This window comes from Actinoplanes sp. CA-015351, from assembly GCF_050955685.1.
Classification (GTDB): Bacteria; Actinomycetota; Actinomycetes; order Mycobacteriales; family Micromonosporaceae; genus Actinoplanes.
Map to the genome: position 1 here is coordinate 7119313 of NZ_CP192102.1, position 55682 is coordinate 7174994.

Annotated in this window: 56 protein-coding genes and 1 riboswitch (2 of these 57 only partly in view); of the genes, 19 read left to right on the top strand and 37 right to left on the bottom strand. The window is 69.9% G+C overall.

Annotated elements, in window-relative coordinates; all coding sequences use genetic code 11:
• Positions 1 to 450, bottom strand: partial view of a uroporphyrinogen decarboxylase gene (hemE, locus tag ACQP2E_RS32255; protein ID WP_433826751.1) — the start only. Its footprint begins 585 nt before the window's first position; 450 of the gene's 1035 nt are visible here — the first part of the coding sequence; its start codon is at positions 448 to 450; its stop codon lies off the left edge, out of view.
• A gap of 81 nt (positions 451 to 531) precedes the next feature.
• On the opposite strand from hemE, the gene ACQP2E_RS32260 reads away from it, so the two are divergent.
• Positions 532 to 1104 (top strand): DUF3000 domain-containing protein, encoded by a 573-nt coding sequence (locus tag ACQP2E_RS32260; protein WP_433826752.1) that lies wholly within the window; start codon positions 532 to 534, stop codon positions 1102 to 1104.
• Positions 1105 to 1107: 3 nt separating this feature from the next.
• Here the strand turns inward: ACQP2E_RS32260 and ACQP2E_RS32265 are convergent, their stop codons facing one another.
• Complete coding sequence (locus tag ACQP2E_RS32265; RefSeq protein ID WP_433826753.1) at positions 1108 to 2079, bottom strand: S1C family serine protease; 972 nt, start codon at positions 2077 to 2079, stop codon at positions 1108 to 1110.
• Between the two features lie 145 nt (positions 2080 to 2224).
• On the opposite strand from ACQP2E_RS32265, the gene ACQP2E_RS32270 reads away from it, so the two are divergent.
• The 3 genes from ACQP2E_RS32270 (at position 2225) to ACQP2E_RS32280 (ending at position 7065) form a co-directional block, all read left to right on the top strand.
• Entirely contained in the window at positions 2225 to 3547 is a 1323-nt protein-coding gene (locus ACQP2E_RS32270) for an HRDC domain-containing protein (RefSeq protein ID WP_433826754.1), read from the top strand.
• Positions 3548 to 3811: 264 nt separating this feature from the next.
• Positions 3812 to 5008: a thiolase family protein gene (locus ACQP2E_RS32275; protein WP_433826755.1), complete on the top strand. Its 1197-nt coding sequence runs from the start codon at positions 3812 to 3814 to the stop codon at positions 5006 to 5008.
• Complete coding sequence (locus ACQP2E_RS32280) at positions 5005 to 7065, top strand: 3-hydroxyacyl-CoA dehydrogenase NAD-binding domain-containing protein (protein ID WP_433826756.1); 2061 nt, start codon at positions 5005 to 5007, stop codon at positions 7063 to 7065. Before ACQP2E_RS32275 ends, ACQP2E_RS32280 begins: the two co-directional genes overlap by 4 nt.
• Here ACQP2E_RS32280 and ACQP2E_RS32285 read toward each other — a convergent pair.
• The 6 genes from ACQP2E_RS32285 to dxs are packed head-to-tail and all read right to left on the bottom strand — an operon-like array spanning position 7062 to position 14974.
• Positions 7062 to 8237: a sensor histidine kinase gene (locus ACQP2E_RS32285; protein WP_433834118.1), complete on the bottom strand. Its 1176-nt coding sequence runs from the start codon at positions 8235 to 8237 to the stop codon at positions 7062 to 7064. The two genes, ACQP2E_RS32280 and ACQP2E_RS32285, sit on opposite strands and share 4 nt — an antisense overlap.
• 41 nt (positions 8238 to 8278) lie before the next feature.
• Positions 8279 to 8953 carry a response regulator transcription factor gene (locus tag ACQP2E_RS32290; RefSeq protein ID WP_433826758.1) on the bottom strand — a complete coding sequence of 225 codons (675 nt, stop codon included), beginning with the start codon at positions 8951 to 8953 and terminating at the stop codon, positions 8279 to 8281.
• A 9-nt stretch (positions 8954 to 8962) separates the two neighbouring features.
• Positions 8963 to 10252, bottom strand: coding sequence for a hypothetical protein (locus tag ACQP2E_RS32295; RefSeq protein WP_433826759.1), 1290 nt, complete (start codon positions 10250 to 10252; stop codon positions 8963 to 8965).
• Positions 10253 to 10302: 50 nt separating this feature from the next.
• Positions 10303 to 11655, bottom strand: coding sequence for a PQQ-binding-like beta-propeller repeat protein (locus tag ACQP2E_RS32300; protein ID WP_433826760.1), 1353 nt, complete (start codon positions 11653 to 11655; stop codon positions 10303 to 10305).
• Between the two features lie 26 nt (positions 11656 to 11681).
• Positions 11682 to 12989: a PQQ-binding-like beta-propeller repeat protein gene (locus ACQP2E_RS32305; protein WP_433826761.1), complete on the bottom strand. Its 1308-nt coding sequence runs from the start codon at positions 12987 to 12989 to the stop codon at positions 11682 to 11684.
• A gap of 56 nt (positions 12990 to 13045) precedes the next feature.
• A complete protein-coding gene (gene dxs, locus ACQP2E_RS32310) occupies positions 13046 to 14974 on the bottom strand; it encodes a 1-deoxy-D-xylulose-5-phosphate synthase (RefSeq protein WP_433826762.1) in 1929 nt (642 codons plus the stop codon).
• 134 nt (positions 14975 to 15108) lie between these two features.
• Positions 15109 to 15192, top strand: a riboswitch (ZMP/ZTP riboswitch).
• 14 nt (positions 15193 to 15206) lie between these two features.
• Here dxs and ACQP2E_RS32315 point away from each other — a divergent pair.
• Complete coding sequence (locus tag ACQP2E_RS32315; protein ID WP_433826763.1) at positions 15207 to 16061, top strand: bifunctional 5,10-methylenetetrahydrofolate dehydrogenase/5,10-methenyltetrahydrofolate cyclohydrolase; 855 nt, start codon at positions 15207 to 15209, stop codon at positions 16059 to 16061.
• A 1001-nt stretch (positions 16062 to 17062) separates the two neighbouring features.
• Here ACQP2E_RS32315 and ACQP2E_RS32320 read toward each other — a convergent pair.
• Both ACQP2E_RS32320 and ACQP2E_RS32325 read right to left on the bottom strand, forming a co-directional pair.
• A complete protein-coding gene (locus tag ACQP2E_RS32320; protein WP_433826765.1) occupies positions 17063 to 18391 on the bottom strand; it encodes a class I SAM-dependent RNA methyltransferase in 1329 nt (442 codons plus the stop codon).
• Positions 18388 to 20418, bottom strand: a complete 2031-nt coding sequence (locus ACQP2E_RS32325) for an APC family permease (protein ID WP_433826767.1) — start codon at positions 20416 to 20418, stop codon at positions 18388 to 18390. The genes ACQP2E_RS32320 and ACQP2E_RS32325 overlap by 4 nt, the downstream gene beginning before the upstream one ends.
• 113 nt (positions 20419 to 20531) lie before the next feature.
• On the opposite strand from ACQP2E_RS32325, the gene ACQP2E_RS32330 reads away from it, so the two are divergent.
• Positions 20532 to 21197 (top strand): potassium channel family protein, encoded by a 666-nt coding sequence (locus tag ACQP2E_RS32330; protein WP_433826769.1) that lies wholly within the window; start codon positions 20532 to 20534, stop codon positions 21195 to 21197.
• Positions 21194 to 21868 (top strand): potassium channel family protein, encoded by a 675-nt coding sequence (locus ACQP2E_RS32335; RefSeq protein WP_433834120.1) that lies wholly within the window; start codon positions 21194 to 21196, stop codon positions 21866 to 21868. Before ACQP2E_RS32330 ends, ACQP2E_RS32335 begins: the two co-directional genes overlap by 4 nt.
• Here ACQP2E_RS32335 and ACQP2E_RS32340 read toward each other — a convergent pair.
• Genes ACQP2E_RS32340 through dut form a run of 4 tightly spaced genes read right to left on the bottom strand, consistent with a single transcriptional unit; the run spans position 21865 to position 24194 of the window.
• Positions 21865 to 22659 carry a DUF3159 domain-containing protein gene (locus ACQP2E_RS32340; RefSeq protein ID WP_433826770.1) on the bottom strand — a complete coding sequence of 265 codons (795 nt, stop codon included), beginning with the start codon at positions 22657 to 22659 and terminating at the stop codon, positions 21865 to 21867. The two genes, ACQP2E_RS32335 and ACQP2E_RS32340, sit on opposite strands and share 4 nt — an antisense overlap.
• A complete protein-coding gene (locus tag ACQP2E_RS32345; RefSeq protein ID WP_111651503.1) occupies positions 22656 to 23021 on the bottom strand; it encodes an OB-fold nucleic acid binding domain-containing protein in 366 nt (121 codons plus the stop codon). The genes ACQP2E_RS32340 and ACQP2E_RS32345 overlap by 4 nt, the downstream gene beginning before the upstream one ends.
• A 15-nt stretch (positions 23022 to 23036) precedes the next feature.
• Positions 23037 to 23687, bottom strand: coding sequence for a DUF3710 domain-containing protein (locus tag ACQP2E_RS32350; RefSeq protein WP_433826771.1), 651 nt, complete (start codon positions 23685 to 23687; stop codon positions 23037 to 23039).
• Positions 23688 to 23729: 42 nt separating this feature from the next.
• Positions 23730 to 24194: a dUTP diphosphatase gene (gene dut, locus ACQP2E_RS32355; RefSeq protein ID WP_433826772.1), complete on the bottom strand. Its 465-nt coding sequence runs from the start codon at positions 24192 to 24194 to the stop codon at positions 23730 to 23732.
• 90 nt (positions 24195 to 24284) lie between these two features.
• On the opposite strand from dut, the gene ACQP2E_RS32360 reads away from it, so the two are divergent.
• Positions 24285 to 24779, top strand: coding sequence for a DUF3093 domain-containing protein (locus ACQP2E_RS32360; RefSeq protein WP_433826774.1), 495 nt, complete (start codon positions 24285 to 24287; stop codon positions 24777 to 24779).
• Here ACQP2E_RS32360 and ACQP2E_RS32365 read toward each other — a convergent pair.
• Both ACQP2E_RS32365 and ACQP2E_RS32370 read right to left on the bottom strand, forming a co-directional pair.
• Positions 24748 to 25470: a hypothetical protein gene (locus ACQP2E_RS32365; RefSeq protein WP_433834122.1), complete on the bottom strand. Its 723-nt coding sequence runs from the start codon at positions 25468 to 25470 to the stop codon at positions 24748 to 24750. The two genes, ACQP2E_RS32360 and ACQP2E_RS32365, sit on opposite strands and share 32 nt — an antisense overlap.
• Positions 25471 to 25824: 354 nt before the next feature.
• Positions 25825 to 26121, bottom strand: coding sequence for a DUF4193 domain-containing protein (locus ACQP2E_RS32370; RefSeq protein WP_111651499.1), 297 nt, complete (start codon positions 26119 to 26121; stop codon positions 25825 to 25827).
• A 334-nt stretch (positions 26122 to 26455) separates the two neighbouring features.
• Between ACQP2E_RS32370 and ACQP2E_RS32375 the strand changes: the two genes are divergently transcribed.
• Entirely contained in the window at positions 26456 to 27007 is a 552-nt protein-coding gene (locus tag ACQP2E_RS32375; RefSeq protein WP_433826775.1) for a LytR C-terminal domain-containing protein, read from the top strand.
• A 5-nt stretch (positions 27008 to 27012) separates the two neighbouring features.
• On the opposite strand, the gene ACQP2E_RS32380 is transcribed toward ACQP2E_RS32375, so the two are convergent.
• Positions 27013 to 27834, bottom strand: coding sequence for an inositol monophosphatase family protein (locus ACQP2E_RS32380; RefSeq protein ID WP_433826776.1), 822 nt, complete (start codon positions 27832 to 27834; stop codon positions 27013 to 27015).
• Between the two features lie 275 nt (positions 27835 to 28109).
• On the opposite strand from ACQP2E_RS32380, the gene ACQP2E_RS32385 reads away from it, so the two are divergent.
• Together ACQP2E_RS32385 and ACQP2E_RS32390 are read left to right on the top strand one after the other, a co-directional pair.
• Positions 28110 to 29654 (top strand): RNA polymerase sigma factor, encoded by a 1545-nt coding sequence (locus ACQP2E_RS32385; RefSeq protein WP_433826777.1) that lies wholly within the window; start codon positions 28110 to 28112, stop codon positions 29652 to 29654.
• A 260-nt stretch (positions 29655 to 29914) separates the two neighbouring features.
• Positions 29915 to 30157, top strand: coding sequence for a DUF7455 domain-containing protein (locus tag ACQP2E_RS32390; RefSeq protein WP_014446963.1), 243 nt, complete (start codon positions 29915 to 29917; stop codon positions 30155 to 30157).
• Positions 30158 to 30294: 137 nt separating this feature from the next.
• Here ACQP2E_RS32390 and ACQP2E_RS32395 read toward each other — a convergent pair whose 3' ends face one another.
• The 3 genes from ACQP2E_RS32395 to ACQP2E_RS32405 form a co-directional block, all read right to left on the bottom strand.
• Entirely contained in the window at positions 30295 to 31956 is a 1662-nt protein-coding gene (locus tag ACQP2E_RS32395; RefSeq protein ID WP_433834124.1) for a DEAD/DEAH box helicase, read from the bottom strand.
• A 212-nt stretch (positions 31957 to 32168) separates the two neighbouring features.
• A complete protein-coding gene (locus tag ACQP2E_RS32400) occupies positions 32169 to 32783 on the bottom strand; it encodes a trimeric intracellular cation channel family protein (RefSeq protein WP_433826778.1) in 615 nt (204 codons plus the stop codon).
• Positions 32784 to 32790: 7 nt separating this feature from the next.
• Positions 32791 to 33015, bottom strand: coding sequence for a DUF3039 domain-containing protein (locus tag ACQP2E_RS32405; RefSeq protein WP_181557970.1), 225 nt, complete (start codon positions 33013 to 33015; stop codon positions 32791 to 32793).
• A gap of 115 nt (positions 33016 to 33130) precedes the next feature.
• Here ACQP2E_RS32405 and ACQP2E_RS32410 point away from each other — a divergent pair, with 115 nt between their 5' ends.
• The gene (locus tag ACQP2E_RS32410) at positions 33131 to 34078 is read left to right on the top strand and encodes a pseudouridine-5'-phosphate glycosidase (RefSeq protein WP_433826779.1); all 948 of its coding nucleotides are present in this window, start codon (positions 33131 to 33133) and stop codon (positions 34076 to 34078) included.
• Entirely contained in the window at positions 34075 to 34953 is an 879-nt protein-coding gene (locus ACQP2E_RS32415) for a carbohydrate kinase family protein (protein WP_433826780.1), read from the top strand. Before ACQP2E_RS32410 ends, ACQP2E_RS32415 begins: the two co-directional genes overlap by 4 nt.
• On the opposite strand, the gene ACQP2E_RS32420 is transcribed toward ACQP2E_RS32415, so the two are convergent.
• Complete coding sequence (locus ACQP2E_RS32420) at positions 34950 to 35324, bottom strand: DUF3099 domain-containing protein (RefSeq protein WP_433826781.1); 375 nt, start codon at positions 35322 to 35324, stop codon at positions 34950 to 34952. The two genes, ACQP2E_RS32415 and ACQP2E_RS32420, sit on opposite strands and share 4 nt — an antisense overlap.
• 61 nt (positions 35325 to 35385) lie before the next feature.
• The gene (locus tag ACQP2E_RS32425; RefSeq protein ID WP_433826783.1) at positions 35386 to 35973 is read right to left on the bottom strand and encodes an HhH-GPD-type base excision DNA repair protein; all 588 of its coding nucleotides are present in this window, start codon (positions 35971 to 35973) and stop codon (positions 35386 to 35388) included.
• 157 nt (positions 35974 to 36130) lie between these two features.
• Here ACQP2E_RS32425 and ACQP2E_RS32430 point away from each other — a divergent pair, with 157 nt between their 5' ends.
• The gene (locus ACQP2E_RS32430; protein ID WP_433826784.1) at positions 36131 to 36340 is read left to right on the top strand and encodes an antitoxin VbhA family protein; all 210 of its coding nucleotides are present in this window, start codon (positions 36131 to 36133) and stop codon (positions 36338 to 36340) included.
• Positions 36337 to 36735, top strand: coding sequence for a hypothetical protein (locus ACQP2E_RS32435; RefSeq protein WP_433826785.1), 399 nt, complete (start codon positions 36337 to 36339; stop codon positions 36733 to 36735). Before ACQP2E_RS32430 ends, ACQP2E_RS32435 begins: the two co-directional genes overlap by 4 nt.
• Here the strand turns inward: ACQP2E_RS32435 and ACQP2E_RS32440 are convergent.
• Genes ACQP2E_RS32440 through ACQP2E_RS32495 form a run of 12 tightly spaced genes read right to left on the bottom strand, consistent with a single transcriptional unit; the run spans position 36732 to position 48153 of the window.
• Complete coding sequence (locus ACQP2E_RS32440) at positions 36732 to 37256, bottom strand: GAF domain-containing protein (protein ID WP_433826786.1); 525 nt, start codon at positions 37254 to 37256, stop codon at positions 36732 to 36734. The two genes, ACQP2E_RS32435 and ACQP2E_RS32440, sit on opposite strands and share 4 nt — an antisense overlap.
• Positions 37253 to 37525: a hypothetical protein gene (locus ACQP2E_RS32445; RefSeq protein WP_433826787.1), complete on the bottom strand. Its 273-nt coding sequence runs from the start codon at positions 37523 to 37525 to the stop codon at positions 37253 to 37255. Before ACQP2E_RS32445 ends, ACQP2E_RS32440 begins: the two co-directional genes overlap by 4 nt.
• Positions 37526 to 37562: 37 nt before the next feature.
• Complete coding sequence (locus ACQP2E_RS32450) at positions 37563 to 38609, bottom strand: methyl-accepting chemotaxis protein (protein WP_433826788.1); 1047 nt, start codon at positions 38607 to 38609, stop codon at positions 37563 to 37565.
• A gap of 35 nt (positions 38610 to 38644) precedes the next feature.
• Positions 38645 to 39016, bottom strand: coding sequence for a response regulator (locus ACQP2E_RS32455; RefSeq protein ID WP_433826789.1), 372 nt, complete (start codon positions 39014 to 39016; stop codon positions 38645 to 38647).
• The gene (locus ACQP2E_RS32460; protein ID WP_433826790.1) at positions 39013 to 39285 is read right to left on the bottom strand and encodes a hypothetical protein; all 273 of its coding nucleotides are present in this window, start codon (positions 39283 to 39285) and stop codon (positions 39013 to 39015) included. The genes ACQP2E_RS32455 and ACQP2E_RS32460 overlap by 4 nt, the downstream gene beginning before the upstream one ends.
• Complete coding sequence (locus tag ACQP2E_RS32465; RefSeq protein ID WP_433826791.1) at positions 39266 to 41620, bottom strand: chemotaxis protein CheW; 2355 nt, start codon at positions 41618 to 41620, stop codon at positions 39266 to 39268. Before ACQP2E_RS32465 ends, ACQP2E_RS32460 begins: the two co-directional genes overlap by 20 nt.
• Positions 41617 to 42018, bottom strand: a complete 402-nt coding sequence (locus ACQP2E_RS32470) for a response regulator (RefSeq protein ID WP_433826792.1) — start codon at positions 42016 to 42018, stop codon at positions 41617 to 41619. The genes ACQP2E_RS32465 and ACQP2E_RS32470 overlap by 4 nt, the downstream gene beginning before the upstream one ends.
• Complete coding sequence (locus ACQP2E_RS32475; protein ID WP_433826793.1) at positions 42018 to 42890, bottom strand: CheR family methyltransferase; 873 nt, start codon at positions 42888 to 42890, stop codon at positions 42018 to 42020. Before ACQP2E_RS32475 ends, ACQP2E_RS32470 begins: the two co-directional genes overlap by 1 nt.
• Complete coding sequence (locus ACQP2E_RS32480; protein ID WP_433826794.1) at positions 42890 to 43513, bottom strand: HEAT repeat domain-containing protein; 624 nt, start codon at positions 43511 to 43513, stop codon at positions 42890 to 42892. Before ACQP2E_RS32480 ends, ACQP2E_RS32475 begins: the two co-directional genes overlap by 1 nt.
• A gap of 21 nt (positions 43514 to 43534) precedes the next feature.
• A complete protein-coding gene (gene cheB, locus ACQP2E_RS32485) occupies positions 43535 to 44626 on the bottom strand; it encodes a chemotaxis-specific protein-glutamate methyltransferase CheB (RefSeq protein ID WP_433826795.1) in 1092 nt (363 codons plus the stop codon).
• Between the two features lie 12 nt (positions 44627 to 44638).
• Positions 44639 to 46192, bottom strand: a complete 1554-nt coding sequence (locus ACQP2E_RS32490) for a chemotaxis protein CheW (protein WP_433826796.1) — start codon at positions 46190 to 46192, stop codon at positions 44639 to 44641.
• Positions 46193 to 46215: 23 nt separating this feature from the next.
• Positions 46216 to 48153, bottom strand: coding sequence for a methyl-accepting chemotaxis protein (locus ACQP2E_RS32495; protein WP_433826797.1), 1938 nt, complete (start codon positions 48151 to 48153; stop codon positions 46216 to 46218).
• Between the two features lie 232 nt (positions 48154 to 48385).
• Here ACQP2E_RS32495 and ACQP2E_RS32500 point away from each other — a divergent pair, with 232 nt between their 5' ends.
• On the top strand, positions 48386 to 48649 hold the full coding sequence (locus tag ACQP2E_RS32500; protein ID WP_433826798.1) for a hypothetical protein: 264 nt from the start codon (positions 48386 to 48388) through the stop codon (positions 48647 to 48649).
• Between the two features lie 82 nt (positions 48650 to 48731).
• A complete protein-coding gene (dtd, locus tag ACQP2E_RS32505; protein WP_433826799.1) occupies positions 48732 to 49154 on the top strand; it encodes a D-aminoacyl-tRNA deacylase in 423 nt (140 codons plus the stop codon).
• 21 nt (positions 49155 to 49175) lie between these two features.
• Here dtd and ACQP2E_RS32510 read toward each other — a convergent pair whose 3' ends face one another.
• Positions 49176 to 49964: a sporulation protein gene (locus ACQP2E_RS32510; protein WP_433834126.1), complete on the bottom strand. Its 789-nt coding sequence runs from the start codon at positions 49962 to 49964 to the stop codon at positions 49176 to 49178.
• 252 nt (positions 49965 to 50216) lie between these two features.
• Between ACQP2E_RS32510 and sigB the strand changes: the two genes are divergently transcribed.
• Complete coding sequence (sigB, locus tag ACQP2E_RS32515; protein ID WP_433834128.1) at positions 50217 to 51188, top strand: RNA polymerase sigma factor SigB; 972 nt, start codon at positions 50217 to 50219, stop codon at positions 51186 to 51188.
• Between the two features lie 17 nt (positions 51189 to 51205).
• Here the strand turns inward: sigB and ACQP2E_RS32520 are convergent, their stop codons facing one another.
• Positions 51206 to 53779, bottom strand: coding sequence for a GNAT family N-acetyltransferase (locus ACQP2E_RS32520; RefSeq protein ID WP_433826800.1), 2574 nt, complete (start codon positions 53777 to 53779; stop codon positions 51206 to 51208).
• A gap of 4 nt (positions 53780 to 53783) precedes the next feature.
• Complete coding sequence (locus tag ACQP2E_RS32525; protein WP_433826801.1) at positions 53784 to 54965, bottom strand: acetoin utilization protein AcuC; 1182 nt, start codon at positions 54963 to 54965, stop codon at positions 53784 to 53786.
• Positions 54966 to 55144: 179 nt separating this feature from the next.
• On the opposite strand from ACQP2E_RS32525, the gene ACQP2E_RS32530 reads away from it, so the two are divergent.
• Positions 55145 to 55682: the 5' portion of a metal-dependent transcriptional regulator gene (locus ACQP2E_RS32530; RefSeq protein WP_433834130.1), read on the top strand. 125 nt of this gene lie beyond the right edge of the window; 538 of the gene's 663 nt are visible here — the first part of the coding sequence; it begins with the start codon at positions 55145 to 55147; its stop codon lies off the right edge, out of view.

The window sequence follows — 55682 nt, forward strand, 5'->3', positions numbered from 1 at the left end:
ACTGGCCAGCGTGAACGGAGCTCCGGCGAATCCGATCAGGGGCGTCGCGCCGAGCTCGGCGACGAGCAGGCGCACCGACTCGGCGACGAAGCCGACGTCCTCGGGCGTGATCGGGCGCAGCCGCTCCAGGTCACCGGCCGTGCGGATCGGCTCGGCCACCACCGGGCCGGTGCCGGCCACGATGTCCAGGTCGATCCCGGCCGCCGCGACCGGGACCACGATGTCGCTGAACAGGATCGCCGCGTCGACGTCGTGCCGGCGGACCGGCTGCAGGGTGATCTCGGTGACCAGCTCGGGCCGGCGGCACGACTCGAGCATGCCGACCCCCGCCCGGATCTTGCGGTATTCGGGGAGTGAACGCCCGGCCTGCCGCATGAACCAGACCGGCGTGTGCGAGCCGGGAAGGCCGCGACACGCCCGGACAAAGGGGGAGTCTTCGAGAACCGTCACCGAGCCATGGTGTCACGGCAGTGATGGTGTCCGGCGGCGTGCCGAGCACGGAGGGCGCTGAGATCGGCTTAGTCTTCCCCTATGGCGTCCCCCGCACCTGCCCCCGAGGCGTTCACCCGCGCCGTCGCCGGGTTGCGCGTGGAGTCGCCGTGGACGGAGATCCTCCTGGAGGAGATCGCTCCCCCTCAGCGGCTCGCGAAGTTCGCGTTCGCCCTCAGCGCCACCGTCCTGCGCGGCGAGGACGAGGTGGCGAGCGGCCGGTTGATCCTGCTCCACGAGCCGGACGGCCACGATGCCTGGCGCGGCGACCTGCGCCTGGTCACGCTGATCACCGCCGAGCTGGAGTCGGACCTGGCGACCGATCCACTGCTGCCGGCGGTCGCGTGGACCTGGCTCACCGACGGTCTGGAGCACTACGAGGCGGCGTACACGGCGATCGGCGGCACGGTCACCCAGACAGCCTCAACCCGCTTCGGCGAGCTGGCCGGCCCCGCACCTACCGCAGACCTGGAGGTACGCGCCTCCTGGACACCCACGTCCACCGACTTCGGCGCCCATCTTCGCGGCTGGTGCACCATGCTGGCCTCGACAGCCGGGCTGCCCCCGCCCGGGGTCTCCTCGCTGACCGACCGCCACCGAGCCCCCGCCGGCTGACCTCTAACCCTTGGCGCAGGCGCCAAGGGTTTCGCAGGCTGTGGCGATCGGGATGGCGAGGCCGATGCCCTCGGCGTCGCGGGCTTTCGCGGTGGCGATGCCGACCACCTGCTTGCTGGTGTTGACGACCGGGCCGCCGCTGTTGCCCGGGTTGATCGGGGCGTCGAACTGGATCGTCGGGCCGTCCGAGTCGTCCGGGCGGTACGCGGAGATGACGCCCGTGGTCACCGAGTCGTCCAGGCCGAGCGGCGCGCCGACGACCACCACCTGCTGGCCCGGCTTCACCTCGTCGCCCGCGACACCGAGCGCCTTGATGTCGCGGGTGGTCCGCAGCAGCGCCAGATCCTTGCCGGCGCTCACCTTCACGATCGTCGCCTCGATGCGGGTGGTGCCGCGCTCCAGCGAGACCGACTTGTCGCCGGCCTCGAACGTCTCCTCGACCACGTGGTAGTTCGTGAAGAGGTTGGTCCGGCCGTCGTCGGTGGCGCTGACCGCGAACGCCGTGCCGGTGAAGTCGCCGGCCCGGACCCGGAAAACGCTGGGCAGCACGGCCGCCGCGATGCCTTCCGGGTCGAAGACGGTGGCCAGCTGCTTTTCCAGTTCCTGGGTCTTGCCCTGCTCGGCGGTGACCGCGGAGGCCAGATCCGAGCTGCTGCGGATCATGCCCTCGACCCGGAACGCCTGCCACGCGGAGACCGCCAGCAGCGCCACCACCAGCCCCATGATGACCAGCCGGGTGCGGCTGCCGCGGGCGATCGGAGCGCTCGCCGCGGGTGCCGCCATGACCGGGGCCGGCTCGTGGTACTGCTGCTGTTGGTGCTGCTGGGGATACCACTGCGACTGCTGCTGCTGGTCCCACTGACGTTCCTGAGCCCACTGCTGGTCCTGGAACCACTGCTGCTGCTCGGGTGCCGCCCACTCCCCACGGCGCTGGTCGTAACCGTTGGCGGGGGTGAAAGGTTCGTACGGGCTCATCCGGCGCGGCCCTCCAGTGGTCTCGGCGCTGCACATGTTCATACGCACGAAATCGCCCAGCGGTTGAGTCCGGCGGAAGATCGGAAATAGACGCGCCGGACCCCGGCTGCGCACGGCAAGGGTGTCACCCCCGTACGGTTACGGAGTGACCGACGAAGCACCCCTGCGCCGTCGGGACTCGCCGGACACAGCAGGGGACGGACCGCACGCCGTGCCGCCCGACCCGAATTCTGGCGGTCCCGCAGCTACAAGTCCTGCTGCTACACCTCTGACCGCTCCGCGCGACGGCACCCCGCCTCCGCTGGAGACCGCGGCCGAACTGGCCGATGTGGTCTCCCGGATGGCCGCGGGCACCGGGCCGGTGGCCGTGGACGCCGAGCGCGCCTCCGGCTACCGATACACCCAGCGCGCCTATCTTGTGCAACTGCGCCGAGCCGGCGCCGGAACCGTGCTGCTCGACCCTCTTCCGCTGGACGACCTGCGCACCCTCGACACCGCGCTGGCCGAGGCCGAGTGGGTGCTGCACGCCGCCAGCCAGGACCTGCCGTGCCTGGCCGAGCTCGGGATGAAGCCGCGCCGGCTGTTCGACACCGAGCTGGCCGCGCGGCTGGCCGGTTTCGAGCGGGTCGGCCTGGCCGCTCTCACCGAGCAGCTGCTCGGGTTCTCCCTGGAGAAGCACCACTCGGCGGCGGACTGGTCGACCCGGCCGCTGCCGGAGTCCTGGCTCACCTATGCCGCGCTCGACGTGGAGCTGCTCACCGATCTGCGTGATCTGCTCGCCGCCGAGCTGGAGCGGCAGGGCAAGTCGGCCTGGGCCGCCGAGGAGTTCGCCGCGCTGGTGGCGGGCGCCGACCGGCCGCCGAAGGTCCGGCCCGATCCCTGGCGCCGGACTTCGGGAATACACCGAGTCCGTGGCGCGCGCGCCCAGTCCCGGGTCCGCGCCCTCTGGTACGCCCGGGACGGCGTCGCGGCCCGCCGCGACTCGGCGCCCGGCCGGGTGCTGCCGGACTCGGCGATCGTGGCGGCGGCCGAGGCCGATCCGAAGGACGAGCGCACCCTGCTCGGCATCCCCGGGTTCGGCGGCCGTTCGGTACGCCGGCTGGCCCGGATCTGGCTGGACGCGCTGGACCAGGCACGGGCGCTGCCGGACGACGCGCTGCCGGTGAATCAGCCGGTCGAGGGTCCGCCGCCGCCGCACCGCTGGGCCGAGCGTGACCCGATCGCCGCGGCCCGCCTGGCGCGCTGCCGGGCGATCGTGGTCGGCAGCGCCGAGCAGCACACCCTGCCGCCGGAGAACCTGATCAGCCCGGATTTCATCCGCCGGCTGGCCTGGTCCCCGCCGGACGAGGTCACCGGTCAGACGGTGGGCGACACGTTGCGCGGGTTCGGCGCCCGGAACTGGCAGGTCGGCCTGCTGGCCGACCAGCTGGCCGAAGCCCTGCCGGACCCGGCGCCCGCCGTGGGGTGAGCGCGACCGCTCACGCAGGTCGCCGGGGCCGGCGAGTGTTCTGGACGCGTCAGCGGCCAGCTCGCCGGGCTCGGCCCTCGGCGTGAGCAGCGGTCCGTACCCACCACCCAGGTGCGACAGCAAGCTCTTGACCTTGGTCTTTGTGTTTCTGGAGAGCGCGCCGGAAACAAGGCTGTGACGTTTTCGCGATGCGGTGGCCGCCACTAGTTACCGGCGAGTAGCATTCCTTGCACAATTGGGTTCACGCCCGCAAGGAGGCTTGCTGTGCCCCGTGAAGTACGCGAGGTCGTCTTCGTCGACGGCGTCCGCACCCCGTTCGGCAAGGCGGGCGGCATGTACGCCGAGACCCGCGCCGATGACCTGGTGATCCGTTGCATCCGAGAGCTCGTCCGGCGTAACCCGCAGCTCCCGACGGACCGGGTGGACGAGGTGGCGATCGCCGCCACCACCCAGACCGGCGACCAGGGCCTGACGATCGGCCGCACGGCCGCGCTCCTGTCCGGCCTGCCCAAGACTGTTCCCGGCTACGCGGTCGACCGCATGTGCGCGGGCGCCATGACCGCGGTGACGAACGTGGCCGGCGGCATCGCGATGGGCGCGTACGACATCGCCATCGCCGGCGGTGTCGAGCACATGGGTCACCACCCGATGGGTGAGGGCGTCGACCCGAACCCGCGGATCCTGACCGAGAAGCTTGTCGACCCGTCCGCGCTCGTGATGGGCGCGACCGCGGAGAACCTGCACGACCGGCTCCCGCACATCACCAAGGAGCGCACCGACCGGTACGGGCTGAACTCCCAGCTCAAGACCGCGAAGGCGTACGCCGACGGCAAGCTTCAGCCGGACCTGGTGCCGGTGGCGCTGCGCAGCTCGGAGCAGGGCTGGGGCCTCGCGACCGTTGACGAGGCGCCCCGCGAGACCTCGCTGGAGAAGCTCGCCACGCTGAAGACTCCGTTCCGCCCGCACGGCCGGGTCACCGCGGGCAACGCCGCCGGTCTCAACGACGGCGCGACCGCGGCCATCATCGCCGACGAGGCGACCGCCCGTGAGCTGGGCCTTCCGGTCGCCATGCGGCTGGTCTCGTTCGGTTACGTCGGCGTCGAGCCGGAGATCATGGGTTACGGCCCGATCCCGTCGACCGAGAAGGCCCTGAAGAAGGCCGGTCTCACGATCGACGACATCGGCCTGTTCGAGCTGAACGAGGCGTTCGCCATCCAGGTGCTCGCGTTCCTCGACCACTACGGCATCGCCGACGACGACCCGCGGGTCAACCCGTGGGGCGGCGCGATCGCGATCGGTCACCCCCTCGCCTCCTCCGCGGTGCGGCTGATGACCCAGCTGGCCCGCCACTTCGAGGAGCACCCCGAGGTCCGTTACGGCCTCACCGCCATGTGCATCGGCATCGGCATGGGCGGAACGGTCATCTGGGAGAACCCGAACTGGGAAGGCGCCTCGAAGTGATCGACAACCCGAACGAGGTAGTGACAAAGGCGCTGGTCCGGTCCGTCCGGGTGCCGGGCCTGGACAAGCCGGTCGCGCTGATCACGCTGGACAACGGCTTCGACCACAAGAAGCCGAACAGCTTCGGCCCGGCCGGCCTCAAGTCGCTCGACGACGCGATCACCGCGGCCACCGCGGCGGACCCGGCGTTCATCGCGATCACCGGTAAGCCGTACATCTTCTGCGTGGGTGCCGACATCACCGGCATGCCGCTGATCAGTTCCAAGGAGCAGGCTCTTGAGCTGGGCGAACTCGGTCACCGGGTGTTCGCGCGGCTGAAGAACAGCACGATCCCGACGTTCGCGTTCGTGAACGGCGCCGCGCTCGGTGGCGGCCTCGAGGTCGCCCTGCACTGTCACTACCGCACGGTCTCCACCGGTGCGGCGGCGCTCGGCCTGCCCGAGGTCGCGATCGGCCTGATCCCGGGCTGGGGTGGCAGCCAGCTGTTGCCGAACCTGATCGGCATCGCCGGCGCGGCCCAGGTCATCCTGTCGAACCCGCTGACCCAGAAGGTGCTGCGCCCGAAGCAGGCCAAGGAAATGGGCGTCGCGGACGCGCTCTTCGAGGCCGCCGAGTTCATCGAGGACTCGCTGGCCTGGGCGGCCGGCGTGGTCAAGGGCGAGGTCACCGTCGAGCGTCCCGAGATCGACCGGGACATGTGGGACGGCGTGCTCTGGTTCGCCAAGAACCAGCTCGACGAGAAGCTGCACGGCGCGGTCCCCTCGGCCAACAAGGCCCTGGAACTGCTCGCCCTCGCCAAGGAGGGCTCGTTCGAGGAGGGCACCGCGGCCGAGACCCAGGCCCTCGCCGGCCTGATCATGGGTGACGAGTCGCGCGCCAGCCTGTACGCGTTCGACCTGGTGCAGCGCCGGGCGAAGCGGCCGGTCGGTGTGCCTTCCCGGGAGAACGCCCGCAAGGTCACCAAGGTCGGCATCGTCGGCGCCGGTCTGATGGCGTCCCAGCTGGCCCTGCTCTTCCTGCGCCGCCTCCAGGTGCCGGTGGTGCTGACCGACCTGGACCAGGAACGCGTCGACAAGGGCGTGGCCTACGTCAACGAGCAGATCGACAAGCTGGTCGGCAAGCGCCGGATGGACGAGGGCACCGCGGCCAAGCTGCGCGGCCTGATCAGCGGCTCGGTCGACAAGTCGGTCTTCGCTGACGCCGACTTCGTGATCGAGGCGGTCTTCGAGAACCTCGAGCTCAAGAAGAAGATCTGGGCCGAGTTCGAGACGATCGTGAAGCCCGAGGCGATCCTGGCGACGAACACCAGCTCGCTGTCGATCACCGAGATGGCGGCCGGCCTGCAGCACCCCGAGCGGGTCGTCGGTTTCCACTTCTTCAACCCGGTAGCGGTCCTCCCGCTCCTCGAGATCATCAAGGGCGAGAAGACCGATGACGCCACGCTGGCCACCGCGTTCGAGGTCGGCAAGCAGCTGAAGAAGTCGTCGGTGCTGGTCAAGGATGCCCCGGCGTTCGTGGTCAACCGGGTGCTCACCCGGTTCACCAGCGAGGTCTTCTCCGCCGTCGACGCCGGCACCCCGCTCGATGTGGTGAACGAGGCGTTCGACCCGCTGGGTCTGCCGATGCGCCCGATCGCGCTGCTCCAGCTGGTCGGCCCGGCTGTCGCGTACCACGTGGGTGAGACGCTGCACTCGGCGTTCCCGGAGCGGTACGTGGACTCCCCCAACCTCAAGAAGATCGTCGACCTCGGCCAGCCGCTGCTGGTCGACGACGAGATCAACCCCGAGGTGGTCAAGGCCCTGGAACTCGGCGACAGCCCGCTCACGGCTGACGAGGTACGCCAGAAGGCCCTCGACGCCCTGGCCGAGGAGATCCGCATCATGCTCGACGAGGGCGTGGTCGCGGAGGCGCAGGACATCGATCTGTGCATGATCCTCGGCGCGGGTTACCCGTTCCACCTGGGCGGCATCACGCCGTACCTGGACCGGAGCGGCACGTCGGAGAAGGTGACCGGCAAGCGGTTCCTGCCTGACGGCGTGGCGAACGTCCGGGGCTAACGTCCCGGTCGCGGCACTGCTGCGGTCGCCGCCACCACCGGTGTGGTGTCGGCGGCCGGCAGCACCACGGTGACCTCCAGCCCGCCGCCCTCCTGTGCCACCGCGGAGACCGTGCCGCCGTGCGCGTCGCAGACCGCCCGCACGATGGAGAGCCCCAGGCCGGAGCCGCGTGAACCGGTGCGTTCCCAGCCGCCCCGCCGGAACGGTTCGAACAGCCCCGGCACGTCGGCCGGCTCCACCTCGTAACCGGTGTTGCCGACGATCAGCCGGGTCTGCCCGTTCGCCGACTCGGTACGCAGCCACAGCCGCCCGAGCAGGTGGTTGTACCGGATCGCGTTCTCGATCAGGTTGCCGGCCAGCCGGTCCAGCAGGCTCGGGTCACCGACCACCGGCGCCGGTTCCAGGTCGGTGGTGACCTCGAGTTTCATCCGGTCCGCCTCGACCCGCACTGCGGAGAGGGCGTTGTAGACACTCGTCGCCAGGTCGGCCGGAACCTTGCGGACCAGCCGCCGGCCGGACTGCGCCTCGGAACGGGCCAGCACCAGCAGCGCGTCGACCAGCCCGTTCGCCCGCTCGGAGGCATTGCGGACCACCTTCGCCATCCGGCGGTACTCGGCCACGTCGGCCTCGTCGTCGCTGAGTGTCACGTCGATCTCGGTACGCATAACCGCGAGGGGCGTACGCAACTCGTGCGAAGCGTTGGCCACGAACCGTTTCTGCGACTCGAACGCGGCCGCCAGCCGGTCCAGCATGGCGTCGAATGTGCGGGCCAGCTCGGCCACCTCGTCGTCCGCGCCGGAGTACCGGATCCGCTGGTCCAGGGTCTCCTCGCCGAGCCGCCGAGCGGTCTGGGTGACGCTGTGCAGCGGTCGCAGGGCCCGGCCGGCCACCGCGTAGGCCCCGGCGATGCCGATGATGCCGATCGCCACGAGCGCGCTGAAACCGTTGATCAGCAGTTCCCGGGAGGCCTGCGCGACCATGTCGGCCTGCCAGGTGAGCGCGTCCCGGGTGCTGCCGTCGGAAAGCGTCACGGCCGAGCCCTCGCGCAGCTCGTCGACCGGGTGCAGCGACTCGCTCACCAGCAGCCAGGCGAGCAGCACCAGCACCGCGCCGGCGCCGATCAGCAGGATGCCGTTCAGCAGGGTGAGCCGCAGCCGCAGCGTCGGGCGCATCGAGAAGCGCTGCGCCTGGCGTTTCACGCCCTGGTAGACGGTCACGAGGCCACGACCGGCTCGGGAACCCGATAGCCGGCCCCGACCACGGTTTCGATCAGCGGCGGATCGCCGATCTTCTTGCGCAGCGTGTTGATGGTCACCCGGACAGTCGTGGTGAACGGGTCGGTGTTGGCGTCCCAGACCCGCTCCAGCAGCTCCTCGGTGGACACCACGCCGCCGCGGGCCTTGAGCAGCTCCTCCAGGACGCCGAACTCCTTGTTGGTGAGGTCGATCGGCGCACCACCGCGGGTCACCACCCGGCGGGTCTGGTCGAGCACCAGGTTGCCGACGATGAGCACCGGCGGCGCGGCCGGGGTGGCCCGCCGGCCCAGCGCCTGCACCCGGGCCACCAGTTCCTCGAAGGCGAACGGTTTCGCCAGGTAGTCGTCGGCGCCCAGCTCGAGCCCCTCGACCCGGTCGGCGACAGTGCTGCTGGCGGTGAGCATCAGCACCCGGGTCAGGGTGCCGGAGGCGACCAGCTCGGCGCAGATCTCGTCGCCGTGCATCCCGGGCAGGTCCCGGTCCAGCACCACGACGTCGTACCTGGTCACGTACGCCATCTCGTGCCCCTGAAGGCCGTCGTACGCGACGTCCACGGCCATACCCTTGCGGCGCAGCCCACGGGCGATCGCATCCGCCAGGTTCCGCTCGTCTTCCACCACCAGCACGCGCATGATTGAAGACTAATCAAGGCGCCAAACGCCGACCGAGGCATCGAGCCTGCGGCAGATCAAGGCGTTCGCGGCGAAGTGGCAGTCGCCGGCGACCCGATCGGCCGCCCCGGCCACCCGGACCCGCATCCCGCGCATGTCGAGCACCCCGAACCAGAGCCGGTCGGTGACCGTGTCGGCCCGCTTCACGTACGCGGTGTCCGGTTCCGGCCCCGGCCCGCCGCTCTGCCAGCGGCCGGCCGCGCCGAGCACGTCGCCGGTGACCGGATCGAGCACGAAATGCTCCGGGTAACGGGTGCCCGGCAGGCCGGTGACCAGGTAGGAGCCGATCCGCTCGGCGTAGTTCCACCGGTCCGAGGACCAGCGTTCCCGCCCGGTCCTCGGGTCGAGCACCATGATCCCGTTCTGCGGCAGGAACGTGCAGATCAGCTCGCCGCAGGGGCTCGGGTTGCGGTACCAGCTCAGGTTCACGCCGCTGTGCCAGCGCTGCCGCAGGCCCTCCGTGGCGTCGTACCCGGTGGTGCCCGCGCCTCGCGCGCCGATCAGGGCGAGGTCGCCGGCCGGCCAGAGTGAGATGTTCTCCGGGCTGCGCTCCGGCACGTTCGCGGTAGCGGTGAGCTGCCCGGTGGTGGTGTCCCAGGACTGGAGCCGGCGGGCCGCGGTGAGCTGGAAGAGCCACTTCGGGTAGCCGCTGTCCCGGCTGGACGGCGCGATCTCGTCGCCGGGGTTCTGGCGGATGCTCCAGCGCACCGCCCCGGTCTCCAGATCGAGCCCGCGCCACCAGGTCTCGGTCGCGGCCTCCTCGCGGACCAGCGCCAGCCGGCCGGTCGCCGAGAGGCCCACCAGGAGCACCGGACGCTTCCAGAGAGGCGCGGCGACGCCGGCCCGCAGCGCTATCGTGCCGAACCGCACGGTCCGCTCGTCCTGCACGCTGAGCATCATCACGTCGCCGGCGGCCGCGACGCCGAGGACCTCGCCGGTGACCGCGACCTGATGCTGGGAGACCGGCCGCGCGTCCGGCAGCGAGAACCCGCGGATCTCCCGCGTGCCCGGTGGGAGCTGCCGCCCGATCACGTAGAGCCGGTCGCCGACCACCCGGATGACGTCACCCTGCGCGGCCGGCACGACCGCCACCGGTGTGGGCAGGCGCGGATGCGTGCCTCCGCCGAGCAGTCCGGCCAGGATTCCCGAGAGAATCACGAGCAGCATGCGGTACGGCACCGGCGGCGCCTCGGCCTCGATGGCCGGAACCAGGGAATCGCCGCGCGGCACCTCGCCGAGGTCGATCAGGACATCGCTCACACCGGGCCCCCGTACTCGGGGATTTGCGACTCATTGTGCCGCGTGCGAGGTCAGATCCGGTACGCCCAGACGCCCAGACCCGTGCCATCGGAGCAGACGACGTGATGCTCGTCCGCCGAACAGTCCCCGCCGGCAGCGTCCGCCGTGCCGAGAAATGTCAGTTCGTGGTGCCCCGGCAACACCGCCGCGAAGCTCAGATCGCGCCGCAGCACCAGAACCCCGTCCGCCTCCCCGTCCAGTGCCTGCTCCCATCCGCCCAGGTCAGCAAGGGTCCTGCCGGTGAGCGGGTCGGCGAGCCGGATCGGGGTGTCGGTGTCGGCCCGGGTCTCCAGCACCGACCCGGCTCGGGACGCCAGGTCGGTCTCGGCGTACACCGCCCAGGCCTCGTCGCCGGTGGCCGGGTTCAGCACCAGCAGCTCGCTGCGCGGACCGGAGCAGATCACGTCGCGGCAGCTCGGCACCTCACCCTCGACATCCGGCCGGTCGCGCTGCCAGAGCCGGCGCAGCGTCCGGGCGTCGTACGCCACCAGCCGCGGCGGGTCCTGGTAACCGACCATCGCCACGTCACCGATCACCGAGCCGGAGAACGGGCCGGAGCCGTTCAGCTCGGGCAGCTCGGTCTCGGCGAGCGTCCTTCCGGTGGCGCCGTCGAGCCGGATCAGCCGGTCGGAGGCGGTGATCAGCACGGCAGCCGGATCGTCGCGCGCCGGATCTTTTCGTGCCGGGTCGACGGTCACCGAACCGCCGGGCGCGGCCGTCCAGACCGTCTTGCCGGTGGTCAGGTCGATGCCGCGTACCTCGGTCCGGATCGGCGCCTCGGTGTGCGGCACGCCGGTGGCCGAGAAATAGAGCGGCCCCGGGTCGCCGGAGGCCTGGTCGTACTCGGTGCCCGGCCGGAAAATCCGCTCCACCACGACGCCGACGTGCCCGGAACTCAGCAGTGTGACAACAAATGGCGCGCTCCAGAGCACCGCGCCGATCTCCGCGTCCAGGGCGGTGGTGGTGACACCCTCGGAGACCAGCACGATGTCGCCGCTGCGCCGGACCGTGACCGATCCGAACAGGCCCTGGGTCGGGTCGTAACCGGCGCCGAGCGGCACCTCACTCGTCCAGAGCTGCCGGGGCGGGTCCAGCTGGTAAGCGGTCAGCTCCCGCTGCACCCCGCTCGACGCGAGCGTGTAGAGGTGGTCGCCGGTCAGCTGGACGGGCACCTCGGCGGTGTTCACCTGACCGATCTCGCCCAGATACCGCCAGAAGACCGAAGCGGTCGGCGCGGCACCACCCAGCGTGATCATCAGGACGGCGGCGAGCAGCATGCCGGCATGCCGGTAACGCCACGGCGGCGGGCGCAGGCCGGCTGCCTGGTCACTCTCCGCGGCGCGGTCCAGGTCGATCAGCGTCACGCCGCAAACCCCTCAGCTGTACGCGGTCAGCCTGCTTCCGTCGCCACCCGGTATGCCCAGACCACCAGCTCACCGTAGGACGACCGGCAGACCAGCCGTTCCGGGGCGGACTGACAGCTGCCAGTGCCGGTCGGCAGCTCCGCCAGCAGGCGCGGCCGCCGAGCGTCCGGGGCCGCGATCGCGACCATGCTACGCGTGCCGTCCGACGTCGCCCGTGTCACCAGCAACTCACCGTTACCGGGGCTGCGGGGAACCAGGTCCCAGCCGGTCAGCTCGACGACGGTCCGGCCGGTCTCCGGGTCGGCCAGCGCGACCGGCTTGCTGCCGGCGTACCCGATCAGCGCGGTGCCGTCCTGCTCCACGTCCCGCCAGTCGCCGCGCTGCCAGCGCTGGTCACCGGTGGCCGGGTCGATCGCGCGTACGCCGTACTGACCGGTCAGGCAGGCGAGCAGCCCGCACGGGATCACCCGGGTGGTGCCGGGGACCGGCTTGGTCCAAATCGGCCGCAGATCCGCCAGGTCGTACGCCGACACCGAGGTCCCGGACGGCCCGGGATGCTTCAGCAGCAGCACCCCGCCGGCGATCACCGGGTTGTCCGGGTCGTAATCGGCCGCCGGCAGGGCACGCGACGCCACGTGCCGGCCGGTCTCCACGTCGTACATGTCGGCGATCCGGTCGTCCCGGACCAGCAGCATCCGGGGCTGGGTGTCGGCCGGGCCGGGCACGCCGAGCAGGACCGCGGTGGACGGCAGGTCGACCTCCCAGCGGACGTTGCCGATCACCGGGTCGACCACCTGCACGGTGTTCTCCACCCGGCGGCCGGGCCCGGAACTGGTCCGCACGTCGTCGACGGCGAACAGCAGCGAGCTGCCGGCGAAGCTGAGCACGTTGTGCTGGTTGCGCCACTGATGGCCGCCGGTCGCCAGGGATATCGCCGTGGTACCGGCCACGAACCGGCCCCACGGCCTCAGCAGCAACAGCCCGCTCGCGGTACGCAGCCGCGAGACCGGTATGTCCTGCCGCACGCTCCACCGCAGCTCACCGCTCTGCAGGTGGTACGAGTTCAGCGTGCCGCCGCTCTGCGCGACGAGCCGGCCGCCCTCGACGATCGTGTACGGGTCACCGGGCCCGATCGGCACCCGCAGCAGCGCGGTCAGCGTGGACGACTGCAGCAGGGGCGCGGACGCACCGGCGAGCAGCAGCACGAGCACGGCCAGGATCGCCGGAGCGAACCAGGGCGGCGTGGTCGGCCGCCCCGGTCTCTCGTACGTCTCCGGTTCTCCCCGTTCCAGCCCCAGGTCGATGACGACTGGCCCGCTGACGGTGTCACCCATGAACCCAAGATAACGGTTTTATAACATCAACGCCCACTCGGCCACGTGCCGTCGGCTCACTGCGCGTTCTGCGGTTCCCCCACCGGCTGCGCGGCGTCCAGGCGCGAGATCGCCTCGGTCACGTCCCGAGCCACGTCCTGCGCGGTCAGGCCCAGCGACGTGAGGATCTCCGCCCGGGTGCCGTGCGGGTGGAAACCGACCGGGACGCCGAAGTCGCGCAGCGGCACGGACACCTCGGCGTCGCGCAGCGCGCTCGCCACCGCGTCACCCACCCCACCGGTACGCACACCGTCCTCCAGCGTCACCACGAGGCGGTGAGCGGCGGCCAGGCCGGTCAGCTCGATCGGCACCGGGCGGACCCAGCGCGGGTCGACCACTGTCACGCCGTAACCCTGCCCGGCGAGCCGCTCGGCGACGTCCAGGCCCAGGCCGGCGAAGGAGCCCACGGCGACCAGCAGGATGTCGTTTCTTTCGTCCTCACGCAGCACGTCGATCTGGCCGACCCGGCGCAGCGCCGGGGTGGCCGGGGCGACCGAGCCGGTCGGGAAGCGGACGATGGTCGGGCCGTCGTCGACCGCGATCGCCTCGCGCAGCTCCTCGCGCAGCGTTTCGGCGTCGCGCGGCGCGGCGATCCGCAGGCCCGGGACCACGCCGAAGACGCTCATGTCCCACATGCCGTAGTGGCTCGGGCCGTCCGGCCCGGTGATCCCGGCCCGGTCCAGCACGAACGTCACCGGCAGGCGGTGCATCGCCACGTCGAGCAGAACCTGGTCGAAAGCCCTGTTCAGGAACGTGGCGTAGACGGCGACCACCGGGTGCAGCCCGCCCATCGCCAGGCCGGCCGCGCTCGTCGCCGCGTGCTGCTCGGCGATGCCCACGTCGTAGGTCCGCTCGGGGTACTTCTTCATCAGCGCGGCGATGCCTGTCGGCTCGGCCATCGCGGCGGTGATCCCGACCACGTCCGGCCGCTCGTCGGCGATCTTCACGAGCTCCTCGGCGAAGACCTTCGTCCATTTCAGCGACGGTTTCGCGGTGAGCGCGCCGGTCTGCGGGTCGAACGCGCCAGGTCCGTGCAGGCAGTCCGCCTCGTCCTGCTCGGCCGGGAGGTACCCGTAACCCTTTTTGGTGACCGCGTGCACGATGACCGGGGCGTTGAAGCCCTTGGCCCGGCGCAGCGCCGACTCCATGGCCTGCTGGTCGTGGCCGTCCACCGGGCCGATGTATTTCAGGCCCAGGTCCTCGAACATCGGCTGCGGGCTGACCGCGTCCTTGATGCCTTTCTTGACCGCGTGCAGGACCTCGAAGACCGGCTTGCCCACCAGCGGTGTCTGCCCCAGCGCGTCCTTGACCAGGTCGAGCACCTTCTCGTAACCCGGGTTGAGGCGCAGCGTGGAGAGGTGGTCGGCCAGGCCGCCGATGGTCGGCGCGTAGGAGCGGCCGTTGTCGTTCACCACGATGACCAGGCGGTTCTTCGTGGCGGCGATGTTGTTGAGAGCCTCCCAGCACATGCCGCCGGTCAGCGCTCCGTCGCCGACGACGGCCACCACGTGCCGCTCCTCGCCGCGCAGGGTGAACGCCTTGGCCAGGCCGTCCGCGTAGGACAGCGCGGTGGAGGCGTGCGAGTTCTCGATCAGGTCGTGGTCGCTCTCGTCCTGGCTCGGGTAGCCGGTCAGGCCACCGCGCTGGCGCAGGAGGTCGAAGCCGTCCTGACGACCGGTCACAATCTTGTGTACGTACGACTGGTGGCCGGTGTCGAAGAGAATCTTGTCGCGCGGGGAGTCGAAGACGCGGTGCATCGCGAGGGTCATCTCGACCACGCCCAGGTTCGGCCCGAGGTGGCCCCCGGTCCGGGAGACCTTGGCGACGAGGAAATCACGGATCTCGGCCGCGAGCAGGGTCAACTGCTCCGCGGACAGGCGCTTCAGATCACCGGGGGCGGTGATGCTCGTCAGCAGGCCGGCCGGGGTCGAGGGGGAGTCGCTCATGGGGGTGGAGTCTATCTCTGCCTCGCATCGGCGCACCTTACGCGAACGGTCAGAGCCGATCCCTCCACACAACCTTCACATCATCCGAGCGGTCACCCCGGTTGGCCGGTCGGACCTGGCGTCGGGCATCCTGGAGGTCACGCAGCGACCGGCGGCACGGGGATGGTTTCAACCATCAGGGAGCTCGTTGCGAGGAGTCGACCGCCTGGGCTCCCGCGGGGGTATTTCGCGTATGTCCGCTCGACTTCTTCCCGGCGCTCCCGTTGCCGAGTCCGTGCTCACCGACGTCCGGGAACGGGTCGCCGCGCTCAAGCAGCGTGGTGTCCAGCCCAGCCTCGCCACGATCCTGGTCGGCGACGACGACGCCAGCGCCGGATACATCCGGATCAAGCAGAAACAGGCCGCCGAGCTCGGCTTCGCCTCACCGCACCGGCACCTGGGCGGCGACGTCACCCAGGCCGACCTGCTGCGCGTGATCGCCGAGTTCAACGACGACAAGGACGTGCACGGCGTCCTGATCCAGTACCCGATCCCGGCCCATCTGGACTACGACGCGGCACTGCAGACCCTCGACCCCGACAAGGACGTCGACGGCATGCACCCGCTCAACATGGGCCGGCTCGCGGTCGGGCTGCCCGGCCCGCTGCCGTGCACGCCCGCCGGCATCGAGGCCCTGCTCGCCTTCCACGGCGTGGAGATCTCCGGCCGCGAGGTGGTCATCCTGGGCCGCGGCGCCACCCTGGGTCGCCCGCTCGCGATGCTGCTCGCCCAGAAACGCCCCACCGCGAACGCGGCCGTCACCGTCGTGCACACCGGTGTGAAGGACTGGCCGCGGTACACGTCTCGCGCCGAGATCCTGATCGCCGCCGCCGGCGTCCCCGGCATCATCCAGCCCGAGCACGTCAAGCCGGGCGCGGTCGTGATCGGCGCCGGCGTCCGCTACGAGGGCCGCCGCCTGCTCCCCGACGTCGACGAATCCTGCGCCGAGGTGGCCGGCGCCATCACCCCTCGGGTCGGCGGCGTGGGCCCCACAACGGTGTCCATGCTCTTCCGCAACGCGGTCTCCGCCGCCGAGCGAGCCAACTGAGCGGGCCACCCAGCCAGCAGAGCCCTTCCATTCCCCCCGCACGGCGAGCCGAGCCGCAGCGGCGAGCGGGCGATCTTGAGGAGTTCCGCGACCCCGTTTGCGTGGAACTCCACAAGATCTGCAGGAGCCGTCAATCTTGGGGAGTTCCGCTATCTCGGGTATCTCGGGTTTCGCCATTGTGGAGCGGGCGCGGGCGCGGGCGCGGGTTCGGCGCGGGCGCGGGTTCGGCGCGGGTTCGGCGTGGGCGGGGCGGGCGGGGCGGCGTGGCGGTCTCTCGGTGCGAGGTGCCGCTCGGAGATCTTGTGCGGTTCGGCCGGCCGATCGACCACGAATGCACGAGTTTGCGGGACGGCCACCCGTGGCATGTCGAATTCGGGTGGTTGACGAGCGTTGTGGTCACGCACTGCCACCACAGCAGGTGAACAGTGCCGGATCTTGGAACTCGTGGGTGCTCCATGCCCCACAGGTCTCCACGGTTCGGCCAACGCGGTGGTTCACAGTTCGGCGTGGTGAACGCGATGGTTCACAGTTCGGCGTGGTGAAATCGGTGCTTCACCGTTTCGACGTGGGAGCGCGGTGTTTCACGGATCTTGTGGAGTTCGGCGAACCGTTTGCGCGGAACTCCACAAGATCGGCCGGGCCTGTTCGATCTTGCGGAGTTGTGCGGATACGTCTGCGGGGAAGTCCACAAGATCTGTAGGAACCGAGCAGGAGCCGAGCAGGAACCGAGCAGGAGTCGTCGATCTTGTGGAGTTCGGCCATGGCGGGCCGGTGGAAGTCCACAAGATCGAGAGTGCACCGCACATCGACAGGGATCTGCCGCATCGGCAGCGTTCGGCCACACCGGGACGGCTCGGCCACACCGAGGCAGCTTGAGCATGACGGGACGGCTCGGCCACACCGAGGCAGCTTGAGCATGACGGGACGGCTCGGCCACACCGCGGCGGCTTGGGCGTGGCGGGGGCTTGGGGGCCCGTGCCCGGATCAGGGGGTAACCCGGATCAGGTGGGTAACAGGAGGGCCACGCACTCCACGTGCTGGGTCATCGGGAAGCAGTCGAAAGCTCTGATCTCCGACGGCTCGTAACCCGCCTCGCGGAACGTTTTCAGGTCGCGGGCCAGGGCTGCCGGGTCGCACGCGACGTAGGCGATCGCCCGGGGGCCCGCCGCTGCCACTTGGCGGACCACCTTCGCGCCGGCGCCGGACCGGGGTGGGTCCAGGACCACCAGGTCGACCGGGCCGGTGACCCGGCGGCGGCCCAGGGCCGCGTCGACCTTGGCCTCGACGATCTCGGTGTTCGGCAGGCCGGCCAGGTTCTTGCGGGCTGCCGCCACCCCGGTCGGGGACGACTCGACGACCGTGGTCCGGGCGCCGGTGCGCTCGGCCAGGGCCGCCGCGAAGAGGCCGGCGCCGCCGTACAGGTCCCAGGCTACCTCGCCGGGTGCCGGGCGCAGCATCTTCAGGACCGCGCCGACCAGGGTGTCGGCGGCCGCCGGGTGGATCTGCCAGAAGCCTTCCGGCGGCACCCGCCAGGCGCGCCCACCGGCGATCTCGGTGACCTCGGCCGGTCCGGCGAGCCGGAGCAGCGCGCCGCCGGCCGGTGCGTCGCCGAGCTCGTCCGCGGGTGGCGCGGCCTGGCTGCCGGCCGGCCGGGCCAGCACCGCGACGTCGCCGCCGGTGGAGGCGACCGCCTGCAGCGCGTCGGTGTCCGGCCAGGTACGGCTCAGCAGGTCCAGCTCCTGGACGGCCGGGTGGGCGATCACACAGCGGTCGATCGGGACGACCTGGTGCGATCGGTGCTGGAGCAGGCCGGGGCGGTCGAGGGCGTCGATCGCGTACCGGACCCGGCTGCGCCACCCGAGCAGCCGGGGCTGTCGTGGCATCGCCGCCTCGCCGCGGGGGTCGACGAGGCGGTCAGGCGCGGACGGCAGGGCTTCCACGCGTACGAAAATGCGGTCTTGATCTTGGGGGTTGATCCCGGCCAGGCGGGTGAGCTGTTCCCGGACCACGTCGGTCTTCCAGCGCAGCTGGGCGTCGTCGGAGACGTGCTGCAGGTCGCAGCCGCCGCAGCCGCCCGGGTGGGCGAACCGGCACGGCGCGGTGACCCGGTCCGGCGAAGCCTCGTGGATCTCGACGGCGTCGGCGCGCAGGTAACCCCGGTGCAGCTCGGTGATCTCGGCGGTGACCCGCTCTCCGGGCAGCGCGTGCCGGACGAAGACGACGCGGCCGTGCGGGCCGCCGATCCGGGCGACACAGTGCCCGCCATGCGCCGGAGCGCCGACGACGACCTCGACCCGGTCACCTTCCACATATTCCACGGGCTCGGTCATGACTGGTCCCCGGCGCTCGTGTCGATGTGGTCGTCGCTGCGGTTGCGCGGGCCACGGGCGGGCGCGCGGGTCAGGTCGCGGTCCAGGCGTTCGAGGTCGCGGTCCTGGCTGGATTGCAGCTGCCAGGGCACGCTGGTGACCATCACGCCGGGCTCGAAGAGCAGCCGGCCCTTGATCCGCAGGGCGCTCTGGTTGTGCAGCAGGTTCTCCCACCAGCGGCCGACCACGTACTCCGGAACGAAGACGCTGACGACGTCGCGGGGCGAGGCGCGGCGCACGCCCTTCACGAACTCGACGATCGGCCGGGTGATCTCCCGGTACGGCGAGTCGACGACGGTCAGCGGCACCGGGATCTGCCGCCGTTCCCACTCCTCCTGGATGACCCGGGTGTCCTGGTCGTCGACGTTGACCGTGACCGCGGTGATCGAGTCGGGGCGGGTGGCCTGCGCGTACGCGACCGCGCGCAGCGTCGGCATGTGCACCTTGCTGACCAGCACCACGGCGTGGTTGCGGGACGGCAGGACCGGGCGTTCCTCGGTCGGCTTGAGCTCCTCGGCGACCCGGGTGTAATGCCTGTGGATGGCGAGCATCAGCGCATAGATGACCACCATGGCGGCGATCGCGATCCAGGCACCGAGCAGGAACTTGGTGATCAGCACCACGATCAGGACCGCCCCGGTGAGCAGCATGCCGAACGTGTTGATCGCCCGGGAGCGGATCATGCGGCGGCGGCGTTCCGGGTCACGCTGAGTACGCAGCAGCCGGTTCCAGTGCCGGATCATGCCGGCCTGGGACAGCGTGAACGAGACGAAGACGCCCACGATGTAGAGCTGGATCAGCTTCGTGACCTCGGCGTGGAACGCCACGATCAGCACCATCGCGGCGACCGCGAGGAACGCGATGCCGTTGCTGAACGCCAGCCGGTCGCCACGGGTGTGCAACTGGCGGGGCAGGTACCGGTCCTGGGCCAGGATCGAGCCGAGCACCGGGAACCCGTTGAACGCGGTGTTCGCCGCGAGGAACAGGATCAGCGCGGTGACCCCGCCGACCAGGTAGAGCAGGATCGAGCCCTGACCGAACACGGTCTCGGCCAGCTGGGTGGTGACCGTCTTCTGCACGTAATCGGCCGGCCCGGAGACGATCTGGATGCCGGGGTCCTCGACGTACTTCAGATGGGTCGCCTGTGCCAGCAGGATGATGCCGACCAGCATGGTGATCGCCAGGCTGCCGAGCAGCAGCAGCGTGGTCGCCGCGTTCTTGCTCTTCGGCTGCTTGAACGCCGGCACCCCGTTGGAGATCGCCTCGACGCCGGTCAGCGCCGCGCAGCCCGAGGAGAACGTCCGCAACAGAAGGAACGCGAAGGCGAAGCTGGTGAGATGGCTGTCCTCCGCCGCGATCACCAGGTCGGCGCTGGGCGCGCGCAGGTCGTCGCCGAGGACGAAGACCCGGAACAGCCCGGTCAGGATCATGCCGACGATCACGATGATGAACAGGTAAGTCGGCACCGCGAACGCGGTGCCGGACTCCCGCAGGCCACGCAGGTTCAGGGCGCTCAGCACGATCACCGCGACGATCGCGATGCCCACCTTGTGATCAGCGACCCAGGGTACGACCGAACCCAGGTTGGTGACGCCGGAGGATACCGAGACGGCGACCGTGAGGATGTAGTCGACGAGCAGCGCGCTGGCAACGCCGACGCCGGCTTTCGGACCGAGGTTGACCGTGGCGACCTCGTAGTCGCCACCCCCGGACGGATAGGCGTGCACGTTCTGCCGGTAACTGGCGACCACCGTCACCATCACCACCGCGACCGCGAGCGTCACCCAGGGCGAGTAGAGGTATGCGGCGGCGCCCGCGATCGAGAGTGTCAACAGGATCTCGTCGGGGGCGTACGCCACGCTGGAGAGCGCGTCGCTGGCGAACACCGGCAGAGCGATCCGCTTGGGCAGCAGGGTGTGCTGGAGCTTGTCGGATCGGAACGGCCGGCCGAGGAGCAGCCGCTTGGCTAGGGAGGTGGTACTTGCCACGAGTGCCAAGGGTACGGCTGGACGCTGATCGCCGTACCCCGCCCCGGACACCACGGTCCTGAGACGCATGGCAGGCTCATGTCGGTCAGTAGTCATTCGGGAGGGCACGAACCGTGCACGTGGTGATCATGGGTTGTGGCCGGCTCGGTTCCACGCTGGCCCAGAAACTGGACGCGGACGGTCACCAGGTAGCGGTGATCGACCAGAACGCGGACGCCTTCCGGCGGCTCGGCGACAACTTCGGCGGTGTCACCGTCAACGGGATCGGCTTCGACCGGGACGTGCTGCGCGCCGCCGGCATCGAACGCGCGGACGCCTTCGCGGCCGTCTCCAGCGGGGACAACTCCAACATCATCTCGGCGCGGCTGGCGCGGGAGACCTTCGGCGTCTCCCGGGTGGTCGCCCGGATCTACGACTCCCGGCGCGCGCAGGTCTACGAGCGGCTCGGCATCGCCACCATCGCGACGATCCGGTGGGCCTCCGACCGGATGTTCCGATTCCTCGTCCCGTCGAACCGCGACGAGGTGTTCCGCGACCCGACGAGCGTGGTCAGCATCGTGGAGACCCCGCTGCACCGGGATTGGGTCGGCAAGCAGGTACGCGCCCTGGAGGAGCGGACCGGCGCACGGGTTGCGTACCTGATGCGCTTCGGCATGGGCACCCTGGCGCAGCCCTCCACCGTGCTCCAGGACGGCGACCAGGTCTTCATGCTGGTCACCGACGACACCGCGGGACCCGTGCTGGACATCGCCCAGGGCGCCGACAAGGAAGGTTTCTGATCATGCGGATCGCCATCGCCGGGGCCGGCAACGTCGGCCGGTCGATCGCGCAGGAGCTGATCGGCAACGGGCACGAGGTGATGCTCATCGAGCGTCAGCCCCGGCAGCTCTGCCCCGAGCGGGTGCCGCAGGCTCGCTGGATCCTCGCTGACGCCTGCGAGATGAGCAGCCTCGAGGCGGCCGACCTGGCCTCCTGTGACGTCGTGGTGGCCGCCACCGGCGACGACAAGGCCAACCTGGTGGTGTCGCTGCTCGCCAAGACCGAGTTTGCGGTCGGCCGGGTGGTGGCCCGGGTCAACCGGGCCGAGAACGAGTGGCTCTTCACCGAGCAGTGGGGTGTGGACGTCTCGGTCAGCAAGCCGCGTCTGATGGCCGCCCTCGTCGAGGAGGCGGTGACGGTTGGCGACCTGGTCCGGCTCATGACGTTCCGGCAGGGCGAGGCGAACCTCGTGGAGATCACGCTGCCGCGCGACGCGCCGTACGAGGGTCAGCCGATCCGCGAGGTGCCGCTGCCGCGCGACTCCGCACTCGTCGCCATCCTGCGCGGCAAGCGGGTGCTGGTGCCGACGCCGGACGACCCGCTGGAAGCCGGCGACGAGCTGATCTTCGTCTGCACCAGCGAGGTCGAGGAGCAGATCCGGGCCGTGGTGCTCGGCAGCAGCAGCCTCTAGAGAGCGGGCGCGGCTTCCGCTTCCCGCTTCTGCGCGCTGGTCACCCGGTGGATCGCCCACGCCGTGTACGCGAAGGTGGCCGCGTAGATCGGCCAGCTCACCAGGATCCGGACGATGCCGATCGCGTTCGCCTCGTCCATCGCGTACAGATAGAACTGGATCCCGGCGCGGACGCTCAGCGAGGCCACCCAGAGCAGGGTGAGCCACTGGAACGTGCGGAACAACCGGGTGTTGCCGAACCAGTCCTGGATGCCCTTGTTGGCCATGATGCCCCAGGCGTAACCGATCAGCGGCTTACGGAACGCCACCGAGAGCAGCAGCACCGCGGCCTGGCCGAAGGTCAGCAGGATGCCGGGGAGGTAGAAGTTTTTCGCGTCGCCGGTGCGCCAGGCCAGCCAGGCGCCGATCGCGATGCCGAACAGGCCGTTCACCGCGTGCCGGACCGGTTGCTTGCCGGCCAGCCGCACCCCGCCGATGACCAGGGCCGTGCTGACCGAGCCGATGATCGCCCAGAGCAGCGCCTGACGCTTCTCCAGGCCGAGGACCGAGTCGCCGAGCAGCACGTTGAGCACGACGAACGCGAGGACCGGCAGGCTCGACTCGATGAGGCCGCGAACACCGCCGAGCTGCTCGGCGATCTGCTCGCTCATCGAGGGGAGAGGCTCCTCCTCGTCGTCCTTGCGCTTCTCAGCCGGCGGCAGCGGGTGAAGGTCGAGTTCCTCGACAATCTCCTCAGCGATCCGCTCCTCGACCGACTCGTGCGCGGCGTGGCGCGGCTCACTGCCACTCACCGGGGCGCCTCCAGCTCGTAGTACGGGTTGTAGACGACCTTGCGGTCGTCCCGGATCGCGATCCTGCCGCGCGCGGTGAGCTGCCGGCCTGGCTCGATGCCGGCGATCGACCGGCGCCCCAGGAAGACCAGCGTGACCACATCGCTGCCGTCCCAGAGGTCGGCTTCCAGCGTCGGCAGGTTGGTGCGAGGAGTGTACGCCACCGTGCGCAGCCGGCCGGACACCGAAACGATCTGCCCGCGGCGGCACTGCCCAGCCGGGATAGCGCCGCATTTGGCGCTGTCCCGCTGCAGTTCCTCAGCGTCCAGCTCGGAGTCGGTGGCCGTGAGACGGTTCAGAAAGCCGCGAAGACCAGTGGTCATGACTCCCACGGTACGTCAGGCCGGGCTCTCGGCCTGACCCTGTTGGGCCATCTCCTTGGGCAGTCGCATCGGCAGCGGCTCGCGGACCGGGCGGGGCTCGTTGTCACGGACCACGACCAGGCCGGAGAGCACCTCGCCGAGCACACCCTCACGACCCGGGTCGGAGGCCGCGGCGCCCTGGTAGAGCGCGCGGATCATCCAGCGCGGGCCGTCCACACCGACGAACCGGACATCGGCCGGGCCCTCCGGGGTGTTGACCCGGGCGCGCAGCTCGGTGCCGTACTTGCCGGTGACCTCCTGGGGCGCGACGCCGTCCGAGGTCATCGCCTCGACGATCTCGGCGCGAACCTCGTCCCAGATGCCCTCGGTCTTGGGCGCCGCGAAGACGCCCAGCTGGAGAGCGCTGTCGCCGTCGACGAGCACGACCTGCTCGACGCCACCCTCGGGGTTGGCCTGGACCCGCACCTCGACGCCCTCGAGCGCGGGGATCTGGAGGCTGCCGAGGTCGAGCCGCTGCACGCCGTCGGGAGCGTGCTTGGCGTCCCAGGGGCCGAACTCGGGTGCCGGAGCCTCCCCGCCCGAGGCCAGGCTGTTCGCGAGCGCCTTTGAGGGCGGCGCGTCGGCCGCACGGACGTGCTTCGCGGCACCACGCTTACGGGAGAACATCACTGCCACCTTCCGTTTCAGTCCTGCTTCTGCTGCCCTGCGTTACTTCTGCGGCGGCAGCGCTGCGTGGCCGCCGGTCGAACCGTGCCCACCGGCGCCCCGCACAGTCTCGTCGAGCGTCTCCACTCGATGGAAGACCGCTCGCTCGACCCGCTGGACGACGAGCTGGGCGATCCGGTCACCACGAGAGATCTTGACGGTGTTCTCCCGATCATGATTGATCAGGTTCACCAGAATCTCGCCCCGGTAACCGGCGTCGACCGTACCGGGCGCGTTGAGGACCGTCACGCCGAGGCGAGCCGCCAATCCGGAACGCGGGTGCACCAGGCCGACGAAACCGTCCGGCAGGGCGATCGCGAGGCCGGTCCGGACCATCACCCGGGCGCCGGGGGCGATCTCCACCTCCTCGGCGGCGACCAGATCGGCGCCGGCGTCGCCGGGATGCGCGTACGCGGGCAGGGGCAGATCGGGGTCGATCAGGCGCACCTGGACGACGGGGTCGGTCACGTCAAGCCTTCCGCAACGGGGTCTTCTGGGCGGCACCTACCCTGCCATCCTGCCGCGCCCGGCATCGGAGGCGCGCCGTACCCTTCGAGGGTGACACCCGAGTCCCCGGCCCGCACGCACGCGGCCCATCAGGAACGGCTGCGCCTCCCGTGGTGGGCCTGGCTCGCCGCGCTCGTCGCCGGGGCGATCATCGCCACCGAGCTGACCCTCGGCCTGCCGGACATCCCCGGCTGGCCGACGTACGCCGTGGCGATCCCGCTCTGCGTCGCGCTGCTGCTCCCGCTGAACCGGCTGCGGATCGCGGTCACACCCACCGAGTTCCAGGTGGACGACGCCCGGCTGCCGGTCGCGGTGATCTCGGACGTGATCGCGCTGGACGCCGCCGGCAAGCGGGAGGCGCTGGGTGTCGGCGCTCACCCGTACGCGTTCGTGGTGCAGCGCCCGTGGATCGGGACGGCCGTCCAGGTCCTGCTCGACGACCCGCAGGACCCGACGCCGTACTGGGTGGTGAGCACCCGGAAGCCGGTCGAGCTCGCCACCGCCCTGCTCGAGGTCAGCCGTCGAGAGCGGGCCGAGTCCGCCTGAGGTCCTCGCGGACCTTCTCGCCGACCGCGCGGGTCGCCCGCCGGTTCAGATAGCTGGCGACGGCCGCGCCGGTGAGCAGCGGTCCCATCGTGGTCAGGTTGCGGCCGAACCGGCTGAGCAGCGTCTTCTGCAGCTCCTTGCGGGCGGCGGTGCCGAGCACCGCGGCCACGCCGACGCCGGGGATCATCGGATTCACCCCGCGCTGACCCGACCAGGACTCGACAAGTTTCAGGCCACGCTCGGGCAAGCCGTCGCCGGGGATCGGCTGCCGGTAGACCTCGTGGAGCTCGCCGATCAGCTTGATCTCGATCGCCACCACGGCGACCGTCTCGGCGGCGAGCAGGATCGGGGCCGACAACAGCGTCGGGGCAGCGACCCACTCGACCGAGGCCACCCCGCCACCGGCCGCGCCCACCCCTGCGGTGGCGCGGGACGCGTTGCGGATCAGGCGCTCGGCCAGTCCCTCGTCGTCGAGGTCCGGAAAGTGCCGGCGCAGCGTCTCCAGGTCACGTACCGGGATGTGCGGCGCCACGTCGGCGACCGCGTCCGCCATCCAGCGCAACGCGGTCCTCGGGCGGAACAGACGACCCACTCCGCGGCCGCGTACCTCGCCCACCAGCCGGCCCAGCAATTGCCGGCGGCCGGCGGGCTCAAGCTCGTCCGAGGTCAGGGCAGCAACCGTGCGGCCCATCTCCTGGTCGGCTTTTTCCACTCTTTCGGGCTGGTCCGCCACCTCGAACTCGGGCTGGTCCGCCACCTCGAACTCGGGCTGGTCCGCCACCTCGAACTCGGGCTGGTTCGCCACTTCGAGCTCGTCCGCTTTGTCGCGGGCAGCATGAAGCTCGTCGCCGGACCCAGACCCGATTCCGGGCTCGGTCGTACGATCCGCGTGGTTCATCGTCGTCCTCCCCGTCGGGCGTTCCCGGCTATAACTGCCCGGTCATGCCCCAGGGTCAAACCCCGTGTCAAAACCCCGTGGCGAACGCCCGCTCGCCCGATCGCGCGGAGCCGCGATCGGGTGTGGCGGACATGCTCGCTAGTGCGCTCAGACGCACTCGCGGCAGATCAGCTCTCCGTTGCGCTCCGTCGCCAGCTGGCTCCGGTGGTGCACGAGGAAACAGCGGGAGCAGCGGAACTCGTCGGTCTGCATGGGCAGCACCTTGACGGTGAGCTCCTCGTCGGCCAGGTCGGCGCCGGGCAGCTCGAAGCTCTCCGCCACCTCGACCTCGTCGACGTCCACTGCGCCCGACTGCGAGTCGGCGCGACGGGCCTTGAGCTCCTCGAGGCTGTCCTCGCCGAGGTCGACCTCATCGCGACGCGGGGCGTCGTAGTCGGTGGCCATCGGTTGTCACTCTCCTGTATCGATGTGTCACTTGGCGTCTGTAACGCCGAGGACAGGGTTTCGGTTCCCGGTTCCGCTGGACGATTTCTGACACCCGGAACTGGTCCGGCGAGCGCGGAACCTTACCGCTGTTGCGGCAGGCTTGTACGCGCTATGGCGCCACATTGTTCCCGATGTGACTGAGGCGACATCAAAGTAGGTGCACCGGCCTCTGGATCATTGTCGGCGCGCCGGAAGCATTCCCTGTTTCCGCGCGCCTGGCGGACAGACGCTAACCTCTCGACAGGCCCGGCGACCTTACCCGGGCCCCTCGTCCGACCCTGGAGCCAACCCCATGAGCTTTGCCCGCGTCCGAGCGCTCGTCCTCGTCGGCGTGCTCGCCGTGGCAGCGGTGGTATTCGTCGTCGTCGCGCTGGTTCGCGACACCCAGGGCGACCTGGCGGACGGCAGCGACTGCCCGGCCGGAGCCCCTGTCGCCGACGTCCTGCTCCCGGACGACCCCGCCGAGGTGACCGTCAAGGTCCTCAACGGCACCACCCGGGCCGGGCTGGCCGAGAGCGTGAGCAACGAGTTCAAGAACCGTCGTTTCACGGTCAAGGAACCGGCCAAGAGCAAGTCCAAGTTCAAGGGCGTCGCCGAGATCAAGTACGGGCCCGAGACCGTCGGCCGCGCCCAGTTGCTCCGTGCGTACTTCCTGGCCCAGTCCAAGATGACGTACGACGCGAAGCGCAAGGGCGCCGTGATCGACGTCGTCGTCGGCGACCAGTTCCAGCAGCTCGCCACGACCACCGAGGTCAACCAGTCGCTCGTCGAGATCGGCGAGCCGACGCTGCCGCCGGGTTCCTGCGCCAAGCCGGTCGCCGAGGCCGCCAAGGACGAGAACTGACGGTTTTACACCCCGCCCGCCGCGTCCAGCTCCACCAGAGCGTCGTGCAACGCCCCGAACAGCGCCGGTGGCGCCGCGACCAGCATCTGATCGCCGGCCGGCGCACCGGACAGTCCGCTCACGACGAGCCCCGCCTCCTCGGCGATCAGGCCGCCCGCCGCGTGGTCCCAAAGGTTCAAGCCTTTCTCGAAGTAGGCGTCCAGAGTGCCCTCCGCAGCGAAGCAGAGGTCGAGAGCTGCCGCCCCCAGACGCCGAATATCACGCACTCGGGTGATCAAACGGGCCAGAACGGCACCCTGGTGTTCCCGTCGCCGGGCGTCGTAACCGAATCCTGTCGCGACCAGAGCCTGGTCCAGGGTGGTCCGGGTGGAACCGGTCAGGCGGCGTCCGGCACGCCACGCGCCGCCGCCCCTGGTGGCCGTCCACTCGTCACCGGTGGCCGCGTTGACGACCACACCGGCGACGACCGTGCCGTCCACCTCGGCGGCCAGCGAGACCGCGTACTGGGGCAGGCCGTAAAGGTAATTCACGGTGCCGTCGATCGGGTCCAGGATCCACCTCACGGCCCCGGGAGCCACCTGCACGGCGTCCCCGTACTCCTCCCCCAGCAGGCCGTCTCCGGGCCGCTGCGGGAGCAACGCGTCCGCCACCTGCCGTTCGACCGCCTTGTCGGCCGCCGTGACGACGTCCGTGTCGGTGCTCTTCGTCTGCACATCGCCGATCGCCTCGTCGCGCATCCGGCGTGCCGTGGCCGCCGCGTCCCGGGCCACCCGGACCGCGATTTCCAACAACTCGCCGGGAGTCGATCCCGTCGAAATCTCGCTCACGTAAGGGTCCTTTCCGCCGATAGCATTCTCCTGCCGCGCTCCTCCGGGGGCACAACCGGCGTCTTCGACGAGGTCGTTGGACGTCGGCGGCGTGCTGTGGGCGGAGGATCTCGGTCGGCGGCGCTACAATTCACCCCTGCCCACGCTTCACGGACACTCGCCTGCGAGACGGTCCGGGTTCCGGGGGCTCCCAAACCGACCCCAGCAAGTCTCGCCCCCGCGTGCTGCGCTGGACTCTGGCCGTGCCCAACCTCATCGCCTCCGGAAGGTCATTCGTGACAGAAGCCCACCAGAACGGTGCCGACGTTCGCTCTCTCACCGAGGCCCTGATCACCCATGCTCAGGGTGCGGGCGGGCAACTCACTTCGGCACAGGTCGCGCACTCCCTCGAGTCCGCGGCGGTGAACCCGGCCCAGGCCAAGAAGATCCTGCGTGGCCTCGTCGACGCCGGCATCACCGTCGTCGTCGACGGCTCAGTCAGCACCCGCCGCAAGGTGGCCGCGGCCCGCTCGGCCACGCCGGCCTCCAAGGCGACAACGGCGAAGACCGCGCCCGTCAAGAAAACGGCTCCCGCGCCGAAACAGGCCGCTCCGGCGGCCGACGGCGACGCGGCGAGCCCGGCCAAGAAGGCCGCACCGGTCCGCAAGGCCGCTGCCGCCGCGAAAGCCGTCCCGGCCAAGAAGGCCGGAGCGGCGGTCAAGGGCGCGCCCGGCGAGGGCGAGGAGATCGGCCCCGAAGAACTCGCTGCCGCGGTCGAGGACGTCGTCATCGAGGAGCCGGCGGCCCTGGTCGCCGCCGCCGCCACCGACGCCGCCAGTTCGGCGACCGACGGCGACTTCGAGTGGGACGACGAGGAGTCCGAGGCGCTCAAGCAGGCCCGCCGTGACGCGGAGCTGACCGCTTCCGCCGACTCGGTCCGCGCGTACCTCAAGCAGATCGGCAAGGTCCCGCTGCTCAACGCGGAGCAGGAGGTCGAGCTCGCCAAGCGGATCGAGGCCGGCCTGTACTCCGCCGAGCGGCTGCGCGCTGCCGACGAGGGCGAGGAAGCACTCGAGCGCAACTTCGAGCGCGACCTCAAGTGGATCAACCGGGACGGCGAGCGGGCGAAAAATCACCTGCTCGAGGCCAACCTGCGGCTCGTGGTCTCGCTCGCGAAGCGTTACACCGGTCGCGGCATGGCGTTCCTGGACCTGATCCAGGAGGGCAACCTCGGCCTCATCCGCGCCGTCGAGAAATTCGACTACACCAAGGGCTACAAGTTCTCCACGTACGCCACCTGGTGGATCCGGCAGGCCATCACCCGCGCCATGGCCGACCAGGCCCGCACCATCCGCATCCCGGTGCACATGGTCGAGGTCATCAACAAGCTCGGCCGCATCCAGCGCGAGCTGCTCCAGGACCTGGGCCGTGAGCCCACCCCGGAGGAGCTGGCGAAAGAGATGGACATCACGCCCGAGAAGGTGCTGGAGATCCAGCAGTACGCGCGTGAGCCGATCTCGCTGGACCAGACCATCGGCGACGAGGGCGACAGCCAGCTCGGTGACTTCATCGAGGACTCCGAGGCGGTCGTCGCGGTCGACGCGGTGTCCTTCTCGCTCCTGCAGGACCAGCTCCAGCAGGTCCTGCAGACGCTCTCCGAGCGCGAGGCGGGCGTTGTCCGGCTGCGCTTCGGCCTGACCGACGGCCAGCCGCGCACGCTGGACGAGATCGGCCAGGTCTACGGAGTCACCCGGGAGCGGATCCGCCAGATCGAATCCAAGACGATGTCGAAGTTGCGACACCCGTCGCGGTCGCAGGTTCTCCGCGACTACCTGGACTAGGTCGTTCAGTCAACATTACGTGTCCAAATGGTCACCACCCGTACATCAACGGGTGGTGATCAGACCGTTGTGCAGAAGTGATCGTTGACGTGGCACCCTTGGATCACGGCACACTAGCCAGAACCAAGGTGCTAGCTGCCCGGTGTGACCTCGGTCCCCCCGGGGCACAGTGGGAAGGCTGCAACGGTGCAGGGTGTTGCACGATGTGTGAGCAGTAGCCGAGGAACATGTTCATCGGTAACGAACAGAGGAGGAAGGCGATGACCCCGACCCTCACGCCGCCGGCGGGAAGCCTGGCCGGTCTAGCAGCCGATGAACGGTGCGACCGCTGCAATGCAGCCGGGAAGCTCCGTTTGACCCTGGCAGGCGGTGGCGATCTTGTGTTCTGTGGCCACCACGCCAACCGTTACGCCGAGGACCTGGTGAAGATCGCCGTGCACTACGCGGCCGATCCGGAATTCACCTGGCGCGGCGCTGTCATGATGTCGAACTCCACCAACTAGCAGCGGTCCCCCCAAGAGACCTCGAAGAAAGGGCGCCTCCAGCCAGGAGGCGCCCTTTCTCTGTGCCCGGGAAGAGCCGGGAAGGCCCGGGAAGGCCCGGGAAGGCCCCTGAGAGGCTCACAGCGGCCCGCGAACGCTCAGAGCGTCTGCATGGTCGCGATCCGCTCCTCAAGCTGCTCGATCGTCGCCTGGGCGCTCGGCGGACCGCCGCAGAGCCGCCGAAGCTCCGCGTGGATCTTGCCGTGCGGCAGATTGGTCCGGTGGTGGTGTGCCGCCACCAGAGTGTTCAGCTGGCGGCGCAGGCTGTTGCGCCGCTCCCCCGCGCTCATCGGGACGACCGGTTCGCGCGGCTCCGGCACGGCGGGCTCGGCCGGCTGCTGGCGTCTCTGCGCCGCGATCTGCTCGGCCTGCCGCTTGTTCAGCAGGTCGGTCACCTGGTCCGGGGTCAGCAGGCCGGGCAGACCGAGATAGTCCAGCTCCTCGGCCGTGCCGGTACGCGCACCCGTGCCGAACGAGGTCCCGTCGTAGATGACCTGGTCCAGTTCCGCCGTGGCGGAGAGCGCCTCGAACTGTTTCTCAAGGTCACCGAGGGCGTCCTCGGATTTCTGCGCCCGCTCGATCAGCTCGTCGTCGAGCCCGTCCTTCTCCTTCGGCGCGCCGAGCACGTGGTTGCGCTCGGCCTCCATCTCGCTGGCCAGCCCCAGCAGGTGCGGCACGCTCGGCAGGAACACCGTGGCGGTCTCGCCCTCCACCCGGGATCGCACGAAACGGCCGATCGCCTGGGCGAAGTAGAGCGGGGTGGACGCGCTGGTGGCGTAGACGCCGACGGCCAGGCGTGGGATGTCGACGCCCTCGGACACCATCCGGACCGCGACCATCCAGCGGTCCTCGGAGGCGGCGAACTTGGCGATCCGGCCGGAGGCGCCCTCGTCGTCGGAGAGGACGATCGTGGCCGACTCGCCGGTGAGGTCGTGCAGCAGTTTCGCGTACGCCCGGGCGGACTGCTGGTCGCTCGCGATGACCAGGCCACCGGCGTCCGGCATGCCGTGCTCGCGCAGCTTGGAGAGCCGGGAGTCGGCGGCACGCAGCACCTGGGGCATCCAGTCGCCGCGGTGGTCAAGGGCGGTACGCCAGGCCTGCGCCACCAGGTCCTTGGTCATCGGCTCGCCGAGCCGGGCGGCCAGCTCGTCACCGGCGTTGGTCCGCCAGCGGGTCTCGCCCGAGTACGCCATGAACAGCACCGGCCGCACGACCCGGTCCCGGAGCGCGTCGGCGTAGCCGTAGACCGAGTCGGCCTTGGACCGCTGGATGCCGTCGTTGCCGCGCTCGTACGTCACGAACGGGATCGGGTTCTCGTCGGAGCGGAACGGGGTTCCGGTGAGCAGCAGGCGGCGCACCGCCGGCTCGAAGGCGTCCTTGACCCCGTCACCCCAGGTCCGTGAGTCACCGGCGTGGTGGATCTCGTCGAGGATGACGAACGTGCGGCGCGTGATGGTCCGCCGTTTGTGCACTGCGGGCGCCATGCCGACCTGCGCGTACGTCACCACCGCGCCGTGGAAGTCGCGGGACGAGTGGACGTCGGCGTTGCGGAATTTCGGGTCGAGCTGGATGCCGACCCGGGCCGCCGCGTGCGCCCACTGGGTCTTCAGGTGCTCGGTCGGGCAGACCACGGTGACCGCGTCGCAGGTGCCGTCGGCGAGCATCTCGGCGGCGATCCGCAGCGCGAACGTGGTCTTGCCGGCGCCGGGCGTCGCCACGGCCATGAAGTCGTCAGAACGCCGGCGAAGGTACGTCACCATCGCCTTGCGCTGCCAGGAACGCAGCGCCGGGAAGGACTCCAGTTTCGGCAGAGGCGGGCTCAAGCTGCGCGGATCCCTTCGCTCACGGAAAAACCTCCGCGTTCTGTGGGCGCGGAGGCGTCGTCCAGCATAGCCGCGGGAGGGTGCCCGGAGGGTGCCACGGCACTGCGATCAAAGGCTCAAAAAACCTGCGGGATCAACGGCTCAAAAACCTACGGCGCGGCCACCGGTGCCGACCACCGACGACGGAGCGCGACAAGGCGTACCCCTGTCATCAGGGCCGCGGCGCCGATGAGCGGGAGCAAGCCGGTGAAGCCCAGCCAATGCAGGACGGTGACCAGGACCGCGCCGCCCAGCGCGACCACCGCGTAGATCTCGCGCCGCAGCACTGTCGGGATCTCGCCGGTGAGCAGGTCTCGGGCGAGGCCGCCGCCGATCGCGGTGAGCATGCCGAGCAGGCAGGCGCCGACCGGTGACACGCCGGCGCCGAGCGCCTTGAGCGTGCCGGTGGCGGTGAAGAGTCCCAGCCCGGCGGCGTCGAGAAGCAGGACGGTCCGACGGAGCCGGTTCAGCGTGGGGTGGAGCCAGAAGGCGGCCAGCGAGGCCAGAACCGCGGTGATCGCGTAACGCCAGTCGGCGAACGCCAGGGGCGGGACCGCGCCGATCGCAAGGTCCCGCAGAATGCCGCCACCCAGCGCGGCCACGAAGCCGACGAACGCGACCCCGAACAGGTCGAGCCGTTTCGCGACGCCGGCTGTGGCGCCGGAGGCGGCGAACACCGCCACACCGATCAGGTCCGCGACGAGCAGGCCGTATCCACTCGTCACGTGCGGACTAAACCTTCATGGATTCGTAGATCTCCTTGCACTGCGGGCAGACCGGTGAGCCCGGCTTGGGCGTCTTCGTCACCGGGAAGGTCTCGCCGCACAGCGCCACGACAAGGTTGCCCATGACGGCGCTCTCGGCGATCTTCTCCTTGCGCACGTAGTGGAACATTTCCGGACCGGTGTCGGCGTCCTTGGTCTCCGGACGCTCCAAGATCTGGGTGCTCACGGTTATCTGCCCTTCGAAGATTCGCTGCTTGACGGAGGCGATGCTCCGACCGACAAGTCTGACACCTCACGCCGGGTCGGTCCAACGACAAGGCGGCTGGCAGGCGACGTACGGTGATCATGTGACTGACTTCGCGATTCAATACGGTGAGCATGTGCTCCACGCCCACCAGGACGGCAAACCGGTGGTGGCGCTGGAGAGCACCATCATCTCGCACGGGCTCCCGCACCCGGACAATCTTCGGGTGGCCCGGGAGATCGAGCAGACCGTCCGGGACAACGGTGCCGTTCCGGCCACCATCGGCATGATCGGCGGCCAGGTGGTCGTCGGTCTCGACGGCGACCAGATCGAGCACCTGGCGCTCGCCAAGGACGTCGCGAAACTCTCCGTCCGGGACCTGGCGATCGCCGCGGCACGGCGGGCCGACGGCGCCACCACTGTCGCGGCCACCAGCGCGATCGCCGAGGCAGCCGGGATCCGGGTCTTCGCCACCGGCGGCCTGGGCGGCGTGCACCGGGAGGCGAACCTCACGTTCGACGAGTCGGCCGACCTGACCGAGCTGGCGCGTACGCCGATCGTCGTGGTCTGCGCCGGCGTGAAGTCGATCCTCGACGTGGGCGCCACGCTGGAACGGCTGGAGACGCTCGGCGTATCGGTCGCCGGTTACCAGACCCGGCGTTTCCCCGGCTTCTTCATCACCGACGGCGGCTTCGACGTCGACTGGCAGCTCGACTCGCCCGAGCAGGTGGCGGACTTCATCGCTGCCCGCGAGGCGCAGGGCACCAGCACCGGCGCCCTCGTCCTGGCGAACCCGCTGCCCACTGACGAGCAGCTGGACCCGGCCCTGCACGACCGGACCCTGGCGACCGGGCTGAGCCTGCTCGCCGAGGAGAACGTCACCGGCAAGGCGGTCACCCCGTTCCTGCTGTCGCACTTCCACTCCAGCACCGAGGGCAAGAGCCTGGAGGTCAACATCCGGATCATCCTGCGCAACTCGGCCCTGGCCGCACGGATCGCGGTGGCCTCCGGCAAGGGCTCGGCGGGCCCGGTCGGCTTCAGCGCCCCATGATCATCGTCGTCGGGGATCTGGTCACCGACGTTCTGGTCGAGCACAACGGCCCGCTTCACCCCGGTTCCGACACCGACGCGGCGATTCGCGTCAGCGGTGGTGGCCAGGCCGCGAACACCGCGGCCTGGCTGGCCCACATCGGTCACCCGGTGTCGCTGGTCTCGGCCGTCGGCGACGACGTATCCGGCCGCGACCGGGTGGCCGAGCTGGAATGGGCCGGCGTGCGCTGCGCGGTTCAGGTCTGCCCGGGCGCGGCCACCGGCAGCGTCGTGGTTCTCACCGGCCCCGGCGAGCGCACGATGGTCACCGACCGCGGAGCGTCACTGCTCCTCGACCCGGACCACGTCACCTCGGTGATCACCGGCGCTCCGGACGGCTCGCACGTGCACCTCTCCGGTTACCCGCTGCTGCACGCCGGGTCCCGCGCCGCCGGTCTCGCGGCCCTGACGGCCGCGGCCCGGCGGGGACTCACCGTGAGCGTCGATGCGGCCTCAGCGGCCCCCTTGCGCTCGGTCGGTGCCCAGGCCTTCCTGACGTGGGTACGCGAAACCGGCCTGCTCCTGTGCAACGCGGACGAGGCCGAGGTGCTCGCCGGGCCGGGCAGCGCCGCCGACCAGGGACACCGGCTCACGGCTCACGTGCAGGGCGCGGTGGTGAAACAGGGCGCGGCCGGAGCGGTGTGGAGCTTCCGGGACCGATCGGTCGTCACGGGGCGGGCTCACGGCGTACCCATGAAGGATCCGACCGGCGCTGGTGACGCTTTCGCAGCGGGCTTGCTGGCGGCGAAGTGCTCGGGCGCGACGCCGGAGGCGGCGCTCGCGGCAGGAGCGGAACTCGGCGCCCGCGCGGTTTCGGTGCTGGGGGCGCGGCCCTAGGTCTGCTGCCTGCTTTCCGTCACCACCTCGGCGTCGATGGTGACCGGCTCCGGGACGGGCTGGGCGGTGGACTGGATCAGCGCCCGGCGCACGTCCTCACGCGCTGCCGCGTCGGCCGCCCGCTCGGCCTTGCTCTTGGGCGGGCGGTCGTTCGCGATGAGCACGGCCGCCCAGGGCAGAAAGACCATCGCGGCCGCGCAGAGAACCAGCCAGAGCGGCAGCAACGGCACCCGCAAACTGATGAGAACGCCACCCAGGATCAGGCAGAGGGCCCGCACCATCATCATCGTGACGTAGCGGATTTCCCTGCTCCGGAGCTGGTCGGCCTGGCTGCGAGCGGCATCGGTGATCACCACCGGTTGCTTCTTCACGCGAGGACTCCGATCGACTCCGCCATCCTCCCACCGCTCGGAGGTTTTCACCCAGCAGGCCCTAGAGAGCCTTCGCGGCTTTCGCTTCTTTCGCCTCGGCCTTTGCCGCCTTCTTGTTGGCGCGGACCTTCACCAGCGACTCCTCGTCGACGATGTCCGCGACCGACTTGAACGCGTCCTCGTCCCCATAGGCACCGGCCGACTCGCGCCATCCGTCCGGCCGCACGCCGAGCTGCTTGCCGAGCAGCGCCACGAAGATCTGCGCCTTCTGCTTGCCGAACCCGGGCAGCGCGAGGATCCGCTTGTACAGCTCAGCCCCGGTCCGCACGCCGGCCCAGAGGTTCGCGGTGTCACCGTCGTACTGATCGGCGATGACCCGGCAGACCTCCTGCACGCGGGCGGCCATCGCTTTCGGGAAGCGGTGCAACGCCGGCGGCTCGGCGAAGATCGCCAGCAGAGCCTCCGGGTCGAAATCAGCGAGCTCCACGGCGGTGGGCTCGTGCCCGAGACGCTGAGCCAGCACGTACGGCGAGGTGAACGCCTTCTCCATGGTGATCTGCTGATCGAGGACAAGCCCCAGCAACACAGCCAGCGCACTCCGGTCGAGCAGCGCATTGGCCTCAGCGTCGATAGGCAGCGAGAACGTCATACCGCTCATCTTCCTACGCCGTCACTGCGTCACGGACAGCGAGTGGCCTCAACCTCCGACACTTCTCCGAGAACCTCGATCAGGGATCCTTGATGCACAAGCCGAACGCCCACAGATGCGCCGCCGCAACCGCGCCAGCCTGAACCAGTGGGCGAAGATGTACATATTCTTGTACGTCCCGGTCCAGGTCTACGACGAACTCCGCGGCGAACGCGAGCTAGCGGTCGACGACGCGGTCGAATCCCTGCGGGCCGAAGCGCTGGCGCCGTCCTCGGTGGCGACCGAGTTGGCCGGGCTGTTCGCACAGGGGCGCATCACCGCCGGTCAGATGGAGGCCATGCTGCTGGCCTACCACCGCGCCACGTGAGCGGCGAGGACCCGTACGTCGCCGGCGGCGTCCTGGTCAACAAGCTCGGCATCACTTCAGCCGCTGCCCTCAGTCAGGCCGAGGCCGACCTCACCCTCGTCGCCATACTCCGCTTGTCGGTGCATCCGTTACCGGGCGACTACGACCTCGAACACCTGCCGGAATTTCACCGCCAGATCTTCAGTGCCGTCTATGCCTGGGCGGGCCGGATACGGACCGTTGACATCGCCTTCTTTCGGCAGCTGGCACGGGACGCTGGCTGGCGGATCGCCTGGCGCGATCTTGACGCGGCGAAGAACAACCAGGCGTCGTCGGCGCGCTTCACGGCGACACCAAACCCCTGGTCAGGATGTTCGACGGCCTGGTCCGGCCGGCGTAGGGCGCCGACGGGCTAGGCGTACTCGTCGGGGTGGGCATGGGATTCGATGCGGCGGGCGGTTTCGTCGGCCAGATCCTGGACGAGCTGCAGGTGGGCGGTGTCGAACTCGCGGGGTTGCAGGTCCAGGCCGCACACGCTGCCCAGCACCAGACCACGGCTGGAGATCACCGGGGCGCCGATGTACGACCGGATTCCCTCGCGCGTGACCAGCGGGTTGTCCTTGAACTCGGCGTCGGTGGTGAAGTCGTTGACGTACCGGGCCTCCTCGGACCGCAGCAGCGGCCCGCAGAACGCCCACTCGATCGGGGTGCCGCCGACCTCGGCGACCCACTCGGGGATCGGGCCGCGACCGGCCAGGAAGACCTGTGCGTCGCTGAGCAGGCCGGTGACCATGGCGAACGGGGTGTCCATCCGGGCCGCGACCTCCTCCACCAGCTCGGTGAGGTACTCCCGGGGCGCCTCGACGTCCACGCCGAGGCGGGCCACTTCGAGAAGCCGGGCACGATCCCGGATCTCGGGGTATCGCAGCGTCGTCATGAGGGTACCGATCGGGCCAGGGCCTCGTACGTGATGATCCGGACCTTGAGCGACCGCCCGGCCACCCGGCTCAGCTCGCCGACCTCCATCACGTGCTCGGCGACCCGGCGCAGGGCGGCGGGCTCCGTCACCGGCCGTCGCATGCCGAGCGCCTGCACGGCCAGGCTCCACAGGCCCTCTGCCATCTGCGGGCCGACCAGGTCCGTCAGGGCGTTGACCGCGTCCTGCTCGGTCGGCAGGTCGTGACCGTATTTCTCGATGCGCGCCATCGCCGGGCACCTCTCGCTGGCAATCTCGTACGTTTTCTCAGAAGAGTTCGATGAGCGGTTCGGTCGCGGACTGGGCCTCTTGACCGGTGTGCTGCGCATGCGTCGTTCGCTGCCGGGACATCACGTGCTTGGCACGCAGATCCTCCACGTTGATGGCTCGGGCCCGCAGGTCCTCCTCGGAAACATCACCTCGGCTGTACGCGCGGACGTCCTCGGCCTGTTGGCAGACGTCGCCGACCGCCTGCGCCACATGCTCCAGCATCTGGCGGCTGATGTCCTGGAATTGGACTTGTGCGACCGCCCCGGTGGTCTCCGCGATCAGTGCGTCGGAACTGCGCTGCACCTGGTGTGCCGCGTTGACGGTGTCCCTCAGGATCCCGCTCACCATCTCCGACATCTCCCGCTGGGCGTTCGCGATACCGCCGAGCCTGCGGGTCATCGCCGTCTCCTCGTTCTGCCGTGGAATCTCCTCGTCGCTGTCAAACTGGCTGTCATCGGAGAGCACGGCATCGAGCCTGGCGGTCAGGTCGGCGATGTTGCTGCCGATGCCGTGCGCCGCTTCCGAGGATCGGCGGGCGAGTTTGCGGACCTCGTCGGCAACCACCGAGAAGCCTTCGCCGGCCTCACCGGCCCGAACCGCTTCGATCATCGCGTTGAGCGCCAGGATGTTGGTGGCCCGGCTCACCTCTTCGATCTGCGTGACGTGCTGGTTCAGCTCTCGCATCTGATCCACCAGGGCACGAATTTGGTGATCACGCTGCAGGAAGTACGCGATCAGCCGGCCGACCAGCTGATCATTGGAGGCGCTGATCTGGCTGAGTTCGGACTCGGTGCGGCTGAGCGTCCCGGCCAGCTGAGAGACGTCCCCGGCCATCACCTCCGCGAGCGAGTCCACCTTCACCAACTGCTCGACGATGGCGAGGGCGGCTTCCCCGGTCTGCTCGATGACGTCGTTCACATGAGCTTCGATCACCTCGCCGTACGCCGGGACCGGCTCCAGCGCTTCGGCCACGACGTCACCGCGAACACGCTGCTCATCCGGCTCGGGAGGAGTCAGCGTGAATTTGCGGAGAAGACTTGGCATGCCGATACCTCCGGAGCGTGGGAAAGTCGGAACGGTCAGGCCCCCGGCAGAACCTGCTTGATCACGCCGAGGAGCTGGTCCGGCCCGACGGGCTTGACCAGCCAACCGGTGGCGCCGGCGCTCTTCGCCTCGGTGCGCTTGGACTGCTCCGACTCGGTGGTCAGCATGAGGATCGGGGTGAACCGCATGCCGGGCGCCTTGCGAGCCTCGCGGGCGAAGGTGATCCCGTCCATCTGCGGCATGTTGACGTCACTGATGATCAGGTTCGGCTTCACACCCTTGCTGAGCTTGTCGAGCGCCTCCTTCCCGTGTCCGGCGGTCTCGACGGTGTAACCGGCTTTGGTGAGGATCGCCTTCAGGCTCATGAGCATGGTGGCGGAATCGTCGACGAGCATCACAGTGGTCATGGTTCGGTCCCCTTGCTGCTGGCTTGGCCGCTACCGGAGTTGAGCAGCGGTAGCACCTGCGCCGCCAGGAAGGCGTCGGTCGGTGCCGCTGATATTTTCGGTTTGAAAAGCAGCAGGGCTTGGAGCGCGCCGGTGTGCAGATGGTTGCACCTGCGCAGACTCACCCGGGGCTTCCGGGCGGCGCGTAACCAGCCGGTCAGCTGCTCGACCTCGTCGACGGTCACCACGCCGACCAGGGTGGCGCTGTCGTCATGCAACTCGAGCGGCAAGTCCGAGCACCTCCTTCATATTGAGCACGAGCAGAACCAGCCCGTCACCGAGCAGGGCGGTGCCGGAGAACTCGTCCGCGTACGCGAGCAGACCCTCCATCGGTTTGAGGATCACGTCGACCTCCCGGTGGAACTGTTCGACGAGCAGGCCGGCCCGTTGACCGTTGACGCTCACCACGAGGATCGCCCGGTCCGCGTCCGGGTCGTTCGTCCACGGCATGTCCAGCGTCCGGGCCAGGTCCAGTACCGGCACCACCTCGCCGCGCATCACGACGACCTCCTGGTGCAGCACGTGGCCCATCTCGGCGGCGGGGACCCGTACCGTCTCCACCACCAGGTCGACCGGAATGCCGAACCGCTGACCGGCCACGCTGACCACCATCACCTGGGTGACGGCCATCGAAAGCGGCAGCCGCAGCCGGGTCGACGTGCCGTGACCGAGTTTGGATCGCATCGTGACGGTACCGCCGAGCCTCTCCACGCTGGCGCGTACCGCGTCCATGCCGACCCCACGGCCGGAGAGATCCGAAACTTGGTCGGCGGTGGAGAACCCGGCGCGGAAGACCAGGTCGACTGCCTCGATGTCGGTGAGCGTCTCCAACTCCTCCTCACTGATCAGGCCTTTTTCGTACGCCTTGCGCTTGACCCGTTCGGGGTCGACGCCCCGGCCGTCGTCGGACACCTCGACGATCACCGCGTCGCCGTCGGCCACCGCGGCCAGGGTGAGTTTGGCCGCCGGGCCCTTACCGGCCGCCACCCGTTCGTCCGGCGGCTCGATGCCGTGGTCGAGGCTGTTGCGGACCAGGTGGACCAGGGGGTCGCCGAGCGCTTCGATGACGTCCTTGTCGGCCATCGTGTCCTCGCCCTCGGTGACCAGCTCGATGGTCTTGCCGAGTCGCCGGCTGAGGTCCCGGACCAGGCGGGGGAAACGCCCGAAAGCCACCGAGAGCGGCAGCATCCGGACGTCCATCACGGCGGACTGCAACTCCTCGGCGATCCGGTGCAGTCCGGCGTACTGATCCTTGATCCGCCGGCTGAGCACCCTGCTGCCGAACTCCTCCTCCGCCGAGTCGGCCAGGAACGTCAGCCCGTTCTTGGCCACGTTCAGTTCGCCGACCAGCTCCATCAGCCGGTCCACCTTCTCCTGATCGACCTTGAGCACTTTGGTGCCCACCTGTCCGCCGGGATCGTCAGCCCGGCCGATCGGCTCGGCAGGCGCGAGCTCGGGCGCGGCCGGTTGCTCCGGATGCGGCAGCAGCGCTCCGACCGGCGACGGCGCGGCCTCGGCGAGCAGCCGCGCCACTGCCGCGCTGACCGCATCGCGGTCCGCATCGGCCAGATCCATAGGTACGCCAAGAGCCTGTGCCGCCGCGGCGACGGTGTAAGCCATCGACCTCAGCTGGTGGCCCTCGGTCTCGTTGACCTCCAGGGTGCGCTGGGCGGCGAGGAGAACCGCCCGCGCGTCCGCGGCCGCTTCCGAGTCGGCCACCGCGGTGACGGCGATCGTCACCATTTCCTCGGCGTGCAACGGCGGCTCACCGCTGAGATGCCGGGTGATCGCACCGGCATCCAGCTCGACGATCTGGACCTGTTCCGGAACGTACCGCATGAGGTATTCCAGCTCGCCGATCGCGGCTCGGGTGGCGAGCACGAAGGAGAGCAGGCAAACGTATTCGTCGTACTCCTCGACAGCGGGCCACCGCTCGGGCGCGACGATGCCGAGTTTCTCCAGCCCAGGCACCTGCCGGATCAGGTGAAGCGGATCCTCGGCCCGGAAGAAGCAGTCCGGATCAGGGGTGTACCGGACGAACCGCATCGTCGACGAGGTGGTGTCCAGCCACGCCGCGGTCCGGGTCAGCCACTCGGCGTCGAACCAGGCCAGCCACTCCGGGGCTGCGTCGATCACGGTGACCCCGGCGGCGGTGGTGGCCGGGGTGTGCGCCACCGGCTCACCGCCGAGCGGCGCCCGCAATTTGGTGATCAGCCCGGCCGCGTCGTTGCCCGCGCCGGCGGGCAGCCGCTCGTGCGAGGTGACGTGCGCGAGCCAGCCCCGGATCAGGTCGAACGCGGCCAGCAGATCGTCGGTCATGCCCGAGTCGAGGGCGAGGCGGCCGCCGCGTACCGCGTCCAGCAGATCCTCGGCGGCGTGGGTGAGCCGGGTCAGCTCGGGGAAGTCGAAGAGGCCGGACGAGCCCTTGAAGGTGTGCGCCGCCCGGAACACCTCGTTCACCAGCTCCGGATCGCCGGGTTTCCGCTCCAGTTGGAGCAGGCCCTCGTCGACCGAGGCGAGCAGGTCGTTCGCCTCGGCAAGAAACTGTGCGAGCAGCGGGTTCATTCCAGCGTGCCCTTCCCCGACGTGAGCATCGTGGCGATCCGAACCAACCGGTCACCAGCAACCGGTTTGACCAGGTACAGGTTCGCGCCCGCGGCGTATGCCCGGTCGGCGTCGCCGGGCCGGTCCTCGGTGCTGATCATCAAGACCGGCGCCTCGGTGCCGACCCTCTCCGATCGCAGCGTCTCCACGCAGGTGTAGCCGTTCATCTTCGGCATGTTGACGTCGACCACGAACAGGTCGAACGGCGTCGCCATGGCCGACTCGACGGCTTCCAGGCCGTTCGCCGCCTCGTCGACCTGGAAGCCGGCTTCGATGAGCAGGCTGCTGTGATAGAGCCGCACCGTGGCGGCATCGTCGACGACGAGCACCCGGGGTTTCGTATCGGTTTCCGAGGTCATCACTTGGCTCCGGTCGGTCGCTGGTAGACGATGCCCTCCGGCAGGCGGGTCGGCGTGAAGATCGGCGAGATCCGGCTCATCGACTCGGAGTGACCGAGGAAGAGGTACCCGCCCGGGCGCATCGCGCCGTAGAGGTTCTCGGCTGCCCGGCGGCTGGACAGTTCGTCGAAATAGATCAGCACGTTGCGGCAGAAGACGACGTCGAAGTCGCGGAAGGAACGCATCGAGAAGGTGTCGCAGATATTGACCTTGTGCAGGGTGACCGCACTGCGGATGCCGTCGTCCACCTGGAAGCGCCCGCCACCGACGGGCGTGAAGTACTTGTTCATCCAGGCCTTCGGCACCCGCTGCACCGACCGCTCGCCATAGCTCGCGTGCGCCGCCTTGGCGAGCACGTCGCTGTCGATGTCGGCGCCGTGGATCTCCACGTCGACGTGGTCGATCTGGTCCCACTCCTCCAGCAGGCGCAGGGCGATCGAGTACGGCTCCTCGCCGGTCGAGCACGGCAACGAGAGGATCTTGACGGGTCCGACGATCCGGTTCAGGCCGCCGCGGTCCCGCAGCACGTTCGGCAGGACCGTGCTGAGCATCGCGTCGAACTGGTAGTCCTCCCGCAGGAAGTACGTCTCGTTGACGGTCAGCTGGTTGATCAGGTCCTGCAGCATCCCGGAGCCCTCGTTCACCCGCAGGGCGGCGAACCAGCCGGCGAACGTGTCGTACGCCGACTCACGGACACAGGTGTCGATCCGCTTGTCGACGAAGTACCGCTTCCCCGAGGCGAAGTGGATGCCGGTGCGTTTGTAGAAGTACTCGGTGAACCGGGTGAAGTCGGCGTCGGAGAGCCCCGCCCCGGTGGTGGCCGCGCTCGCCATCACGCCGTCCCGGCCAGCCGGGGCAGGGCGGCTTGAACGGTGAACCGGAGGAACGGGTCGTCGGGGAAACGATGCACGGCCGCCTCCAGTACCTCCGCGTGCTCGGAGGTCGCGACCGGCAGCAGCGCGTCGATTGCGGCGGTGACGACGTTCGGATGCGGATCGTCACTGATCATCCGGGTCAGCCAGACGGCCGTGTCGGGATGGGGCAGGTCGGCGAGGACCATCGCGGTCATCACCCGGACGTCATGATCGGGAGCGGCGAGCAGGCTGGGCAGCAGGGCCGGCACCGAACGCGGCATGGTGGCGAGTGCTTCCGCCACCGCTGTGCGCAGGGCCGCGTCGTCGCTGGCGAGATGGATCGCGAGGCCGCCTGCGACGGTCTCGGTGTCGTGCGCGGCGAGCGTGGTCAGCACCGCGTCGCGCACGTTCGTCTCGGTCTCCGCCAGAACCCGGGAGAGCAGCTCCGGCACCGCCTCCGGGACGCCGTCCAAGCCCAGCGCGGCCTCCCGCCGGCAGTCCGGGTCCGGGTCGTCGAGCCGAGCCCGCAGTGCCTCCACCGACGGTCTCTCCGGCACGACCTCCATGGGTTGCTCAGGGGTCTGCTTGCGAATCAGTCCCATCGTGATAACCCTTTCTTGACGTCAGCGGACCCAGCCGGCCAACCGGTCGGCGATTTCGTATGAAGGCAGCACGGCCGTAGCCCCGCCGCGCCGGGCGAGCTCACCCGGCATGCCCCAGACCACAGCGGTCTCCTCGGCCTCGGCGATGGTCCGGCCACCGCCCGCCATCACCGCGGCCATCTCGGCGGCGCCGTCGTCACCCATCCCGGTCAGCAGCGCGCACACCAGGCGCTGCGGGTCGACGTAGCGGTGGGCGGAGCCCACCAGCCGGTCGACGCTCGGATGCCAGCGGTACTCGGCGGCGGCCGGCACGCTCTTGACGATCAGGCCGTCGGTACGCCGGGCCACCACGACGTCGGCGTTGCCCCGGCCGATGTAGATGTTGCCGCGTTTCAGATTCATGATCCGGTCGACCTCGTGCACCCGCAGCGCGCATGCCTCGTCGAGGCGGCGGGCCAGCGTCGCGGTGAACGCCGCCGGGATGTGCTGCGCCACGATGACCGGCGCGCCCAGCGTGGCGGGCAGCCGCGGCAACAGCTCGGAGAGCAACGCCGGGCCACCGGTGGACGAGCCGATCAGAACCAGGTCGACCGAGCCCACCTTGCCGAGGTCCCGGCGTGGTGGCGCGGCCGCGCTCTGCTGGTTCTGCTGGTTCTGCTGGTTCTGCTGGTTCTGGGCTCGTACTCGTGCGACGGTCCCACCGGCCCGCCGCAGGCGGACCCCCGCCGCGGCACGCACTTTGTCCACCAGCTCGGCCGCGACCTCGTCGATGTTCAGCGAGACCGTGCCGCCCGGCTTGGCGACGTAGTCCACCGCGCCGAGTTGCAGCGCCTCGAGGGTGACGAGGGCATTGTGCTCGGTCAGCGAGGAAACCATGACCACCGGCGTCGGGCGCTGCTCCATGATCCTCGCGAGGCAGGTGAGCCCGTCCATCTCCGGCATGTTGATGTCGAGCGTCACGACGTCAACCTCCAGCCGCCCGAGATGTTCCAGCGCGTCGATGCCGTTACGGGCGGTGTGCACCTCGAACCCGCCGGCATCGAGGAGGATGCCCTTGAGCGCGCGGCGCATCAACGCGGAGTCGTCGACGACCAGGACGGAAGCGGATGGCACCGTTGACTCCGCTCAGACGCCGACGAGTGCGTCGTCCCGGACCGCCTCGCACAGCTCGGCGGCCTGGTCGGCCTGATCCGCCGCCAGCAGCTGGTCCACCTGGACCAGCAGGAGCATGCGCTGCTGCTCCGGCAGGTTCGCCACCCGTGAGACCACCCGCGCCTGCTCCGCTGACAGCTCGGGCGCCGGCTCCAGCACGTTGCGACCGACCCGGGCCACCTCCGCGACCGAATCGACGATGAACCCGGTGCGCACGCCGCCGATGATCAGCACAACGATGCGCTGCCGCTCGTCGCGCTCGGTACGGCCCAACCCCAGCCGGGTGCGCAGGTCGACCACCGGCAGGACGGTGCCTCGCAGATTGACCAGGCCCTCCACGAAGTCGAAGGACTTCGGCACCCGGATCAGCGCCTCGGGCACCCGGATGATCTCCTGGACCACGTCGACGTCGACGGCGTACTCCTCGTCGTCGAGGCGGAACACGACGAAGAGCTCCTCGTCGCCGCGCCCGTCGTCGACGGCTCTGTCCTGATCCACATCCAGCTCCTGGTCATCGTCGCGGTAGTCAGCGATCTCGTTGCGTACCTCCGGCGAGTCGAACATCCGGTTCACACTGAGGACCGAGACCAGCCGCTTGCCGTCCTCAAGGCGGCACACCGACTCCACCTCGGACTTGCGCCCGTCACCGGTGACCACAGACGGCAGGGGCGCCACCAGCTGGTGCGGAACCCGGAGCACCTCACGCACCGTGTCCATCACCACGCCGACCACACCACCGTCGATCGAGACCACGACGATCCGGTTCTGCGGCGCCAGCGGGGTGACCGGCAGGCCGAAGACCCGGCGCATGCTGACCACCGGCAGCAGCCGGCCGCGCAGATCGATGACACCGAGAACCCGGCTGCCGGCGTTCGGCACCGAGCTCACTGTCTCGGGCGCCTGCACGATCTCCTGCACCTGGTCGAGCGGCAGGGCGTACTCCTGACCCTCCACGGCGAAGCTGACCAGTTCCAGGGTGTCGTCCGACTCGGCGTCCACGTCGATCTCAGCCGGCATCCGGGCGGTCGCCGGGTTGTCCCGGCTGCCGCGTTCGGAGAGCCGGGAGTACTGACTGCCGATCAGCCGGTCCACGTCCAGCACGGTGGTCATGTCGCCGTCATCCGACTTGATCACGCCGACCAGGACGTCGGAGCGGACCGTCGCCTGCACCGACTCGGCCGGCTCCATCGCCTGCGGGTCGATGCTGATCACGCTGGCCACCCGGTCCACCACGAACCCGAGCGGCACGCCGCCGTCGACCACGATCACCCGGGTCGTCTCGTCGTGTGCGGCGCGCTCCAGGGAGCAGCATCCCCGCAGGTTCACCACCGGCAGCACCCGGCCGCGCAGGTTCGTCAGCCCTTCCAGCGACGGCGGGCCGAGCGGCACCTTCACCAGGGCGGGCATCCGGATGATCTCCTGGACCCGGCGCATCGGGAAGGCGTACCGCTCCCCCACCATGTCGAACGTGACGTAATCGCTGTCCTCGTCGAACTCTTCGGAGTTGAGATCCTCGTCGGTGTCCATCGGTGACCTCCCCTTCCCTGCCGTCAGCCGGCGTTCTGCAGCTCGTCGGCGAGCGCCGCGATCTCCTCGACGGCGGCGCCGAGCTCCTCGGCGCCCTGCGCCTGCTCCCGCGCCGCGGTGGAGGACTGCGCGGCCAGTTGCTCGGCCTCGTTCGCGGACGAGGAGATCTGCTCCAGCCCGACCTTGACCTCGGCGAGCACGCTGACGATCTGCTGGGCCGACTCGCGTACCTCCTCGTTGCCGCCGCGTACCTGCTGCATGTCTCGCTCGATCTCCTCGAGCCGGGAGGTGGTGATCTTGGCCGCCTCCACCTCGGCGAGCGAGAGCCGGCTGGTCTCCTCCAGGTCGGCGCGCACCTCGACGATCCGGTCCTGCACTGCCTTGACCAGGTCTTTGATGCGATCGGCGTTGTCGGCCGAATCACGGGCCAGGTTGCGGATGTCGGTGGAGACGACGGCGAAGCCCTTGCCGAACTCGCCGGCCCGTGCCGACTCGACGGAGCCGTTGACGGCCAGCATGTTCGTCTGGATCGACACGTTGGCGATCGCGTCCACGATCTTGTCGATCCGCCGGGAGATCTGCTCCAGCTCGGACACCTTGCGGACGTTCTCGATGCCCTCGCGGGCCGCCGTGCCGATCGCGTTGATCATCGAGTCGACGGCTTCCTTGTTGGTGCCGAGCTGCTCCAGGATCACGTCGGCCCGCTCCACCGCCATGCCACCGCGGCTGGAGGACAACTGCGCGCCCTGCTCGATCTGGCCGACCGCCTCGGCGGTCTGCTGGCCCTTCTCCGCGGCGGTCCGCGCCCCGCTGTTGATCTCGTTGATCGCGACGTTGATCTGGCTGGCCGCTCGGGTGATCTCCTCCACCGCGGCGGAAAGCTCCTCGGCCGCGGACGCCACCTCCTCGGCGCTCTTCGCGATGTCGGTGCTGGTACGCAGCGTCTCCGACACCTCGGCCAGCGAGTCGGCCGCCTGCTCGCTCTGCCGCAGTGCCTGGGTCTGCTGGCCCACCGTCTGCAGGGACTCCTCGCACGCCGCGGACTGCTGCTCGGCCGCCGCCGCGATCTCCTCGGATCGCTGCTTGGCCAGGCCGGCCGCCACCTTCGACTCTTCCGCCGCGACCGCCATCTCGGTCGCTCCGGTCATGATCGTTCCCATGTCCGCACGGATCATCTCCAGCTGCGAGGTGATCGTCTTACCCTTCTCGACCTCACCCTTGGCCAGCTCTGCCGATGTCTGCACCGCGCCGGCGATGTCGGTGACGCTGCTGCGCACCTCGTCGATCAGATCGCGGATCTGCCGGGCACTGCGCTCACTGGTCTCGGCGAGCGTGCGGACCTCGTCGGCGACCACCGCGAAGCCCTTGCCGTGCTGACGGGCACGGGCCGCCTCGATCGCCGCGTTCAGCGCCAGCAGGTTGGTCTGGTCGGCGATGTGCGCGACGGTCTTGACGATGTCGCCGATCTCGCCGGCCTGCTTCTCCAGCTCGGTGATGGTCACTACCGAGCTGGTCTGCCGCGCCGACGCGCTGTCGACGTTGGCCAGCAGGTTGCTGATCCCGGCGCGGGTTTCGTTCAGCAGGCCCTGGAGGGTCTGGCTCAGCTCGGCCACCTGCCGGGTGGTCTGTCCCTGGCGGGCCACCCGCTCCTCGACCTGGTTCATCGCGGCGAGGCTCTGCTGGGTGGCGCCGGAGGCCTCTTCGGCACCCGCGGCGATCTGCTGCATCGATTCAGAGAGCTGCCGGGACGCCTCAGCGGCCTCGGCGTTCTGTGCGGAGATCTCGGCGGTCGCCGCAGCGATCCGCTCGGCGGCCTGCTGTTGCTTCGCGACCGACCGGGCCTGACGGCGGCTGGCATCGGGGTCGACGCCCCGAGCCGGCCGCGTCGCCGCCGGCGCGGTCGCCGGCCGTGCCCGGGTCGTGTCGGCGCTACGCCCGGAAGAGGTGCTGGTGAGAGGCATGGGTGGGACTCCCATCTGAATACGGTCGATCCGGCACGAGGAGGTTCGGAACGAGTCGCCGCGATGGGGAGCACGCCACCGGCTTCAGCTGCCGAACACTTTGTCGACGGCCCCTCCGACCAGGAAAATCCTGGCACCGGGGCGTTCGGCGTCTGGGACATATCCAGTAATTTCGTTGTCCCATGGGGGCCGAGAATGGTTTGCGGGCGGCGACTCCGGGCATTCGCGACGAATGACCGACTCTGAAACCCGTGCCGACGACCCCGGCCTGTCCAGCACCCTCGACGCCGGAACCGACACCGAGCAGCTCCGCGACGGCGGCCCGCCGCCCGCGGGAGGCGGCATCCAGACCACCACCGGCGGCAACGCCGGGCCGGCCAGCTTCCCGAAGCGGCCGAACACCGGGCCCGGGGTGGCGAACACGACCACCGGCGACGCCACCACCGGCTCGCTGGCGACCCCGCCGGACAGCTACACCAGCGATACGGCCGGCTGATTCGTTCGGTTACCGTCATCCGGGCCGCCACGATCGTCGCGGCGGCCCGGATCTCGTTGTGCCGGAGAACAGGGGACGGTCCATGCGGGCACTGGTGCAGACGGTCAGCCGTGCGAGTGTGACGGTCGGCGACGAGGTCGTCGGCGAGATCAAGGACGGCTTGCTCGTGCTGGTCGGGGTTACTCACGACGACACGGCGGCGAAAGCGGCCGAGCTGGCCCGCAAGACGTGGGAGCTGCGCATCCTCGACGGCGACCGGTCCGCCTCGGACGAGGACGCCCCGGTGCTGGCGGTCAGCCAGTTCACGCTGTACGGCGACGCGTGCAAGGGCCGCCGGCCCACCTGGAACGCGGCCGCGCCGGCCGAGGTGGCCGAGCCGCTGATCACCGCGTTCGTCGAGGCGCTGCGCGCCCGGGGAGCGACCGTCGCCACCGGCCGCTTCCGGGCACACATGCTCGTCGAAAGCGTGAACGTCGGACCGCGAACGGTCCTGCTGGAGCTGTAGAACCTAGAAGAGCTGTAGAACCTAGAAGAAGAGGCCGCGCCGCTGCGCGGACTGCCGCAGCCACTGGTCGAGCCGGCCGGCCCAGTCGATCTGGTCGGCGGTCGCGTAATCCACGTCGAAGCTGCCGAACGAGTCGTGCCCCTCGCTGAGGAGGCCGCCGCGCTTGTCCAGTTCCAGGATCACCTGGAGTTTGTGCGGCGTCGGCAGGAACGTCAGCTCCAGCTGGTTGATGCCGCTCGCGTACGACGACGGCGGGTAGAACTCGATCTCCTGGTAGAACGGGAGCTGCTGGTCCACCCCGTAGACCCGGCCCTTTTCCACGTCGGCCCGGCTGAACCGGAAGCCGAGACGCAGCAGCGCCTCGAGGATCCGCTCCTCGGCCGGCAGCGGGTGCACGGCCACCGCGTCCAGATCGGACTTGTCGACGGCGCGGGCCACCTCCAGCTCGGTGGTCAGACCCATCGTCATCCCGTGCAGGTGCTGCCCGTACACCTCGGTGATCGGCGTCTGCCACGGGACGTCGAAGCGGAACGGGACGTCGTGACGCGCGCCCGGCTCCAGCTTGAACGAACCGGTCAGGCGCTGCCGGTGGAACTCCTGGTCGGTCTGGTACTCACTGTCGCCGCTCTCCACCTCGACCCTGGTGATCAGGCCGATCGCGAGGTATTCGATGTCGACGGCATGGTCACCGCCGGCCACGTGGACGGTGCCTTCCAGGAACCCGCCCGGGTAGGTGTTGGGGTTCGCCAGCACGGTGTCGACCGAAGGCCCACCCACACCGAACGCCTGCATCATGCGTTTGAAGACCACAGTCATCACCCTTTCTCGTCCAGGCACATTATCGGCGACCGGCAAGTACCGGCACTGCCCGAACGACCGGGTTGTCGGCTTGTCGACGTCAGGGTTCTCCCCGATTCATGCCACCTGGAGGCTGGCCTCACCTCCGCTTAACGCGCTTGCGACGAAGCTTGCAAACACCAGCACGGAAGCGGCTGGTACGCACGAGACGTTAATCGCGGGGAGGGGACTCAAGTGGTCCTGGAGATGAAGGCGTCGGAGCAGATGGCAGTCGAAGAGATCGTGTCCGAGGGGATCGAGGCGCTCGCCGACCTGGACGCCACCGACGAGCGCGGCGTTTCCGCCGACCTGGTCCGTGCGTACCTGAACGGAATCGGCCGCACGCGCCTGCTCACCGCTGTCGAAGAGGTCACCCTCTCGAAGCGCATCGAGGCCGGGCTGTACGCGGAGGAGAAACTCCCCGCCGCCCCCGCCGACCTTGCGCCTCTGCTCCTCATCATCGCCGCCGAGGGCAAGGCCGCGAAAAACCACCTGCTCGAGGCGAACCTCCGCCTCGTGGTCAGCATCGCGAAGCGTTACACCGGTCGCGGCATGGCGTTCCTGGACCTGATCCAGGAGGGCAACCTCGGCCTCATCCGCGCCGTCGAGAAATTCGACTACACCAAGGGCTACAAGTTCTCCACGTATGCCACCTGGTGGATCCGGCAGGCCATCACCCGCGCCATGGCCGACCAGGCCCGCACCATCCGCATCCCGGTGCACATGGTCGAGCAGGTCAACCGCATGGTCCGCTGCCGCCGCGACCTGGCCGCCTCGCTCGGCCGTGAGCCGAGCATCAGCGAGATCGCCAAGACCATGGACGTTCCGGAGTACCAGGTCATCGAGCTGATCTCGTACGACCGGGAGCCGGTCAGCCTGGACCAGGCGGTCGGCGAGGACGGCGAGAGCGCCCTCGGTGACTTCGTTGCCGCTGTCGACCCGAACCAGCCCGGCGAGGGCGTCGGCCAGGGCGAGCTGCGCAGCGAGGTCGAGATCGTGCTCGCCACCCTCTCCGAGCGGGAGTCGGCGGTGATCCGGCTGCGCTTCGGCCTGGACGACGGCCGGCAGCGCACCCTCGACGAGGTGGGCCGCGAGTTCGGCCTGAGCCGTGAGCGCATCCGCCAGATCGAGAAGGTCACCATGCTCAAGCTGCGCGACCCGGAGCGGGCCTCCCGCCTCGAGGCCTACGCCTCCTGAAAACTCGCGTCCTGATCTCAGGCGTTTCGCAGCCTCCGCGGGCCGGTGTCCGGTCGGACACCGGCATCGCCGAACTCGGCGGCGGCGTGCAGGACGGAGCAACCGTCCGGCCGCGCCAGCACCGGGTTCAGCGTGAGTGAGCGCATCCTCGGGTGCTCGTCGGCGATCCGGCCGACCCGCAACAACAGATCGATGAGCGTTGCCCGGTCCACCGGTGTCGACCCCCGGTAACCGTGCAGCAGTGGGGCGGCGCGCGGCTCGTCGACGAGCGCCTCCGCGGCACGGTCGGTGAGCGGCGCGGCCCGCCAGGCCAGGTCGCCGAGCAGCTCGCTCGCCACACCACCGAGGCCGAACCCGACAACCGGGCCGAACGCCGGGTCCTCGATCACCTCGATCCGGCAGGCCACACCCGCCGGAACCATGGTCTGCACGAGCACGTCCGGGCCGAACGCGGCGGACAGTTCGCCGTACGCCGTGCGTACGTCGTCGTGGTTGTTGAGAGCGAGGCGCACCGCGCCGAGGTCGATCCGGTGGCGCAACCCACCGCCTGCCGCCTTGAGCGCGACCGGATAACCCAGCGCGCCCGCCGCCAGCACCGCGGCGTCGACGGATTCGGCCAGTGTGGACGGAACGACCGGGATACCGTAAGCGGTGAGCAGCGCACCGGTGTCGCCCGCGCCGGCGGCGGCCTCGGCAGCCTCCATGTCCACACCGGACAGCGCCGGCATCACGCCCGGCGGACGGCGCAGCCAGTCGGCGTAATTGACCACCCGGGTCAGCGCCCGTACCGCTTCCTCCACCGACGCATAGGCCGGCACCCGGCGCGGGACCTGCCCGAACACCATCGTGGCGACGGTCGGTTTCTCGCCGGCGAGCGCGACACTGGCGACTGCCGCGGCGAAATCGGCGTCCTCGTCGGCGTGCTGGCCGGGCACCGGCGGGGCGAAGACCACGACGAGCGCGTCCACCCTCGGGTCGACCGCCGCGTCGGCGAGGGCGTCGGCCAGGTCGTGCGCCGTTGCGGTCGGGCTGACGTCGCTCGGATAGCCGTCGGCCACGGTCAGACCGGCGGCCCGGCAGGCGACGACGGCGAGCTCGGCCAGTGCCGAGGAGTTGCCGACCACGGCGACCCGGCGGCCGCCCGGCAGCGGCTGGTGGGCGAGGAGCATGCCGACGTCGAAAAGTTCCTGAACGGTGTCCACGCGGATGACGCCAGAACGCGCGAAAAGCGCAGTCACCGCGTTGGCGTCCGGACCGGGCGCATCACCCGCCAGACCGGGCGGCCTGGTCGCCGACGCGACCGCCACCACCGGCTTCACCCGGCTCATCCGGCGGGCCAGCCGGGCGAACTTGCGCGGATTGCCGAACGTCTCCAGATAGAGCAGGACCACGTCGGTGCCCGGATCGTCCTGCCAGAACTGGAGCAGGTCGTTGCCGGAGACATCGGCCCGGTTGCCTGCCGACACGAAACTCGACAGGCCCAGCCCGCGCCGGTCCGCCTCGGCCAGCAGCGCCACACCGAGCGCACCGCTCTGCGCGAAGAAGCCGACCCGCCCGGCTTTCGGCAGCCGCGGCGACAGCGTGGCGTTCAGCCGGACGCCGGCCTCGGTGTTGGCGATCCCGAAACTGCTCGGGCCGATCACTCGCAACCCAGCGGCGCGCGCGGCTTCCACGAGGCGTCGCTGCTGTGCCGCGCCTTCCGGCCCGGTCTCCCCGAAACCCGCCGAGACCACCACGACGCCGCCCGCGCCCGCGCGGGCGGCGTCGGTCCCGGAATCAGCCACTGCGTGGGCAGGCACGGCGATCAGGGCAAGGTCGATCGGGACACCGGCTTCCGAGGCGCTTCGGTACGCCTTCAGCCCGGCAACTCGTTCCGCCGTGGGATGCACCGGGACGATGGCGCCGGTGTACCCGCCGTCGCGCAGGTTGCCCAGCATCGCGGCGCCGATGCCCTGCCCGCTCGCGCTGGCACCGTAGATCGCGATGCCACGCGGGGCCAGCAGCCGGGCGATCGACCGGGCCTCGGTGAGGTGCTCACGGGACTCCTGCACCTCCCGGGACTTCTCGGTCGGCGCGATCGGGAATTCCAGGTGGACCACGCCGTCCGCGTACCGCCGCTGCACCTGGAAGCCGGAGTCGCCGAAGACCCGCAGCATCCCGCCGTTCTCCGGCAGCACCTCGGCGACGAAACGGGTCAGGCCGTTGTCCCGGGCCGCCTCGGCCAGGTGTTCCAGCAGCACCGAGCCGATGCCCCGGCCCTGCAGGGCGTCCTCGACGACGAAGGCGACCTCGGCCTCCGGCGATTCCGGTCCGAGCCGTTCGTACCGGCCCACCGCGGTGATCCGGCCGTCGGCGTCGACCGTCACGAAGGCTTCCCGGTCGTGGTGGTCCACGTTGACGAAACGCTGGAGGTCACGCTCGGGGATCCGCGGGTACGGCGAGAAGTAGCGCAGGTAGCGCGTACGGTCGCTCATCCGGGAGTGGAAATCCACGATCGCCGGGGCGTCCTCGGCGCGGATCTGCCGCAGGTGCGCGGTCGAGCCGTCGGCGAGCAGGATGTCCGCGCTTCGTTCGGTGCCCCGGTTCGCCACGTCCTCAGTCCCTTGGGTCGTGCGGGTCCAGTCCGTGCAGGGGGAAGACCGCGGTCCGGGTGGCCTGGATGGCCCGGTCCACCGGATCGGTCGTACCCGGCGACCAGTGTTCCATCACCGGGGGCACACCGTCGGTCATCGACTCGGGCACCGGCGATCCCGGGCACCGCTGTGCCGCGAGTTCACGCCAGCCCTTCGGCGTACGCGTCCGCGGGTCGAGCGGCTCCCCCGTCGCCACGGCCAGCAGATGTGTCCAGGCCCGTGGGACGACCTCGACCAGTGCGTACCCGCCTCCGCCGGTCGCCACCCACCGGCCGTCACAGATCTCGTCGGCGAGAGCGCGGATCGCGACGTACGCGGCCCGCTGGCCGTCCACCGACAGCCGCAGGTCAGCGAGGGGGTCGAGGCGGTGGGCGTCGGCGCCGCACTGGCTGATGATGATCTCCGGGGCGAACGCCCGGACCACCGACGGCACCACCGCGTTGAAGGCGCGCAGCCAGCCGGCGTCCTCGGTGCCGGGCGGCAGCGGAACGTTCACCGCGGTGCCCTCGGCGTCCGGCCCGCCGATCTCGTCGGCGAACCCGGTGCCCGGGAAGAGCGCGAGCGGCGTCTCGTGCAGGCTGACCGTGAGCACCCGCGGGTCGTTGAAGAAAGCGGCCTGCACCCCGTCGCCGTGGTGCACGTCGACATCGATGTACGCGATCCGCTGGGCGCCGCGTTCGAGCAGCCAGGCGATCGCCACGGCCGGGTCGTTGTAGACGCAGAAGCCGGCGGCCCGGGCCCGCAGCGCGTGGTGCAGGCCGCCCGACACGTTCACCGCGCGCCGGGCCGAGCCGTTCCAGACCGCCTCCGCGGCGGCGATGGTGGCGCCGCAGATCCGCGCCGAGGCGTCGTGCATTCCTTCGAATACTGGATTGTCCGCCGTGTTGAGGCCCCAGCCGGTGAAGAATGGATCGATGGGGGCCAGCCGCACGGCGTCCAGGTAATCCGCGCGGTGCACCCGAGTGAGATCGATCTCACTCGCTGGACGCGGCGTGATCATCTGGACGCCCGGCCGGTCCAGCACGCCCAGTTCCCGGGCCAGCGCCATGGTCAGTTCGACACGCACCGGATTGAGCGGATGGTCGCCCATGTCGTACTCCAGCAGGGCACTGTCCCACACGACAGCCGTCGTCTCGTCCGCCATGTGGACATGCTCCCATGAGCACTGTCCCCCGGTCGGGGACGACGTGTCGTTAGCACACGTGTTCCGCTGTCAGGTAGGGTCGTCAGGCACTTGCTCGGGGCGGAAGTGAACTCCCCGCCGCGCGGTATTATCGCTGCTGGGAGGACCGCATCGTGAACGATCTCGTCGATACCACCGAGATGTACCTGCGCACCATCCTCGAGCTTGAGGAAGAAGGTGTGCCCGCACTTCGAGCCCGCATCGCCGAACGCCTGCACCAAAGCGGTCCCACGGTCAGCCAGACCGTCGCCCGGATGGAACGAGACGGTCTGCTGACCGTCGAGGGCGACCGCCACCTGGTTCTGACCGACATGGGCCGCGCCAGCGCGGTCGCCGTCATGCGCAAGCACCGGCTCGCCGAGCTGCTCCTGGTCAACGTCATCGGCATGCCCTACGAGGAGGCCCATGAGGAGGCCTGCCGCTGGGAGCATGTGATGAGCGATTCCGTGGAGAAGCGCGTCTACGAGCTGCTCAACAAGCCGACCCGCTCGCCCTACGGAAACCCGATCCCGGGTCTCGAGGAACTGGGCGCGCCGGACGAGAGCACGCTGGACGAGGTGCTCAGCCACGGCGAGCGCAATCTGGCCTTCCCCGGCCTGACCGGCAGCGTCGTGGTCCGCCGGATCTGCGAGAGCGTGCAGACCAACTCGGACGTGCTTCGCCAGCTGCACGCCGCCG

Coding starts and splice junctions, on each gene's coding strand:
- ACQP2E_RS32260 (WP_433826752.1), top strand. CDS start 532: ATGGCGTCCCCCGCACCTGCCCCCGAGGCGTTCACCCGCGCCGTCGCC.
- ACQP2E_RS32265 (WP_433826753.1), bottom strand. CDS start 2,079: ATGAGCCCGTACGAACCTTTCACCCCCGCCAACGGTTACGACCAGCGC.
- ACQP2E_RS32285 (WP_433834118.1), bottom strand. CDS start 8,237: ATGCGCCCGACGCTGCGGCTGCGGCTCACCCTGCTGAACGGCATCCTG.
- ACQP2E_RS32290 (WP_433826758.1), bottom strand. CDS start 8,953: ATGCGCGTGCTGGTGGTGGAAGACGAGCGGAACCTGGCGGATGCGATC.
- ACQP2E_RS32305 (WP_433826761.1), bottom strand. CDS start 12,989: ATGGGTGACACCGTCAGCGGGCCAGTCGTCATCGACCTGGGGCTGGAA.
- dxs (WP_433826762.1), bottom strand. CDS start 14,974: ATGAGCGACTCCCCCTCGACCCCGGCCGGCCTGCTGACGAGCATCACC.
- ACQP2E_RS32315 (WP_433826763.1), top strand. CDS start 15,207: ATGTCCGCTCGACTTCTTCCCGGCGCTCCCGTTGCCGAGTCCGTGCTC.
- ACQP2E_RS32320 (WP_433826765.1), bottom strand. CDS start 18,391: ATGACCGAGCCCGTGGAATATGTGGAAGGTGACCGGGTCGAGGTCGTC.
- ACQP2E_RS32345 (WP_111651503.1), bottom strand. CDS start 23,021: ATGACCACTGGTCTTCGCGGCTTTCTGAACCGTCTCACGGCCACCGAC.
- ACQP2E_RS32350 (WP_433826771.1), bottom strand. CDS start 23,687: ATGTTCTCCCGTAAGCGTGGTGCCGCGAAGCACGTCCGTGCGGCCGAC.
- ACQP2E_RS32365 (WP_433834122.1), bottom strand. CDS start 25,470: ATGGGCCGCACGGTTGCTGCCCTGACCTCGGACGAGCTTGAGCCCGCC.
- ACQP2E_RS32370 (WP_111651499.1), bottom strand. CDS start 26,121: ATGGCCACCGACTACGACGCCCCGCGTCGCGATGAGGTCGACCTCGGC.
- ACQP2E_RS32375 (WP_433826775.1), top strand. CDS start 26,456: ATGAGCTTTGCCCGCGTCCGAGCGCTCGTCCTCGTCGGCGTGCTCGCC.
- ACQP2E_RS32390 (WP_014446963.1), top strand. CDS start 29,915: ATGACCCCGACCCTCACGCCGCCGGCGGGAAGCCTGGCCGGTCTAGCA.
- ACQP2E_RS32395 (WP_433834124.1), bottom strand. CDS start 31,956: ATGGTGACGTACCTTCGCCGGCGTTCTGACGACTTCATGGCCGTGGCG.
- ACQP2E_RS32415 (WP_433826780.1), top strand. CDS start 34,075: ATGATCATCGTCGTCGGGGATCTGGTCACCGACGTTCTGGTCGAGCAC.
- ACQP2E_RS32425 (WP_433826783.1), bottom strand. CDS start 35,973: ATGACGTTCTCGCTGCCTATCGACGCTGAGGCCAATGCGCTGCTCGAC.
- ACQP2E_RS32430 (WP_433826784.1), top strand. CDS start 36,131: ATGTACATATTCTTGTACGTCCCGGTCCAGGTCTACGACGAACTCCGC.
- ACQP2E_RS32440 (WP_433826786.1), bottom strand. CDS start 37,256: ATGACGACGCTGCGATACCCCGAGATCCGGGATCGTGCCCGGCTTCTC.
- ACQP2E_RS32445 (WP_433826787.1), bottom strand. CDS start 37,525: ATGGCGCGCATCGAGAAATACGGTCACGACCTGCCGACCGAGCAGGAC.
- ACQP2E_RS32450 (WP_433826788.1), bottom strand. CDS start 38,609: ATGCCAAGTCTTCTCCGCAAATTCACGCTGACTCCTCCCGAGCCGGAT.
- ACQP2E_RS32455 (WP_433826789.1), bottom strand. CDS start 39,016: ATGACCACTGTGATGCTCGTCGACGATTCCGCCACCATGCTCATGAGC.
- ACQP2E_RS32465 (WP_433826791.1), bottom strand. CDS start 41,620: ATGAACCCGCTGCTCGCACAGTTTCTTGCCGAGGCGAACGACCTGCTC.
- ACQP2E_RS32470 (WP_433826792.1), bottom strand. CDS start 42,018: ATGACCTCGGAAACCGATACGAAACCCCGGGTGCTCGTCGTCGACGAT.
- ACQP2E_RS32475 (WP_433826793.1), bottom strand. CDS start 42,890: ATGGCGAGCGCGGCCACCACCGGGGCGGGGCTCTCCGACGCCGACTTC.
- ACQP2E_RS32480 (WP_433826794.1), bottom strand. CDS start 43,513: ATGGGACTGATTCGCAAGCAGACCCCTGAGCAACCCATGGAGGTCGTG.
- ACQP2E_RS32490 (WP_433826796.1), bottom strand. CDS start 46,192: ATGGACACCGACGAGGATCTCAACTCCGAAGAGTTCGACGAGGACAGC.
- ACQP2E_RS32495 (WP_433826797.1), bottom strand. CDS start 48,153: ATGCCTCTCACCAGCACCTCTTCCGGGCGTAGCGCCGACACGACCCGG.
- ACQP2E_RS32500 (WP_433826798.1), top strand. CDS start 48,386: ATGACCGACTCTGAAACCCGTGCCGACGACCCCGGCCTGTCCAGCACC.
- dtd (WP_433826799.1), top strand. CDS start 48,732: ATGCGGGCACTGGTGCAGACGGTCAGCCGTGCGAGTGTGACGGTCGGC.
- sigB (WP_433834128.1), top strand. CDS start 50,217: ATGGCAGTCGAAGAGATCGTGTCCGAGGGGATCGAGGCGCTCGCCGAC.
- ACQP2E_RS32525 (WP_433826801.1), bottom strand. CDS start 54,965: ATGGCGGACGAGACGACGGCTGTCGTGTGGGACAGTGCCCTGCTGGAG.